Raw genomic sequence first — 56,294 nt, forward strand, 5'->3', positions numbered from 1 at the left:
CGCAGAGTCTGGCTGGCGGACTCAGCGCAATGTTCGGCGGTGCGCCCGCCAACTCAACCATTAACCTGACTGCCAAAGCCGTAGCGGGTGTTGCAGGGCCGCCGGTTGCCCAACTGAGTATTCAAAGCACACTGGCGGACGTTAATTTGTTGAACGGTATGTTGTCTGGTTTGAGCGGTGCACCGATCAATCTGACCCTCGCGAGTTGGAACGGTTTGGTCGCCGCCAATATCAACCTGCTCAAATACATGGACCAGCTCGCCATTGACCTGCACGTCACCGCCGGTGACTACGCACAACTTCTCGGTGCCGACGCCACCGTGGGCCAATTGCTCCGAGCCGCCGCGACGGTAGCCCAGGCCAATGGCGCGACGGCGGACGTACAGACTGGTCTGGATGGGCTGGCCAGCACCGTCGTCAACCCGCTCAAAGTGCATTTGGGTGACATCTTGCAGTTGCAGACGGGCAGCACTGCATCCGGCCTGAACGCCAACGTGAACGCCTTTCAACTGGTCCAGGCGTTTATCGAGCTGGGCAACAGCAAGAGTGCGCTGACCGGCACGCTTCCGGTGAATCTGCTGGGGTTGGGGCTCGGGGCCACGGCCAATATCAAAGTGATCGAGCCGCCGCAGTTGTCGGTAGTGGGTAACCCTGCGTTGGCAAAACTGGCGCCTTTGGGAGCCAATCGAATCTATGTGCGCACCGCGCAGGTCCGGGTATTGGTGAGCCTGGATTTATCGTTGGTCACCAATCTGCTCGGCGTGGTGACGAGCACTTTGTCCGTGGTCACCGGGTTGCTGGGGCTCGATTTGTATGTATTGCCCAATCCCAATCTGGACGTGAGCCTGGAGGCGGGCGGGGGCAGCAGTTACGTCACCGACTACACCTGCGCCAGCGAGACCAGTAAAAGCCTGACCGCTTTCACCACCACGACCGTGGCTGAATTGCGGGTCGGGCGCGTCAACTCCAATTGGGCCTCTTCGGCCGGGCCTCTGAGCGTCACGCCCTTCACCTTGCTCGATATTCGGCATGCCGGCGTACCCTTTTCCGGCGGTGGCGCTGAAGTCAGGATCGACAGCCCCGTCGTGCCGACCAGTGCATCAACCACGTTCATCAACCCACCGAAAGTTGGGCTGGCCCCCTCCAATCCGCCTTACACCTTGACCGCCACCAATGCGATCTCCGGCTTGTCGCAGGCGATCAATCCCTTACCATTGATTATCCACACGCCGTCATTCAGTCCAGGTTTCCTGTTGCAGGTTGTATTCGACTTGCTGAACTCACTGCTCACCAGTGTGTTTTCGCTGCTGACGACGACATTGAACTCAATCCTCAGCCCGCTGCTCGACAACCTGCTCAACACCGTCCTGAAAACCCTCGGGATCGAGGTCGGGAAAATTCAGGTCGGCGCCAACCTCAGCTGTCACTCCGGCCGGGCATCGCTGGTGATCTGATCATCGAGGGCAACCGGCAGCTCGATGCAAAACCGTGCGCCCTCAGCCGAGTTGCGCACGCTCAGGCGTCCGCCCATGTTCTCGACGATGCCGTAGCTCACCGACAACCCCAACCCCGTGCCGATGCCGACCGGTTTGGTGGTGAAGAACGGTTCGAAAATTTTCTCCATCAACCGCGGATCGATGCCGCCGCCATTGTCCTCGACCCACAACCGCACCGACAGTTTGTCCCGTTCGGCGTACACCGAAATCCACGGCTTGAACTCGCGGTCGGCCTCACGTTTGCTCAGCAGCGCGTCCCGGGCGTTGACCATCAGGTTGATCAACACCTGCTCCAGCTGATCGACGTAGCCGCGCACTTGCACGTCAACACCGGTTTCGCTGACGCGTAGTTCGACGCCTTTGCCGCGCATGCCTTCGCCCAGCAGCGACAGCGTGCCTTCGATCGCCTGCGCAGGGTTGAACGGATGTTGTTCGATCTCCGAGCGGCGGCCAAACACCCGCATGTGATCCACCACCCGTGCGGCGCGCTGGACCTGGGAGTCGATGCGGTTGAGCTTGTCGGTGAGGTAGTCGATCTGCACCTCGCCCGTGCTCAAACGCTTGAGCACATTGACGATGGCCATGCGCATCACGTTCAGCGGCTGATTGATTTCGTGGGCCAGGCCGGTGGCCATTTCGCCGAGGGTGGCCATTTTGGCGCTCTGGGTGAGTTGCTGCTGCGAGCGTCGGACTTCGGTGTTATCGCGCCCGACGGCCTGAATCTCCAGCAGGTGCCCTTGCTCATCGAACACCCCTCGATCCGACCAGACCCACCACGCGTGCTCCCGGCCAGGCAGTTGCAGATTGATTTCGGCGGTACTCACCGGGAATTCCGGGCTCAGTTGACTGAGCCGTTGCACGAACGCTTCGCGTTGTTCGTTCGACATCCATTGGCCCAGATTCACCCCGGGCAATTGTTCGGGCTGGCATTCCAGATAGGTCGCCAACGGCCGATTGCCGAAGGTCAGTGTCAGGTCCGGGCGATAGCGGCAAATCATCGCAGGGGAGTCTTCCACCAGAATCCGATAGCGCTCCTCACTCTGCTTCACCTGTTCGGCGGCGAGGGTCGCTTCGGTGACGTCCAGCCACAAGCCGACGGCTTCCACTGGCAGACCAAGGTCATCGCGCAACAGTTTTGCCTCGTCGAGCAGCCAGTGGTAATCACCGCGATGGTCGCGCAGTCGGTAACGGGCGCGCACCGAACCTTCGCGCAACAACTGCCGGGTGCGCTCGAAATACTGATCGCGGTCCTGCGGGTGAATGCGTTCGATCAACGCCCCGGCGCTGCAATCTTCGAGGGCCAGCCCTAGCAGTGGTAGCAGGCTGTTGCTGAAAAACGTCGGTTGCAACGCGCCTTCGACGTAACGCTGCACGTAAATCACCGCGGGTGAGCTGGCGATCAGATTGTCCAGCCGAGCATGGGCGGTGGCGGCGTTCTGTTGCTGATTTTTGATGTCGCTGATGTCGAGCATGAAACCGAGCAGACGCCGTTGTTTGCCGGCGCCCAAGGCCTGACCTTGCAGGCGATACCAGATCGGCGCTTGTGTTGCATCGGCTCGATGCAGGCGCACGCACAGCAACAACGGGGTGCCGGCGTCCTGCAAATCCTCCAGGCGACTGCGCAGTTCTTCGCGGTCGGCGGGATGAACGCTATCGAGCCATTCGTTCAGCGGTAATTGTGTGCTCGTCAGGTTCAGCACGCTGGCGAGCGACGGCGCCAATTGCACCTCGGCGCTGTCGCTGAACACTTCCCACCAACCGGTGCCCAGCAATCCTTGCAGCGACTCCAGCCGTTCCAGTTGCAGTTGATGTCGATGCTCGCGCAAGCGCTCCAGCAACGGGCTGACGAGTGCGGCGCCGAGCTGCAGCCAGTCACTGTCGTTGAGGTCCGGGGCACGTTGCTGCGCCGAATAGACACCGCAGAGCAACCAGGCGACCACACCGTGAGCATCGTAATAGGGCACCGCGAAGCCGTCGGCATGCCCAAAGATGTCTTGCAGGCGCGGGTGCGTGGCGGGCGTCAGGTGTTGGGCGACCGAACCGTTCAAACTGTCGAGCCCGGTGCCCAGGCGCTGAGCGTTTTGCCAGAGCTTCGGCGCATCGAGGGCGGTGTATTGCTGATGAATTTGCCAGCCCTGAGCCTGTTCATCGAGCAACGCCACCGCGACGCACGGGATATGAAAACGTTGCGCCAGCATCTGAAGCTGATCCAGCAAAACATCGGGCAGACGCACCAGGCTGCACAGGCGCAGCTGTTCGCTGATCTTCGCCGTGAGTAACTGGTTCTGTTCGCGGCTGCGCGATTGCCGGCGCTCGAGCAAGACGTCGCCGATGTCGAGTAACTGCAACAACCAGTTCTTGTCCGCGGGCTGGACCCAGCCGCGCAGGTGCAACGGTTGTCCGTTGAGGGTGTAGAAGTCCAGGTCCAGGGTCTGTCCATGCCAGTCGGCGGGCACACCTTCGACCGCGAGGCCGCTGTGGGGCATGAGGTAATCCACCAGCAGCGGGGACTGCGCGGCAGGAATCTGTTGGGCCAGCATATGACGCAGCGGTCCCGTCTGATGAATCACCCGGCCTTCGGCATCCAGGTACAACTGCAAGCCGACACTCTGCACGCACAGGGTGTCGGGCATGGCCACAGGCTGTGGCGGTGGGCGGTTCAGCAGACGGCCGAACAGTTTGTCCCCGGAACTCAAAATTGCAGACTCGAACTGGCGCTGAGCGTCGCCGGCAGATCGGGCACCGAGCCGACTCCCGGCAGTACCAGAAACGGCATCACACGGTTGAGCTTGCTGGTTGGGTAACTGATTTGCACCTTCAGCACCCCGCCGACAAAGGTGATGGTGGTGTCGGTGGCGACATTGAAGTTCAGTGCGGCAGGAATCCAGGCCAACTGCCGGGTCAGTTCGGCCGCCGCGGTGGCTTGCACCGTGGCCGCGTAACCGGGCGCGCTCGGGTCCACCGCCACGCTACGGCGCACCGCTTCGGCGGTCGACTGGTTGAACGATTGCATTAGCAACAGCGGCAAGCTGTAACTCACAATCCCATAGAGCACGGCGAAAAAGAGCACGAACACCAAGGCGAACTCAATCGCAACGGCGCCTTTTTGCTTGCGGGGGAGGCTTGATTTCATGAGTGCGTCTACCCTGACTGTCACAGCGTGATATCAGCATAGAATCATTCAGCAATAACGGATGTTTTTTACCGAATGCAAAGCTTTGTTTTGTTGATCTGGCTGACGTGCTGCGCGGCACAGGATGCCCGGGAAAAGCACATCGCCAACGGTCTGACCCTCGGCGCAGGCGCGTTGGCGCTGACCTGGTTGCTATGGACCGACACCACTTGGCTGGGCGCCGAGGCCGCTCAGGGAGGTTGGGCGTTGTTGCTGGCGCTGGCCTTCACTTTGCCCGGTTATGCGTTGCGCCGCATGGGCGCGGGCGATGTAAAACTGATGGGCGCCTTGGGTCTCGCGACGGACGGTATGCACCTGCTGGGCAGCTTTATCGGCGCCGCACTGGCCAGCATTTTATGGCTGTTGGTGGCGCCAAGAGTCTGGCTTTATTTGGGTCAAGGGCTTAGGACTCGTCTTCGATACATGGAGCCGGGAGTGTCAAGAAAACAGCCATTTGCACCCTTTGTGTTGGTGGGTTTGTTATTCACGTTCGCCTGGATTCACTAGTCGCCCGTTCTATGTACAGAGTCAGAAAGTGCGTCTACTTTCAAAGCACTGGTTGTACAGCCTGGGTCTGTCAGTGCAGGAGCGGTCAGTGTTGGCCTGAGCAGGGAGTGGCGCGTGAATAAGTTGACGTCTGCGGTAAAAATCCTGGTGGTCGATGATCAGCCTTTGATCGTGGAGGAGCTGTGCGAATTCCTCGAGAGCAAGGGCTATGGCTGTATTGCGTGTGAGTCCGGCCAGCAGGCGATCGAGCGCTTTGAGGAGGATCTGGATGTTGGCCTGGTGCTGTGCGATTTGCAGATGCCGGGCCTGGACGGGATTGAGTTGGTTCAGGCGTTGCAGCGGCTGTCTGGCAAGCATCGGGCGTTTGAAGCCATCATGCTGACGGGACGTGCGGACAAGCAGGATGTGATCAAGGCGTTGCGGGCCGGGTTTGCTGATTACTATCAGAAGCCGGTCGATCTGGGTGAGTTGCTGGAAGGGGTTCAGCGTCAGGAAGTGGCGTTGCAGGAGCGGCATAAAAATCTGCAGTTGGGGCATTTGAATCAGAAGCTGCAGTATCTGTCCGAGTCGATCGATGATTTGTATCAGGATCTGGATAAGGTTCGACGTGTGCCTCAGGCGGATGTTGGCGACGCTGGTGTCAGTGATGTGGATCGGGTGGAGATGCCGACGATTTTCAATCAGTTGTCGCCACGACAGCTGGATGTGGCGCGGTTGGTGGGCAAGGGGCAGACCAATTATCAGATTGCCTGTGAGCTTGGGATTACCGAGAACACGGTGAAACTGTATGTGTCGCAGGTGTTGCGTTTGACGCATATGCATAACCGGACGCAGTTGGCGTTGGCGTTGTCGCCCAACACTTCTGGGATGCGCCAGCGGGTTACGGCTCACTGATGCACACAGGTTTAACCTGTAGGAGTGAGCCTGCTCGCGATGACGGATTTACATTCAACATTAATGTGAATGTCAGGCAGCTATCGCGAGCAAGCTCGGTCCCACAGGGGATTGGGGGTTGCTGGGGATTAGCGATGTGGCGCGGGTTTGGGCAGTACGAGGTTGTCCATCATCCGGTTCGCCGCCAGTTCGGCGAGCATGACGATTTGCTGGATGGCCATGGCGGTGTTGCGGTGCGGGCCTTCCAGGTAGGCGGCAAAATCGCCGGCCATTACGCTGGCCTGGGCCAGGGTTTCACAGGTGTGGGCCAGCAGGTCTTCGTCCTTGAGGCCCGGTGCGAGGAGGAACATGGTGCTGGGGTTGCGGGTGGGCGGTGATTTCAGCGCTGCGGGATTGAGGTGGTGATTCAGCGCGCGTTCGGCGGCGTCGTGGAATTTTTTGGAATCGATGGATTCGTAGGGGGAAACGTCGTCGGTTTCCGGGGTATTTGGTGTTTCTTTGATCATGGTGAAGCTCCAAGGATTATGCACCAAGTAAGCTAATTCAGGCCGCGACGCCCAGTCGCTGAATTTGCAGCGACCCCCAAAGCCTATCCCCATGGCTTCCGACACAACAACCGACACAACCTGTCGGAATTCGCCTCAAAAACCGTCCAGGCTGTAGGACCAGCGTAAATTTTCAGACGGATCTCACTCGAAATGTGGGAGCGACGGTGCGACGATTCGACCTGCTCGCGAAGGCAACAAACCAGACACAAAAAAACCAAAACCTACCCCCCCGACCCACTGCTCACCGTCCCCCCCTGATCCTGATCAAAAAACTGCGGGATCTCATGCTCATAACTCTTCAACCAGCGCTGCATGCTCAGTTCCCGTTCAGTCGCTGTCGAGGTCTGTGGTTTCTGCGAAGCGGCCTTGTTACTGCTTTGCAGTTGCAGCCAGCCTTCGGTTTCCGCTTGTTGTGGCGAGGATGGGCCCTCGAGTGCATGGGCGGCGAGGGGCAGGGCCAGCAGGCCGAGGCAGCTGAGGACGATTGGTTTCATCGCAAAGGACTCCCTATTGGAGGCTCGGCGTCGTGACGACGGCGACCTGGTTCGCAGGAATCGGGCCTGTCCTGCCCGGGGTCTTGAGTTTTTGTGCGCGTTCCTGGGCTTCGGTGACCTGGGCGGGGCTCAGGCCCAGGCGGCTGACGAGTTCGGCGGCGCGGCTCCAGTCGTCCTGGTAGATCAGCAGCGTCACCATGTTCAATGCGGCCAGTTGATCGCCTTGCTTGAGTTCCATGGCCGTGAGGAATTCGAAGCGCGCATCGTCGACGCGCAGTTGATTGAGGTACACCACGCCGAGGTCGTTGCGGATTTTGTCGTCGGTGGGCGCTAGCCGCGCGGCACGCAGCAGGTGGGCCTGGGCCAGGCCGTTATCGCCCTTGGCCGCGGCGAGTTGGCCCAGGCCGTGTTCGGCTTCGGCGGCCATGCAGGTGCCGAGCAGGCTGCGGTATAACGGCTCGGCTTCGCTGCGACCCAGCAGGCGGTAGACCTTGGCGCGGCGCAGGCGTACGTCGGCTACGTTGTCCGGCAGGCTTTGCAGGTTGGCGAGGCTGGCGTGCAGTTTGCCGTCGTTGGCCATGTCGTCGGCCAGGTTCAATTTCAGCTGTTCTTCGGAACCCAATTTGCTGCAACTGGCGCTGCTGGTCAGGTGGTTCCACGGTGCCTGGCCGTCGGTGGCGCAACCGCCCAATAACAGCAAACTCAAACCGGCAATCATTGCTTTCATCAGGATCCCTCTACGAACCAATGGCGTGGGCCAAGGCGGTGAAGCCCGGGCCGGCCAGCACGATCAATAACGCCGGGAAGAGAAACAGCATCATCACGACGGACATTTTGGCGGACATCTTGGAGATGTATTCCTGCAGGCGCGTCAGGCGCCGGTCATCGAATAACTGCTTGAGCGTGAGCAGGGATTTCATCGCGCCGCCGCCCTGATGGATCAGCTGTTCAAGGATCACGCAGGTGTCGGTGAATTCATCGACCGCCAGCAAACGACTGATCTTGTGCAGTTCTTCGCCCAGTTCCAGACCGGAATCAACACGGGCCAACACCAGCTGCAATTCATGGGTCAGCGCGGGCATGAGTTTTTTTCCTTCGGTGCTCAGGACACGCAACGATTGCTCCACTGCCATGCCCGATTCGAACATGATGCGCAGCAGCGGGATGAAGGTGGAAATTTCCAGTGCCAACTGTTTTTGTCGACGCTGCGAAGCGGCGGCGAGTAAACGTTTAGGCAGCAAATAGCCGATGGCCGTGGCAAACAGCGGGGCGATCCAGTGGTTTTCCACGCTGGGGTAAAACAGCCCCTGAAACACCAGACTCAAAGCCAGTACCAGCACCGGCACGCCCACCTGAAAGGCGGCGAACAGCGAGCGCCGGCGGGCGCCGCGCCAACCCAGGCGGTTGAGCAGTGTCTGGGTTTCGTTGTCCAGATTGACCGAGCGCTGACCAATCCGGCTATCGCCCAACACCTGCAGCCAGCGCCCCATCTGACCCTGTTCAAGCGGCTTTCCGTCCAGCCGCTGGGCGACCTGGCGCGCCCGCCGCCGCTGCTCCAGCAGGCTGCTGAACAGCAACAGCGCGGCCCCTGAAAACAACAGCGCGCAGATCAACAAAGGCATTTTCATACGCTGCGCAACATGCGCCAGAGCGCCAGGCTGCCCACCACCTGCAGGCCGAACGCTGTCGCCAGCATGATTTGTCCCGATCTGTCGTGCCACATCGCGAGGAAGTAGGTGGGGTTGGCGACCAGAAAATAGCCGGCCATCGATATCGGCAAAATGCCCAGCACCCACGCGGTCACTCGGGTTTCGCCGGTCATGGCGCTGAGCTGGCGGGCGGCCTGCTCGCGCTCACGGATCATCTTGATCAGGTTCTCCAGCAGTTCGCTGGCATTGCCGCCGTAGCGGTGATTGACCTTCAAACCCAGGGCAAGCAAACGCAGTTCATCTCTCTCATACAACTCGGCGAAGTCCGATGCGGCGTCGGGCAGGCTGACGCCCAGTTGCACGTTGCGCTGGACCCGGCCCATCGCATTTTTCAGAGGATCCTCGGCAGCCTCGATGGCGCCGAGCAGGGCATCGGCCAGGGTGCGCCCGGATTTCAAGCTGCGCACGGTGTGATCAAGCAACGGCGGAAGTTGCTCGATCATGCGCTTGAGTCGACGTTGATAACGCCAGCTGACATACAGCCGCAGGAGCAACGGCGGCACCAGTACAAACACCAGTGCACCGATCCAGCCCCCAACGACAAAACCCAGCAAAATACCGAGGGCCCACAGCAACAGCCAGCGCCCCAAACGTTCGGAGGGACGCCCGAGACCGGCGCGCAGAAACGCCCTTTCCGGTCCGGCCCAGGTAGTTTTTTCGACGACGATTTGCGGTTGCCCTTGGGTCAGACGACCGAGCACGCGTTCGGTCCCGGTCTGGCGCAACCCGCGGAGCAACATGCGGATCGACAGCCCGAACAGGATCAGGCAGACGAGAATCAGCAGTGCCGGTTTGAGCATGCCGTGGCCTCAGTGCGGTGAGGAAACAAGCGCCGTCTCGCGGCGCAGTTTGTCGCCGGCGGGGTTGACCGCCTCGCGCATAAAACCGAATCCGGTGCGCCGGTCGAGCCTGAACAATGTATTGGTGACGTACACGTCTTCGCGCACCCCGACCACTTCCACCACCTCACTGACACAGCGGCGACCGTCGGGCATACGAGTGAGCTGGATCACCACGTCCAGCGCGGCACAAATCATTTGACGCAAGGTCTTTTCGGCGATGGTACGGCCGGTCAGCCCGACCAGTGTCTCAAGGCGCAACAGCGCATCCTGGGCATTGTTGGCGTGCACGGTGCTCATTGATCCGTCGTGGCCGGTGTTCATGGCGGTGAGGACGTCGAGCACTTCGACGCCGCGAATTTCGCCGAGGATGATCCGGTCCGGGCGCATCCGCAGGGCGTTGCGGATCAGGTCGCTGGACTTCACTTCGCCATGGCCCTCGGCGTTCGGCGGCCGGGTTTCGAGGCGCACGACGTGCGGGTGGCCCAGTTGCAGTTCGGCGACGTCTTCGATGGTGACGAGGCGTTCTTGCGGGTTGATCAACTGGCTGAGGATGTTCAGCAACGTGGTTTTGCCGGTGCCTGTCCCACCACTGATCAGGATATTGCAGCGCTTGCCCACGGCTTCCTGAATGAAGTCGTAGATCGCCTGATCGATGGTTTGCATCGCCATCAGGTCGCTGCTTTTGAGCATGTCCTTGCGAAATTTCCGAATTGACAGACACGGCCCGTCGAGGGCAATCGGCGGAATGATCGCGTTGACCCGACTGCCATCGGGCAGGCGCGCATCGACCATTGGCGAGGACTCATCGAGCCGTCGACCGAGGGGGGCGAGGATACGTTGCATGACGCGTTCGACGTGGTGCGAGTCGATGAAACGCAAGTCACTTTGATGCAGCACACCGTCGCGTTCGATGAACACCCTGTGCGGTCCGTTGACCAGGATTTCGGTCACGGACGGGTCGCGCAGCAGCACTTCCAGCGGGCCGAAACCGGTGAGTTCGTCGACCAGTTCTTCGGCCAGGCGCTCCATCTCATAACGGGAAATCGCCAGGTGCAGCCGGGCGATGTATTCGGCAACCTTGTCGATGACGAATTGCGACAGCGCCGGCCGCGAGCCTTCCAGCAAGTTTTTTCCGGACTCTTCAATGGCGTCGATGATGTAACGGTGCAACACCAGTTTCAGGCCTTCGTGGTCGGTGTTGCCGGACAGCGTGCGCGCCGGGGCACCGAAGAGTTTTTCCGTGCTCATTGCGCACCCCTCAGTCGGTTGAGCCAGCCGGTCTTGGGTTTGGACAGGCCTTCGGAGCGTTTGGCCAGGCTTTCGCCGAGGGTGCGCAGGCTTTGGGTCAGGCCTTCACGCGGGGCCAGTTCGAAGAGGCTCACGCCCTGGTTTTTCGCGTTCAGGCGCACTTCCGGGCTGAAGGCCAGAATCGCGAAGACTTCCATGCCAAAGCTTTTGCCCAGGGTGTCGGCATCGGGTGCGACATTGCGCAGGTAGCGGTCAATCAGTAACCGGGCGTGATCGAGCTTCATGCCTTTTTCGCGCCACAGGTTGAGCACCGCGAGGTTGCGCCGGCAGTCGAGCACGTTCTGATCGGTGTACCACAGCAGCTTGTCGCAATGGCTGACAAAGGTGCGCAGTGCTTCGCTGTCCGGCTGGCCGGTGAGGTTCACCACGATGTGCTGGAAGTGTTGGCGCAGGGCGCTGAGCAGCATGTACAACTCGGCGGCGCTGGTGCGCTCCAGTGGTTCGTCGTGACTGGCGTAGGCGAGGATTCGCAGCCCCGCCTCATTGCTGGTGAACGCGCTGTCAATCAGCGTGGCGTCAAGGCGCCGCAAATGCCGCAGGGCATCACCGAAATGAAACGAGCTTTCCAGCCCGAGCAACGCCAGGCTGTCGCCGCGCGGCAATCCCAGGTCCAGCAACAAGGTTTGTTGTCCGCTTTTCTGCACCACTTGCGCCATGTGGTTGGCGAGCAGCGCACCGTCGGCATTGGTTTGCGCACCGTAGAGTACGGTCAAGCCACCAAGCTGGGTGCTCGGCGCCACCGTTGGCAGGCGTTTACCGAGCCGGCGCACCAGCCCCGAGACTTCACTGGAGCGCGAGCCATAGGCGACGAAATCCCGGGCGCCGGCGCGCATCGCATTCAGCACAAGCTGATTGTCCATGCCATCGCCCAGGGCCACGACCGCCAGCATCGGCTTGGCTTCCAGTGCGCCTTCGATCAATGCGCTTTGCGCCACCACGTGCTCGCGATCCAGCCCGACGAACACCAGGCTGGCGAAGGTGACGTCGACGAGTGCCAACAGTTCATCAAGGCTGCCGCCGCCAGCGCTGACCACCTGGCCCAATGGGGCGAGGGCGCTTTGCAGCCACTCAAGGTCAGTGTCGTTACGCGTGATCGCGAGGAAGGTCTGGCTCAGGTTCTGGCTCATTGCGATAACCCGCTGCGTTTATCGAAGTTGCCGTCTTCGAGGAAGAACATGCGATAGAAACCGGGGTCGTAGTTGCGCAGTTGTTCACCGGGCAACGATGGCAGTGGTGCATTGACGGCCAGCGGTTGAACCAGGTGCGGCGTGACGATCATCAGCAGTTCACGCTCTTCGCGTCTGATCGATGAACTGCGGAAAAAGGCGCCGAGGATCGGGACATCCCCCAGTCCCGGGAACTTGTCGACCTGGGAGGTGTTTTGCGTGCTGATCAAGCCGCTGATGACAAAACTCTCGCCATCGGCCAGGGAGATGCTGGTGTCGGTGCGCCGAATGGTGAACGCCGGGACCGTGGTGCCACCGATGGTGACGGCGTTGGCGAAATCCAGCTCGCTGACCTCTGGCGCCACTTTGAGGGCGATGCGATCGGTGCTGACCACGGTCGGCGTGAGCGTCAGGCGGACCCCGAATTCCTTGTACTCGATGGAGTAGCTGTTGCTGTTGGCACTCGGCACCGGGATCGGGATTTCGCCGCCCGCGAGGAAACTCGCACTCTGCCCGCTGATCGCCACCAGGCTGGGCCGCGCCAGGGTGTAAGCGAAGCCGCTGCCTTCCAGGGCGTTGATGATCGCCAGGAAGTTGCCGCCACCGGCGACGATGTTGTACATGTCATTGGCCAGCGGAATGCTCGGCACCGCGATTCGTGGATCGAGGTTGCGCAATGGCAGCACTCGCGGGGTCACGGCGGTATTTGGCACGGTGCCGGGGGAGCCAAAGAGGAAGTTCGAGTTTTTGCCGTAGATCGAGGTGCTGGCCTCTTTCAGTTTGGTCCGGCTGACCTCGACGAAGCGAATGTCGGTCTGCACTTGCGACGGCAGCAGAGGGTCTTGAGACGGCAGTGACAAACTGCCGGTCATCGCCGCCGTGGCCCGACCCTTCACGAACACCATGCTTTGACGCGGGGCGCTGGCGCAGGCGGTCCAGACCATCAGGCTGGTGGCGCCGGGCGCCATGCCGGTGAGCAGGAAGGCCTGGTTACCGTTGACTCGCACGTCGGCGATTTTCGGGTCCCCCACGGCCAGCCGGGTAATCGCCACGGGGGATTGCACTTCCTGTTGCAAGCCTTCGCCGACTTCCAGGGTCGCCGGCAATTGGCCGAGCGCGGCACAGTTGCCGGCAGCGGCAAAGGTCGCCGTGACTGGCAGACCGCCCAGCAACGAGCTCCAGAGCAGACCTTGAAACATGAACATGGTACTTCTGCGCATTTAGATGCGTCCTTGCTCAATTCAGGGAGTTTGTTGAGTGAGTTGATTGCCGCGAATGACTTCCACGCCTTTTTTCTGCGGCGCCGAACTGGCTCCGAGGGTGAGGGGTTTTGGGGTGCCGACGAGGGCCAGTTGACTGAATTGCACGAGGTCGCGATTGGCGCTGGCGAGATTGGCCGGCGAAGCGCTTTCGCCAGCCCAGTAATGCGCCAGGCGTTTTTCTTCGGCGCTGCGCACGGCCAGGCGCAACGTACCGGCCTGGGCCGCGAGCGTCAGGCGACTCAGCAACGGTTCGGGAACGGCGAGCAACACCGAGCGGGCGTTGGCCCGCAGTTGGTCCTGCTTGAGTTGTTCTTCAGGGCTGCGCGCCGGGTTGGCGGGGCGGCCGTCGTTGGTCAGCCCCAGCTGTTCGCCGACCCCGAGGACGCGCAACGCCGGGACCACCACCTGGGCTGATTGTTGAGTGTTGTTGGTGTCGACGCGCAGAAACAGCATCACGTCGACATAATCCCCAGGGCTCAGTTGTCCGCCGGCATTGGTCACTTCATCTACTGCCACTGCGAACGCGCGTTCATTCGGGCGGATCATCCGTGCCAGCGAGCTGCCCGCTTCGAAGCTTTGATCGTTGAGCCAGGTGCCGGCGGTGAGGGCGTGCCACGGCGTGCGGCCTATCGCTTGATCAAGCGTGGTCAAACTGCCGGCCGGGGCGGTACGCAGTTTTTCGAGGGTGACGTCGGCTGCGGTGATTTGAACGAAGGGGGCTATGTCGTGCAGCAGGACCACCACCGGTTGACGCGTGGGATCGTCCACTGGTATCGGGGCTGGAGCGGTTGGTGCTGTATTAACGACAGGTTGCGCGGCAGGCTCGGGAGCGGGTTGACGACTCAGCGCAAGTCCCCAGTAACCGGCAATGATGGCACCCACCAGAAACAATCCGGCCAATCCCAGGGTGACACGGCTGTTCATGAGGGCTCTCCCTTTCCAGCTGCCGATGATCCGTACCGTCTCGAACGAGATAGATTCCCCAAAAAGCATTTACATACAAGGAACTATTTCGCTATTTGAAGGTAGTGCAGCTAGAGCAAAACGCCATTACTGGCAGGAAAAAAACCGACGAAAGTGGGTGACTGATCCGCCAAACCCCGTTTTTTGCCGAAAACGGTTGGGGTACTACTTAAGTATTAATACGTTCTTACAGTTGTTGGGATGGGGAATGCCGACAATGCTGATGCTGGCACAGGGGAATCATGTTGCAGTCGTGCAACACCTGCAGTCTTGAGGAGAAGTCGTCATGTCCTTTAAAAGCGCTGTTCAGCACGTCAAGAGCGAGATCGTTTTCTATTACAAACTGGCCAAAGACACAGAAGGGGCTTCGGGTATTGAGTACGCCATCATTGCAGGTCTTGCGGCAGTGGCTGTGGGCATTTTCATGGGCTCCATTAAAGACGCTTTTGCTTCACTTACCGCGAGTATCAAAGCTGTGCTGCCTACTTGATCATTGCTGTTTGCCAACTAGTCTGAGTGGTTCTAACGTCATCACCTGATCCATTGCAGGAACCCCCCATGAATGCTCCCGCACTCCTACGCCAACAACTCCTGCTCGTCGATGACGAGGAGGATGCGTTGATGGAACTGGCGGAGTTGCTGGAAGGGGAGGGTTTTTGTTGTTTTACCGCGACCTCGGTCAAGCTCGCCTTGCAACACTTGACCCGACATCCGGACATTGCGCTGGTGATCACGGATTTGCGTATGCCCGAGGAGAGTGGCATGTCACTGATCAAGCGCTTGCGCGAACACACGTCGCGTCAGCATTTGCCGGTGATCGTCACCTCCGGGCACGCGGACATGGAGGATGTCAGCGACATGTTGCGCTTGCAGGTGCTCGACCTGTTTCGCAAGCCGATTTACCACGTGCGGTTGCTGGAGACGCTGGATAATTTGTTTCCACAGTCTGTTACGCATTCCTGATTGGTGTGACTTCTCTCCTTCGACTGTTGAGCAGATAACGTTGTTGCCTGCACTTTCGCCATCGCGAGCTTGCTCCGGGCGGCGCTCCGAGGATGGCGTCAGCCGATTCAGCCCATCCAGCTCAATCAACCTCTACAACTGATAACTGAAACTGATGCTATAACGCGCCCTTCGGTTGAAGGTATCCAGTGCCTCATCTGACATCGGCTTCGCCGCCTCCAGCGCAATGTTGTAGTACTTCGCATCGCCAAACCGTAGCCCCACCGCTGCCGATGACAGGCTATTGCCCTGGACCGGCAGTTGGTTGAACCAGGTTTTGGAGCGGTCGAGCACGACATACGGCTGTAGAATTCGCACCCAGTTCCAGTCACGGTTGAAGCTGTAGTTCACCTCATACGCCACGCCCCAACCTTTGTCACCGGACGCCTGATCGTCGGGGTAGCCGCGACCGAAATTCTGCCCGCCGAACACCGCGCGTTCGCTGTCGGGAAGCGTGTCGTCACTCCAATACAATGCGGCCGACAGCACGCCTTGCCAGTTGTCGAAAAACTTGTCGCTTTGCACGCCGGACAACCGCAACCGAAAGAAGTCGAGGTCGAGGGCGGTGTTGTTGGTTTTTGCGCCCATACCGTCGATGCCTTGGTACAAGCCGCCGCTGATAATTCGCAATTGTCGGGCATCGGCCTGGCGCCAGTCGCTTTCGAAGGCGACGGCGCGGGTGTCCGTGCGTTCTTCGACGCTCAGCGGGTAGCCGACGACGTTATAGCGAGTCTTGTCGTTGACCGCGTACAGCCGCGAACCGGCACTCAGCAGCTCATTGGGCGAGGCGATGATCGGGTGGGTGAAACCGATGGAATAGCGATCGTTTTCACGGTGTGGCTTCAACTCCAGACCATTGTCGAGTAACACATTGGTGCCGGGGTCGGCACGGTAGCGTGAGGCGGACAACGCCAGTTGCGTGCCCTCGGCATTGAGGAACTGGTTGTAGTCGAGCCGGTAGTAATGCTCCGCGTCATCGCCGGGTGGAAACAACCCGCTGAGGCTCACTTGTTCGCCCATGGAAGTCTGGGAATTACTGCTGACACCGAGTAATGCCTGGGTGCCGTTACGGTTGTCTTCGGTGGTGCTCAGGTTGCTGGTGAACGGTTTGCGACTGGCCTGGGCGACCAGGTAAGCCGCGCCGTCGGTAGTGCTCGGTGGCGGCACCTGCGCCTGTAAGGTCACGCCGGGAATGCGACTCATCAATGTGGTGTAGCGCTCGAAGGTCTTGCGGGTCAGTGGCCGTTCCGCTTGCAGTTTGGCCACCAGTTTATCGAGCAGGCCTTTGACCCGGCCGACGTCGCCTTGCAGCTGATAATCCTTGATATAGCCCTCCACCAGCACCACACGCGCCACGCCGTTACCGAAGGTCTGCTGCGGCAAGAATGCGTAGGACAGCAGGTATCCGTCCTGTTGGTAATGGCGCGTGATATTGCGGGTGGTTTCGATCAGTTCGGCAAGGCTGGTTTCATGGCCGAGCAGCGGTTGAAACTGCGCAGCCAGTTCGCTGAGTGGGTAAATCGTCCCGCCTTCGATCTGCACGGTTTTGATGACGACTTTGGTGTCCATCATCAACGGCTGGGCTTGGGTCGCTCCGGGCTCCGGCACTTGCAGCGGCGCGGCGGTCGGGCGATAGGCATCGGCGGGCAGATTGGGGACGGGGAGGTTGCGGATGGTTTCGTTGCTGTTGAGGAAACTGGGAAGCGTATCGGCGAGGGCAGAGGAACAGACGGCAATGAACAGCAAAGAAACCATGAGGCGCATAAGACACTCCCTGTTCAGATCACAACATCGCCTGGACCTTCATGCTCCAAAGAAAAAGCGGAAGACTCATATGAATCTTCCGCCTCCAACCAAGCGTAGGCGCTGTAGGTAAGGCCGTCGAATCGGCCAGGTGCAAATCAGCGATTCTTGCCACTCAGAGTGCCGGTCAGTCCGCCGAGTACACCCCCCAGGCCACCCGTGGTGCCAGTGCCGCCGGTAGCGCCATTCACCAAGCCCCCGACCGCGGCGACCGTGTTGCCGACGGTGGTGACGGTATTGCCGGCCGCCGCGACGACCGGGTTGGCATTGCTGGCGGTAATGGCGCCGCCGAGGCTGGCGACTGCACCGCCGGCCTGGCCAGTAAGGCTGGCGACCGGGCTGCCCAGACCCGTTGTGGCGCCGACATTTTGCGTAAGGCTGGTGACTGCGCTTGTCACTGGGTTCAGACCATTGGCCACCGTTGTGGTGAGGGTGGCCAGAGGCGCGGTGGCCCCGGTGTTTGGTGTTCCCGCACCGCCAAGAACAGTATTGATCGAGGCTACCAGCGTGCCGGCCGAGGTGGCGGTGGTGCCGCCGGTGCTGACCAGACCACTCGTGCTGCCGACATTTAAACCGCTGCCCACATTAACCACCGCACCACCGACGGTTTGCAGCAATCCGGTGCCACCCAAGCCACCACCCAGTCCGCCGCCGCTTGCGGAACCCGTGCCGTTGGACACCAGGCCGCCAGCCTTGCCAACCGCAGTGCCGGTGTTGCTCAAGGCACCGCCGACCGTGTTGGTCAGCGCATTGCCGTTGCCGTCCAGAGTGACTTTGTCGCCCAACCCGGTCACTGTGCCGCCGACTTGACTGACGACACCTTTCAACGGATCACCCAAACCCGTCGTGCTGCCGATGTTGTCTGTGGTGCTCTCCACCATGGCAATCACCGGCACCAGTTTGCTCCCGACGTCCTTGGTCACCGATCCCAACGGTCCGGTAGTGGTTGCCAGACTCAAGGTGTCACCGAGCATGGTGACTTTCTCTGCGACCCCGTCCAGCACAGGCGCAACTTTAGTGACGACGCCGCCGACGACAGGAATGCTGCTGGTGGCGGTGGCGAGTTTGCCGCTGGCATCGGAAACGCCGCTGCCGACATCCTGCACCACACCGCCGACGGCTGAGGCTGTTACGCCCAGGCCATTGGGGTCGGTGCCCAGATTGCCGACACCGCTGGCCACGCCGTCACCCAATGTGGTGACGACATTGCCGGTGGTGTTGACCACGCTTTGTACTACTCCGCCCGCCACAGGCATGGCGCTCAGGGAGTCGCCAACTTGACCGACGCCATCGCCGACGCCGCTGACAGTTTTGCCGACGTCCTGGACGAGGGTGGTGGTGACCAGTGGTGTCACGGTTGGATTGGTCGGGTTGGTTGGATTGGAAGGGTCTGTCGGGTTGGTGGGATTAGTCGGGTCGGTTGCGCCGCCACCCGATCCACCGGTCCCTCCCGTGCCGCCAGTGCCAGCAGTGTCACCGCCCGTGCCACCCGTTCCACCAGTGCCGGCAGTGTCGCCACCCGCTCCGCTGGTGCCGCCCGTTCCACCGGCACCTGCCGCTGTACTGTCAGGCGAAGAACTGCCGGAACTGCTGTGATGACCGCCACCACCACTGCTGCAACCGGCCAGGCCGAGTGAGAGGATGAGCGTCAATGCTGTTGCCGATTTGCACCACACTTGAGTGTTCATGAGAGGAATTCCTTGCACCTGCTACAACGATCGTTGACTTCGATGGCCTGCCGATTTCTGTTGCCGGCAATGCCTTCGTCCGTTGTCCACATAACAATCGCAAGGGCCCTGCAGCACGAGTCTAAAGTTGGTATTAATGCCTTCTTGGTGTTTGTAAAAAATGTTTTAAATCAATCAATCAGGTCGTGATTCATGCCAAGGATATAGACACAATTCGATAGCCATATTCGGTGCGTCCCACAAAAAACCGGCAGGAGCATGCGGTGGCACAAAGGGGGTGTTCAGGCAATCGGTCGCCAATGCCCGACCATGTGCTCAAGATCTCCAGCCCCCACCAACCGAAAGTCTCCACTGGATCCCGCCGCACTCGCCAGCAACGTCACCTCACTGGGCAACCGCACCGGTTTGCGAAATTGCACGGCAATCTCGATGTTCGCCGTCGGCAAGTGATCGGCCAGGGCCGCCAACGTGCGCGCCTTGTTCCATAACCCGTGGGCAATGGCGGTCGGGAAGCCAAACAGTTTCGCGCTGACGGCACTCAAGTGAATCGGGTTGTAGTCGCCGGACACCTTGGCGTATTGCCGACCAATGTCGGCCGGCGCTTTCCAGCGGGTCACTTCGATCATTTCAAGCGTCGGAGCCAACCCTTCCTCGACCGGTTCGCCGTCCAGTTTGACGCCCCGGCACAGCATCCGGCTTTGCGCTTCCCAGAGTGTCCCCAATTGGTCGTCCAGCGTGGTCACCAGATCGAACGTCGCCCCCTTGGCATGAGGTTGCAGGTTCTGCACCTGGACGCTGACCCGTACCCGATTCACGCCGCCCATGGGCCGCAATACGCGAATGCGGTTACTCAGGTGTATCAGCCCCAACAGGGGAAACGGAAACTCATTGGCGGTGAGCAGTTGCATCTGCAAGGCGAATGCGAGGACGTGCGGATAGGTCGGCGGCAGCAAGCCGTTGTCGGCAAATCCGCAGACGTTGCGATACGCCGCCAGGCGTTTGGGGTCGACATTGACCCAGCAGTGCAATCCGGTATCGGGCAAGGTGGTGCCGGTGATTTTGCGTCGCGTCGCCGCTCGCATGTACAACGCCGGCAGGCTCGGTTCGCGGTTGAGTGTGTGCCAGTCGGTGATCATCACTAAGCCCCCAGAACACTTTGTCCACACACCCGCAGTGCTTGCCCGGTAAACGCGCCGGTGCCCGGTTGCGCCAGCCAAGCCACCGCTTCGGCGACGTCCTGCGGCAAGCCGCCCTGGCCGAGCGAACTCATGCGCCGGCCCGCTTCACGCAAGCCGAATGGAATGTGCGCGGTCATCTGCGTTTCAATAAACCCTGGCGCTACCGCGTTGATGCTGATGCCGCGTTGATCCAGCAATGGCGCCCAGGCTTGCGCCAGGCCAATCAGCCCGGCCTTGCTCGCGGCGTAATTGGTTTGCCCACGATTGCCGGCGATGCCGCTGATGGAGGCCAGCAAAATCACCCGGCCGTTGTCGCGCAAGGTGCCGCTGTCGAGCAGGGCCTTGGTCAGCACTTGTGGCGCGTTGAGGTTGACCGCGAGCACGGCGTCCCAGAATTCCGGGGTCATGTTGGCCAGGGTTTTATCGCGAGTGATCCCCGCGTTGTGCACCACGATGTCGACGCCGTCGGGCAGGTGTTCGATCAACTGTGCAGCGGCGTCTTCGGCGCAAATGTCGAGGGTGATGCTGCGCCCGCCGAGACGTGCGGCGAGGGCGTCGAGATCGGTTTTGGCCGGTGGCACGTCGAGCAGAATCACCTCGGCACCGTCACGGGCCAACGTCTCGGCGATTGAAGCGCCGATGCCACGCGCGGCACCGGTTACCAACGCCTTGCGTCCGGCCAGCGGTCGCGTCCAGTCCTGAACGGGCGTAGCGCACGCCTTCAAACGAATCACTTGCCCGGACACAAACGCGCTTTTCGGTGAGAGGAAAAACCTCAGCGGTCCTTCCAGCTGATCGTCCGCACCGTCGCCGACATAGATCAACTGCAAGGTGCCACCGCTGCGCAGTTCCTTGGCCAGCGAACGGCTGAAGCCTTCCAGTGCGCGTTGGGCACTGGCGGCGAACGGGTCGCTCAAGGCCTCCGGTGCACGACCGAGAATCACCAGGTGAGCGCTGTGATCGAGGTTTTTCATCAGCGGCTGGAAGAATTCGCGCAGCTGTTTGAGCTGATCGGTCTGCAGCAGATGACTGGCGTCGAACACCACGGCTTTGAGTTTCGGACCGTGGCCGGGAATCCACGCGGTGGCCAGGGACGGCTCGGTGCCGTAGCTGTAAATCGCGTCGGTCAGGCGATTGGCTAAAGCGCTGACCTTGTCCGCCAGCGGGCCTCCACCGATCAACAGCGCCCCTTCGACAGGCCGCAGCCGGCCTGCCTGCCAGCGTTCCAGGCGAACCGGCGATGGCAAACCCAGGGCCCCGACCAGCCGATGGCCGATGGACGAATTGGCGAAGTCGATATAACGGTCTGACATGGAACGTGCTCCGGCGGCTGGGGTTCAAAGTGTGGACCACGAATGGCAATCAGTCGTTCGATCCACGAGATAAGGCCTACGCTTGAACATTGCAGAGTAGTTTGTAGCGGCACTTTCAGGGTGATCGCAGACCGTAATTGGAATGCAAAACCTTGTAGGGGTGGGTTCAATTTGAATATTTCACAAGGAGCTTTTCATGACTCAGCTGCGCCGCGTCGCGATTATCGGCGGTAACCGTATTCCTTTCGCCCGCTCCAACGGGGCGTATGCCACCGCCAGTAACCAGGCGATGCTCACCGCAGCGCTCGAAGGCTTGATCGAACGCTACAACCTGCACGGCCTGCGCCTGGGTGAAGTGGTCGCGGGGGCGGTGCTCAAGCTGTCGCGGGATATGAATCTGACCCGCGAATGCGTGCTCGGGTCGCGGCTGTCGCCGCAAACGCCGGCCTATGACATCCAGCAAGCGTGCGGCACCGGGCTGGAAGCGGCGTTGCTGGTGGCGAACAAGATTGCCCTGGGGCAGATCGATTGCGGCATTGCCGGTGGCGTCGATACCACTTCGGATGCGCCGATCAGCGTCAGTGAAGGCCTGCGCAAGATTTTGCTGCAAGCCAACCGCGCCAAGACCACTGGCGACAAGCTCAAAACATTCCTGCAATTGCGCCCCCGGCATCTGATTCCGGAATTTCCGCGCAACGGCGAGCCGCGCACCGGGTTGTCCATGGGCGAACATTGCGAGCTGATGGCGCAGACCTGGAACATCCCCCGCGAAGAACAGGATCAACTGGCGCTGGAAAGCCATCAGCATCTGGCCGCGTCCTACGCCGAAGGCTGGCACAACGACTTGATGACACCGTTCCTCGGCCTGACCCGCGACAACAACCTGCGCCCGGACCTGACCCTGGAACAACTGGCCAAGCTGAAACCAGCCTTCGAGAAAAGCGCCAAGGGCACGATGACGGCGGGCAACTCGACGCCACTCACCGACGGTGCGTCGCTGGTGCTGCTGGGCAGTGAAGAGTGGGCGAAGGAACGTGGCTTGCCGATCCTCGCGTACCTGCGCGACGGCGAAGCGGCGGCGGTGGATTTCGTCAACGGTGCCGAAGGCCTGTTGATGGCGCCGGTCTACGCGGTGCCGCGCTTGCTGGCGCGCAATGGCCTGACCTTGCAGGATTTCGATTACTACGAAATCCACGAAGCCTTCGCCGCGCAAGTGCTCTGCACGTTGAAGGCCTGGGAAGATCCTGACTATTGCAGAACGCGGCTCGGTCTTGATGCGCCATTGGGCTCCATCGATCGCAGCCGCCTCAACGTCAAAGGCAGTTCGCTGGCGGCCGGGCATCCGTTTGCGGCGACCGGTGGGCGCATTGTCGCCAACCTGGCGAAGCTGCTGGACGCGGCGGGCAAGGGGCGGGGATTGATTTCGATCTGCGCGGCGGGCGGTCAAGGCGTCACCGCCATCATCGAACGCTGAAGAAACTCCTACAAGGTTTCTTGTCATCAAATAGATTTGTATGAATCTGCTACTTGGCCTAACGTCGGCCCCATCAGCCCTCTTGCGATATAAGGCTCGTTGATGCCGACTAACGGACAGATCTCCCTTGAACGAACCATCCCAACCCTGTCGTCACTGCCCCGACCGTTATTCGCCCGGGTAGAAAGTCTCAACGCCGGTTCCTGGACACCCCCGCATCGCCACGACTGGGTGCAGTTTTCCTACGCCATCAGTGGTGTCCTCGGCGTGCACACCGCCGAAGGCAGTTTCTATGCGCCACCGCAGTGGGGCATCTGGATTCCGGCGGACCTTGAACATCAAGTCGTGACCTCGATGCGCGCCGAAATGCGCAGCCTGTACGTGCGTCGCGAAGATTGTGAGTGGGCGCACGGGCGCTGCCGGGTGCTGGAGGTCACGCCGTTGGCGCGGGAGCTGATCAAGAGTTTTTGCATGTTGCCCGTGGAATATCCACAAGGCGACAGCCAGGAAGCGCGGTTGGTGGGTGTGTTGCTGGATCAGTTGGCGAACTTGCCGGAGGTGGGATTTTCCCTGCCGCTGCCACGGCATGAACGGCTGCTGGGGTTGTGCAACGAGTTGATTGAAAGCCCTGAGCAGAACGTGACGTTGCAGGCGTGGGCGGAGCGCTTGGGCACGTCGGAAAAGACGTTGATGCGCCTGTTTCAGCGCGAGACGGGTTTGAGCTTTCGCGGCTGGCGACAACGGATGCGGCTGTTGTCTTCGTTGAGTTTGCTGGAGGAGGGCGACAGCGTGACCAATGCCGCGCTGGCGTGTGGGTATGACTCGACGTCGGCGTTTATTGCGGCGTTCAAAGGGCTGTTCGGGGTTACCCCTGGCGAGCTCTTCAAGCAATAACCCCACCTGACCCTGGTAGGAGTGAGCCTGCTCGCGATTGCTGACTGACCTTCAACATTGATGTTGACTGACATGGCCTCATCGCGAGCAGGCTCACTCCCACAGTGGATGCGTGGTGTTCTTGAGATCAGGTTTTGAAGCGTCGAACCAACCCGTCCAGCTCATTCGAAAGCCCGGCCAGGCTCTGGGAATCCAGACGCGCCGAGTTCGCCAGTTCCGCGACCAATTGCGCGTCGCCATGGATCTGGCTGATGTGCCGGTTGATGTCTTCGGCCACGTGATGCTGCTCTTCGGCCGCGGTGGCGATCTGCGTGTTCATGTCGCGGATCACGTCCACCGACTCGCGAATCAACCCGAAGCTGTTGCGCGCTTCGCCGATGCGGCTCACCGACTGCTGCGACACTTCCAGGCTCGCATGCATCTGTTGAGTCACCTGGCTGGTGCGCTTGGCGAGGTTGCCGAGCAGGCCGTCGATTTCTGCTGTGGAATCCGCCGTGCGCTTGGCCAGCGCCCGTACTTCGTCAGCCACCACAGCAAACCCGCGACCTTGCTCGCCGGCACGTGCCGCTTCAATGGCCGCGTTCAGCGCCAGCAGGTTGGTCTGTTCGGCGATCGAGCGAATGGTCCCCAGGATCGACTGGATGTCGTTGCTGTCGCGCTCGAGTTGCTGCATCGACTGTGCCGATTGTTCGATTTCCTGGCTCAAGCGATCAACGCTGCTTACTGCCGCATCAATTTGCTGCTGGCCTTCGCGTGCCTGACGCTGGCCACTGTCGGCCGAGTCCGCCGCCTGACTGCAAGAGCGCGCTACTTCGTTGGCGGTGGCGACCATTTCGTGGAACGCCGTGGACACCATGTCCACCGCTTCACGCTGACGTCCGGCGGCTTCGGCCATGTCGTTGGAGACCTGAGTCGAGCTTTTGGAGGTAGCGAGAATCTTGGTCGCGGCGCCGCCGATGCTTTGGATCAGGTTACGAATCGCGGTCAGGAACTGGTTGAACCAATTGGCCAGTTGCGCGGTTTCGTCACTGCCACGGATTTCCAGGTTTTTGGTCAGGTCGCCTTCGCCTTGCGCGATGCCTTCCAGACCGCTGGCCACGCTGCGGATCGGCCGCACGATGACACTGGCAAAACTGGCGCCGAGGATGGCAAAGAACACGGCCAGCACGGCGGCAATGATTGCGATCAGCCAGGTCAGTTGGGTGGCCGAACTCATCACGTCGTTTTGTTTGATCAGGCCGATGAAGGTCCAGCCCAGTTGCTCCGACGGCCAGACGTTGGCCATGTAGCGTTCGCCATTGAGCTCGACTTCCACCAGGCCTTTGCCGGCCTTGGCCAGTTGTGCGTAACCCTCGCCGAGGCTGCTCAGTGGCTTGAAGTTGTGCTCCGGTTGTTTCGGGTCCACCAGGACCATGCCGGTGTTTTCCAGCAACATCAGGTAGCCGGTTTCACCGAGCTTGATCTGTTTGACGATTTCGGTGAGTTGCTTGAGCGTCACGTCGATGCTGACCACGCCGCCGTTGCTGCCCAACTTGTTGTCGATGGTGCGCACGGTGCTGACGTAAGTCGCGTCGTCCTGTGCCCAATAGTAGGCCTCGGTGCGAAACGGCTTGCCCGGTTTGGCCTGGGCCGCTTTGTACCAGGGGCGCTGGCGCGGGTCGTAGTTGTTCAGCTTCGCATCGTCCGGCCACGACACATAACCACCGGCCGCGGTGCCGAGAATGGCGTAGGCGTAGGACGGGTGACTGTTGCCCAGGTCCTGCAGGAGGCCGAAGACTTTTTTGTCCATCTCGCCTTGCGGAATGCTCTCGGCGTTGGCGCTCATGTAGGTCTTGAGGCTGTCGTCGGAGTTCTTGATCAGCGGTTGTTTGGCCAGATAGTCGACGTTCTGGCTGATGCCGTCGAAAAACAGTTGCATGGCGTTGCTGACCTGACGAATTTCGCGGCCGCTGCCATCGACGAAACTCTCTTTGGCATCGCTGCGCAGGTTCATCACAACGAGGGTGGCGACCAGCACCACGGGCAAGCAGGCGATGATTGCAAACGCCCAGGTCAACTTCTGTTTGATGTTCATCCGCGCTCCAGATTTTCTTGTAGGCCCACGCAGTGCAGATGACTCGCGGAATATTGGCAGCCGAAAACGTTGTTGTTCATCTCGGGTCCGTGAGTGCGCCGTCGTTTTCTGTAGGAACGATTGTCGGACAAATACCTTTGTCACTGAGGACTTCGGCTGCTGACGGGGGAAATTGAGGCCTGTTTGAAAAAATCCTACGCAGGGTATGAATCCAGATGTCAGCTTCTGTCGTAGTGGCCCGCAAAACCATTCGCTTACGCGGGTCACCGGCTCGGCTATGATCTGCTGCGGTCATTGACGACCGGCGGCGAATGAGCAATTAATCCGGCACATTGTGTGCATCAGAAGGTTCATAGGTCGGCAACCCCTCCCCCGAACGAGTGGATTGCCGTATAACGAATGACTTTCGCGTGTTTGGTAATAAAGGACCCACAATAAAAGCTGATGAAGACTCCAAAACGCATTGAACCCCTGATCGAGGACGGTCTGGTCGACGAGGTGCTGCGCCCACTCATGAGTGGTAAAGAAGCAGCTGTTTATGTGGTGCGCTGCGGCAACGAGTTACGTTGCGCGAAGGTCTACAAGGAGGCGAATAAACGCAGTTTCCGTCAGGCGGCCGAGTACCAGGAAGGCCGCAAGGTGCGCAACAGCCGTCAGGCTCGTGCCATGGCCAAGGGCTCCAAGTTCGGCAAGAAAGAAACCGAAGACGCCTGGCAAAACGCCGAAGTGGCGGCCCTGTTCCGTCTGGCCGGTGCCGGTGTGCGGGTGCCCAAGCCGTATGACTTCCTCGAAGGCGTACTGCTCATGGAACTGGTGGCCGATGAATACGGCGATGCCGCGCCGCGTCTGAACGACGTGGTGCTGGAACCGGACCAGGCCCGTGAATATCACGCGTTCCTGATTTCACAGATCGTGCTGATGCTGTGTACCGGTCTGGTGCACGGTGACCTGTCTGAGTTCAATGTATTGTTGACCCCGGACGGCCCGGTGATCATCGACTTACCTCAGGCGGTGGATGCAGCGGGCAACAACCACGCGTTCAACATGCTGGAACGGGACGTGGGCAACATGGCGTCCTACTTCGGGCGGTTTGCACCGGAGTTGAAAAAGACCAAGTACGCCAAGGAAATGTGGGCGTTGTACGAAGCGGGCACCTTGCACCCGGCCAGCATCTTGACCGGCGAGTTCGACGAGCCGGAAGAATTGGCCGACGTTGGCGGGATCATGCGTGAAATCGAGGCTGCGCGGCTGGACGAAGAGCGTAAGCAAGCGATCCGCGCTGCCGACGATGCGCCCCCGAGCAAAGCCGAAGAACCGCCTCCGCCCTGGATGCAGTGATGGGCTAAACAAAAACCCGGCTTCGGCCGGGTTTTTTGTAGTGCCCCGAATTTTCGAGGCCCTGATAACTACTGTGGGAGCGAGCTTGCTCCTACACTGGATTTCCGGTGTCGCTGAGTTTTGAGTTTTGAGTTTTGAGTTTTCCGGATTTCCCACACTCAAGGATTGAATGTGAACACCACCACCCGCAACGCCCGACTGATCATCGCCGCCCGTCTGGTTTCGGACTTTGGTGCTTTCCTCAACATGGTCGCCCTGGCCACTTATGTTTACCTGCTCAGCAATAGCGCCATGAGTGTCGGCATTTTCCTCGCCAGCCGTGTCGGCGGAGGGATTTTCGCCAGTCTGATCGGCACCACGTTCTATCGCCGCTGGGGCGGACGCATGCCGTTGATCGCCTTCGACGTGTTGCGTGCAGGATTGCTCGGCTTGTTGCTGGTGCTGCCGGTGAGTCAACAGGCGCTGCTGCTCCCCGTTATCGCGTTCGGCCTTGGCTTCGGCAATTCGATGTTTTCCATCGGCCTGAACAGTCAGCTGCCGCACTTGATCGATGGCGAACACCTGCTCAAGACCAATGCCTGGATCACCTCCGCATCCTCGGCCGCGATGGTCGGCGGCAGTCTGGTGGCGGGGCTTTTGGTGGCGGCGTTTGGGTTTGAAACGGTGTTTGCGCTGAACGTGGTGACGTATCTTTTGGCCGCGTTGTTCATCCTGCCGCTGCGCTTTTCCAACCCGGTGGCCAGTGATGAATCGGCCCACAAGGGCGGCGAATGGTCGGCCTTGCGCCAAGGGTTGCGCAGCGCACCGGCAGTGGCCGCGATGCTCGCGGTCACCATGGCCGACACCCTTGGCAGTGCCGCGCACAACGTGGGTTTGCCAATAGTTTCCAAACTGCTGACCCCCGAGTCGGCCAGCACCACATTGGGTCTGATGCTGGCGGTCTGGGCGTGCGGAAAGTTGATCGGCGCTCGAATCGCCAGTCGCCTGAAAGGCTCGGGCAACATCAATCTGGAGCGGCGATTTTTCTTCGGGGTGTTGCTGATGTCCTGCGGCTTCATCCTGATGTTTCAGCAGCAGACCCTGTTCGGTTTGCTGTTGTTCTCGTTGCCGGCGGGATTGGGTGACGGCTTCTCGGAAGTCGGCTTGATGTCCCGTTTGCAACGCGAGCCGGACGCTCTGCGTTTGCCGATTTTCAGCGTGTTGACCCTGCTGCAAATGACCGGGTTCGGCGTCGGCATGTTGATCGCCGCGCCGTTTTATTCGTGGTGGACGCCGGGTGCGGTGGTGTTGCTGTTCCACGGCATTCCCCTCACCACGTTGCTGGTGGTGAAGGGCCTGGCGATCAGGGGCGCACAGGTTCGGCGCAGCAGCCCGACGCCAGGTTCTTGAGGATCGGGCAGTCGGGGCGATGGTCGCCCTGGCAATGCTCGACCAGGTCTTGCAAGGTGTCGCGCAACTGGCCGAGTTCGCGGATCTTCTGGTTCAGCTCGTCGATGTGCTGACGGGCCAGGGCCTTCACGTCGGCGCTGGCGCGTTGGCGGTCCTGCCAGAGGGTCAGCAGCTTGCCGACCTCTTCCAGTGAAAACCCCAGGTCCCGGGAGCGCTTGATGAACGCCAGCGTGTGCAGGTCATCGTCGCCGTAAACCCGATAGCCGCTGTCGGTGCGATGGGCGGCCTTGAGCAGTCCGATGGACTCGTAGTAACGGATCATCTTCGCGCTCAGGCCGCTTTGACGGGCTGCTTGACCGATGTTCATCAATTGTCCTCCAGGTCCTTGGGCTTCCAGGTTTTCAACAGTAACGCATTGCTCACCACGCTGACGCTCGACAACGCCATGGCCGCCCCGGCCAGCACCGGGTTTAGGAAGCCGAACGCCGCCAGCGGAATGCCGATCAGGTTATAGACGAAGGCCCAGAACAGGTTTTGCCGGATCTTCGCATACGTCTTGCGGCTGATCTCCAGCGCCGCCGGCACCAGCCGCGGATCGCCACGCATCAGCGTGATCCCGGCCGCGTGCATCGCCACGTCGGTGCCGCCACCCATGGCGATGCCGATGTCCGCAGCAGCCAGCGCCGGGGCGTCGTTGATGCCATCGCCGACCATCGCCACCACGCCGGTTTTTTTAAGTGTGGCGACGGTGGCCGCTTTGTCGGCGGGCAGCACTTCGGCGTGGACATCGGTGATGCCCAGCGCCTCGGCGACGACTTTGGCACTGCCACGGTTGTCGCCGGTCAGCAGGTGACTGCTGATGTGCCGCGCGCTGAGTTGTTGCACGGCTTGCAGGGCGCCGGGTTTGAGGGTGTCGCCAAAAGCAAAGAGGCCGAGCACTTTCGATTCAGGGCTTTGTTCGATCAGCCAGGACAGGGTTCGGCCTTCGGTTTCCCAGGCGGTTGCCAAGTCCGCCAATGAACCCGCGTTTAAAGCACATTCTTCCAATAGACGACGATTGCCCAGTGCCAGTCGACGACCCTCAAGCGTGCCGGCGATGCCTCGCCCCGTCAGCGATTGACTGTCGCTGACATCCGCCACGGTCAAGCCGCGTTCGGTGCAAGCGTCCAGCACGGCTTTGGCCAGCGGGTGTTCGCTGCCCCGTTGCAACGCACCGGCCATTTGCAGCAGGGCCGCTTCATTGCCGTCGATAGCCGTCAGATGAGCAATACGCGGTGCGCCCGAGGTCAGCGTGCCGGTCTTGTCGAACACCACCGCACTGACTTCATGGGCCCGTTCCAGAGCTTCGGCGTCTTTGATCAGAATCCCGTGACGTGCCGCCACGCCGGTCCCTGCCATGATCGCAGTCGGTGTGGCCAGTCCCAGGGCGCATGGACAGGCAATCACCAGAACGGCGACGGCATTGATCAGGGCGGTTTCAATCGGCGCGCCGTACAGCCACCAGCCGATGAAGGTCGCCAGGGCGATCAACAGAACAGTGGGCACGAACACCTGGCTGACTTTATCCACCAGTTTCTGGATGGGTGCCTTGGCGGCCTGGGCGTCTTCGACCAGACGAATGATGCGCGCCAACACGGTTTCCGCGCCCAAGGCCTGGGTGCGCACCAGCAATCGCCCTTCACCATTGATCGCGCCGCCGGTGACCTTGTCGCCGGGTTGCTTGGGTACCGGCAGGCTTTCGCCGCTGATCAGCGCTTCGTCGGCGTGGCTCTGGCCTTCGATCACTTCGCCGTCCACCGGGAAGCGTTCGCCGGGTTTGACCATGACCAGGTCATTGAGGCGCAGGGCGCTGATGGCGACGTCTTGCTCGCGACCTTCGATCACTTGAATCGCCCGCTCCGGACGCAAGGCTTCGAGAGCGCGAATGGCGCTGGCGGTCTGGCGCTTGGCGCGGCTTTCCAGGTATTTGCCGAGCAGGACCAAGGCAATCACCACGGCCGAGGCTTCGAAATACAGGTGCGGCATGCGCCCGGCGGCGGTGGCCCATTCGTAAAGACTCAGGCCATAACCCGCGCTGGTGCCGAGGGCGACCAACAAATCCATGTTCCCGGCCCCGGCGCGCACGGCTTTCCATGCCGCCACATAAAAACGTGCACCGAAGATGAATTGCACCGGCGTTGCCAGGGCGAATTGCGCCCACGCGGGAAGCATCCAGTGCACGCCAAACGGTTGCAGCAACATGGGCAGCACCAGCGGCAAGGCGAGGAGGAGAGCCATGATCAACGCCCAGCGTTCACGGTGCAGGCGCTGTTGTTGAGTGTCGGTGGGCGGGTGTTCGACTTCCCAGACACTGGCGGCGTAACCGGCTTTGGTTACTGCCGCGATCAAGATCTGTGGATCGATCTGGCCGAGCAGTTCGAGGTGGGCGCGTTCGTTGGCCAGGTTGACGCTGACGCTCTGGACCCCCGGCACCTTGGCCAGCGCACGTTCGACCCGGCCGACGCATGAGGCGCAGGTCATGCCGTCGATGCTCAGTTCCAGGCTGTGGCGGGGCACGCTGTAACCGGCCTGTTCAACAGCGGCCATCAACGCGGGCAAGCTGTCGCTGGGCGCCTGGACGCGGGCCTGTTCGGTGGCCAGGTTGACACTGACGGCGGTGGCGCCGATGACTTTGCTCAAGGCGCGTTCGACACGCCCGGCGCAACTGGCGCAGGTCATGCCGGCAATCGGCAGATCGAATGTGGTGGATTCGGACATCGGTCGTACTCCCTGTAGTAGATGTCTACAGGATCAACCTTGCCATGCGGGCAAGGTCAAGCACCCATATTTATACCTGGGCAGAACCTTGTGGGAGCAGCTTGCTCGCTCCCACAGGGCTTCACATTGGATTTGCTCAGTATTCGAGAGAAGCAGGCTTGAGGTACATCCCTTCCTGCGTCATCGCGATCCGGAACTTCAACACATCCCCCGCCTTGAGCGAGATGATCTGCGAACCCGGCGCGAGCATGCCCGGGTTGCAACCCGGCACCTGGCCCGGCAGCAGTTTGAGGCGCAGGGACACGGCGCCCGGTGGCAGGTTGAACGAGGTGCTTTGTTCCTGGAACAGTCGTGCGGACAGTTGGTCCTGGATGTACACACCGATTTCGCAGGAGGTCGCGACTTCCAGGCGCTCGCGGGAAATGATCAGTACACCATAGTCCTCCCCGGCGGCTTGAACTGAAGGTGTCGCGGCAAAGAGGCTGAGCAAGCCAAACAGGCTGAGAGCTGACCAGCGCATGGCTGAATCTCCTGAAATCGAGTCATTGATGCACGCAGCTTGGCCGAGCACGACGCCGATTGCCAGCCCGGCAGATTGTTGAAGAACTTGACCTTGCCATAGTGGCAAGCTCGAGACTGTTCGCAACCTCAATAAAGGAGCCACACCATGCAAGTGTTCAACGTTCAGGGCATGTCTTGCGGTCACTGTGTCAAAGCCATTACTCAGGCGTTGCAGGCCAAGGATCCGGCGGCCAGCGTGCGGGTCGATCTGGCGGCCAAGGAAGTCGGGGTTGAGAGCGCGTTGACGGTTGAGCAGGTAATCGCCGCGATCACCGAAGAAGGCTACGACGCCAAAGTCGCCTGACCCAACGCAATCCCCCTGTAGGGAATCTACATTCATTCAGCGTGTTTTTAATAGTTAGCGAGCTATCGGAATGTTCAAGGCGTTCATGCGCGGCTAGACTGTGGGGCCTGCCGCCCCATGCTCAACTGGATGCCTGATGAATTTCCGTACCATTTTGATTCTTGGCGCCCTGACCGCTTTCGGTCCGCTGGCGATCGACTTCTATCTGCCCGCCTTCCCGGCAATGGCCCTGGCCTTCGGCACCGATGAAAAACATGTCCAACTGACCCTGGCGGCTTACTTCCTCGGTTTGTCGATCGGTCAGTTGGCCTACGGCCCGGTGGCCGATCGTTTTGGACGGCGTATCCCGTTGCTGACCGGCGTCGGTCTGTTCACCCTCGCTTCGCTGGCTTGCGCTTATGCGCCGAACCTCGAATGGCTGATCGGCGCGCGTTTTGTCCAGGCGTTGGGCGGTTGTGCGGGGATGGTGATTTCCCGCGCGGTGGTCAGCGATAAATGCGATGCCGTGGGGTCGGCGAAAGTTTATTCGCAACTGATGCTGGTCATGGGCCTGGCGCCGATTCTCGCGCCGATGCTCGGCGGCTTGCTGGTCAACACCACGGGTTGGCAGTCGATCTTCCTGGCGTTGTCTGGTTTCAGTGCCCTGGCTGCCTTGGCCGTGGCACTCGGGTTACCGGAAAGTCTGCCCGCGCATATGCCACGTCAGCCGTTGGCGGGGGCATTGCGGCAGTACGGTCGCCTGTTGTCTGATCGGGTGTATCTCGGTCACGCCTTGACAGGCGGCATCGCCATTGCCGGGATGTTTTCCTACATCGCCGGATCACCGTTCGTGTTCATCAAACTCTATGGCATACCGGCCGAGCATTTCGGCTGGCTGTTCGGCACGAACGCGGCGGGGTTTATTCTGGTGGCGCAAGTCAATGCGCGATTGCTGGCCAAGCGGGGCCCGGCGTTCCTGCTGGCGCGTGCCGTGTGGGTTTACCTGACCGCCGGCCTGGCGCTGCTCGCCGTCAGTGCGCTGCACCCTGAGCACCTGTGGCCGTTGCTGATCCCGCTGTTTATTTGCATCTCCAGCCTCGGTTGCATCCTGCCCAATGCGTCGGCGTGCGCCATGAACGGGCAGGGCGCCCGTGCCGGCAGTGCGTCGGCATTGCTTGGGTGCCTGCAGTTCACCGTCGCCGCCGGTGCGGCTGCGCTTGTGGGTGTTTTACACGATGGCAGCGCCGTGCCGATGGCGATGGTCATCAGCCTGTGCGGAGTGTTGGTGGTGAGCATGGCGATGCTCACACGGCGCCTGCAAAATGCCCGGGCGTTGGCACAAGCCCAGGTTTGAGGACGGGCTCAGCCAGCAGCGCGCTGCTGTTGGCGACCGGGAATCTGGTGGGGAGCGTACAGGCGGGCTTCGAGGGTTCGGGTAAAGGCCAGTGCTTCGGCTTCACTGCGAAAGGTCACGGCATGCTGGTCCAGACGGACTTGCCACTGAGATTTAGCCACTTCTTTTATCAGGATCTTCATTGCTGACCTCTCCTCTCGTAAAAGGTGCTACGTAAAGATTGTGCCGCAGAGGTTTCGATTGTAGACCCGAATACGATCGCTATTGTGACAGGCGTCAACCTTCGGACTGACGGTGTCGCTCATTGCTGAGCGACACTGTTTCAACATATTTCAGAAGCCTTCCAGCACAATCTTGCCCTTGGCTTTGCCGCTCTCCAGCAGTGCATGTGCACGGCGCAGGTTGGCCGCGTTGATGGTGCCGAAATGCTCGCCGACCGTGGTTTTCAACGTACCAGCGTCGATCAGCCCGGCAACGCGGTTGAGCAGTTTGTGCTGCTCGATCATGTCCGCGGTTTCGAACAGCGAGCGCGTGTACATGAACTCCCAGTGCAGCGACAGGCTCTTGCGTTTGAGCTTGGTCACATCCAGCGACTTGGGGTCATCGATCAGCGCCAGTTTGCCTTGGGGCGCCAGTGCCTCGACCAATTGGTCCAGATGCTGATCGGTCTGGGTCAGGCTGGCGACATGGGTCACGGCGTCCACGCCGGCACGCTTGAGTTCGTCGCTCAGCGGTTGGCTGTGATCGATTACCAGGTCTGCCCCCAATTCACGAACCCAGTCTTGGGTGTCCGGACGGGAGGCGGTGCCGATGACCTTAAGCCCGGTGAGCTGGCTGGCCAATTGCGTGAGGATCGAACCCACGCCACCGGCCGCGCCGACGATCAACAGACTCTGGCCTTCATCGGTGTTGCCTTCGCGAACTTGCAGGCGTTCAAAGAGCAATTCCCAGGCCGTGATGGCGGTCAGCGGCAGTGCGGCGGCTTCGGCGAAACCGAGGTTTTTCGGCATGTGGCCGACGATCCGCTCATCCACCACATGGCGTTCGCTGTTGCCACCGGCACGCGCAATGGAGCCCGCGTAAAAAACCTTGTCGCCGACCTTGAACAAGGTCACTTCGCTGCCGACGGCCGTGACCACACCGGCCACGTCCCAACCTAGCACCTTGGCTGCACCTTCTTCAGGCTGGACGTTCTGGCGGACCTTGGTGTCCACCGGGTTGACCGAGATGGCTTTGACCTCCACCAACAGATCGCGCGGACCGGCAACCGGTTCTGGCAGCTCGATGTCTTGCAGGGATTGCTCGTCGCTGATCGGCAGCGAATTGTAGTAGGCAATGGCTTTCATCCAAGGAACTCCGAAAGGTAATAAAGAGAAGAGGTAGGCCTGATGCCGATCTGTAGCAGCTGTCGCCAGCTGCAACAAAGTGCGCGTCGGCTCAGGCCACGGTACGCAGGCGCTTGAGGTCGAAGTGTTCGAGGAAGTCGCCGGCCTTGGCCCGGAAATTCTGGATGTGGGCGCTGGCGTCATGCGCTTGCAGGGCTTCATCACTGCTCCACTGTTCGATCATGTAAAAGGCCAGGGGATTGGCGAGGTCCTGGTGCAGATCGTATTGACCACAACCGGCCTCGGCGCGGGTCGGTTCCAGCAGGGCGTGCAGGTGCTGTTCGAGGGCGTCTTGCTGGCCGGCTTTGGCGATGAGGGTGGCGATGGCGGTAAATGGCTGGGACATGGACGACTCCGGGAGCGTGATGAATTCGATGGCACAGATGATTGGCTATTTCGCCGCAAGATAAAACCCGCTAAAAGAGCAGTCTCTTTCAATATTTTTTTGATAATCGAGGCTGAAAATGCTGCGTTTCGATGACTTGCAGCTGTTCGTCCGCGCTGCCGATCTGGGAAGCCTGTCGGCGGCGGCGCGGGTGATGGACATGTCCGCGGCGGTGGCCAGCGCGGCGTTGAAGCGCATCGAGCAACAACTTGGTGCCCGCTTGCTCGCACGCTCCACCCGCAGCCTGCGCCTGACGGCCGAAGGCGAGGGCTTTTTGGAGTATGCCCGGGCGGCCCTGAGCAACCTGGATGAAGGGCGCCGTTTGCTGGCCAGTGGTCAGGATCAGGTCAGCGGGATTCTGCAGCTGTCCGCCCCGTCGGACTTTGGCCGCAACCTGTTATTGCCGTGGCTGGACGAATTTCAGCGCGAACATCCGAGGCTGACCGTGCGGTTGTTGCTGGGTGATCGCATCGCCGATCTGTTCCGGCAGCCGGTCGACATCGCCCTGCGCTATGGCGAGCCGGAGGACTCAAGCCTGGTGGCGCTGCCCATCGCTGCGCAGAACCGCCGTGTCCTGTGCGCCGCGCCGGGTTACCTGGCCAGACACGGCGAACCCCGGCAGCTGGAGCAATTGGCCCAGCACAATTGTTTATTGTTCATGCTGGGCAGTCGGGTCCACGATCACTGGAGTTTCCATGACGGCAAGCGCGAGGTCGGCCTGACGGTCAGCGGTGATCGTTTCAGTGACGATGCTGATGTGGTGCGCCTGTGGGCGGTGGCCGGCGCGGGGATCGCTTACAAGTCCTGGCTCGATGTCGCCGCTGATGTGCTCGCCGGACGGTTGAAAGTGTTGATGCCGGAACTGCTCTGTGAGCGCGCACCGCTGAATTTGCTGTGCGCCCATCGCGCACAATTGAGTAAGCCTGTGAACCTGCTGAGGGAAATGCTTGCCAGCCGATGCGCTGATTTGGGCAGACAATTCCCGACGATATCGGGCAACGATCAATAGTCGCAGGCAAATAGCGAAATTTCTGTCAGCAACTATCAGCACCCACGGTTTCCCAAGGGCAGGAACCGGCGGTTAACCCGCTTATACTAGCGCCCGCCTCATGTACGCACCGTCGATCTCGCGATGGCGAGTCCGCGTTACAGTCGGCAGGCACTCCGTTCAAGTACCCGACCTTTGCCCTGGCTGCGAAGAAATGGCTCGGGTGAGCGGGGGACTTTGCCCGGCTAATGGCGGTTTCCGCGTCTTGGCCGACGACACATTACTGGTCAAGATGTCTCTGAGCAGCAGATGAAACGATTCAACAGGGAGTGAATACATGGAACATGCACCTTGCATCAGCCAGATCGCCACGTTACTGGCTGACCCAAAGCGCAGCGCAATGATGTGGGCCTTGATGGACGGCGCGGCGCGGCATACCGAAGAGCTGGCGTTGTTGGCCGGCCTGTCACCCTCTTCGGCCAGCGCGCACTTGGGGCGATTGTCCGCAGGCGGTCTGTTGAAAGTTGATGTTCGCGGGCGAAAGCGTTTTTTCCGCCTGGCTGCCCCCGAAATCGGCGCGGCCATCGAGGCATTGGCCAGCGCCACGCTGGCCAGTACGCCACGGGAAGTCCCGGATGTTTTCAAGCGCCCCAATCCCATCGCCAAACCTCATGCGGCGCCATCTTCACTGCTGCGGGCGAGACTGTGCGACGACCATTTGGGCGGCACCCTGGCCGCCGACCTTTACCAGCGATTGCTGGACGCAGGCTGGATCGAACAGATCGACCAGCGGGTCATGATTACCCATAAAGGCTCGACGCAACTGGCGACACGCGGCGTGTTCATCCAGGCGCTGGCCCATCGCAACAGTCGAGTGGCCTGCGCCTGCCCGGACTGGAGCGAAAGACGCCCGCACATGGGCGGTTCACTGGGGGCGGCGTTGTTGCAGCTGTTCATGCAATCGGGCTGGTTGAGCCTGCCCAACGAATCCCGCGCCTTGCAGATCACTGCTGCGGGGCAGCGTGAAATCCATCGTTTCGCCAAGGAAACCGAACTGGAAATGGCGCTTTAGAGCGTCCTGATGTCGACGTCTGCCGGTCTCGTGTCCAGGCGTCGTTCAGAGCTGTGGACAGGTCGCATCCAGCAATAGCCGCCAGACGCTATCGCGCACACTCGACCCAGGGACTTTCGGATGGGGGGATGTGGCATGGAAACACGAGGCTTCAGCGCGGCAGAACGGTTGGAACGTCTGCCCATCAGCGGTTATCACCGGATCATTTTCATCATCATTGCCCTGGCGTTTTTCTTCGACTCCATGGACCTGGCAATGATGACCTTTCTGCTCGGCTCGATCAAAACCGAGTTCGGCCTGAGTTCGGCGCAGGCCGGGTTGCTGGCCAGTTCGAGTTTCTTCGGCATGGTGTTGGGCGCCTCACTGTCGGGCATGCTGGCCGACCGCTTTGGTCGCAAGCCGGTGTTCCAGTGGAGCATCGTGCTGTGGGGCATCGCCAGTTACCTGTGTTCCACGGCGCAGAACGTTGAAACGCTGACCTTGTTCAGAATCCTCCTGGGCATCGGTATGGGCATGGAGTTTCCGATTGCCCAGTCGATGTTGTCCGAGCTGATCCCGGCCAAACGGCGTGGGCGCTACATCGCGTTGATGGACGGTTTCTGGCCGCTGGGTTTTGTCGCGGCCGGGGTGCTGTCCTATTTTCTGTTGCCGGTGATTGGCTGGCGGGACATCTTCCTCGTTCTGGCGGTGCCGGCGGTGTTTGTGTTGGCGATCCGCTTTTTCATTCCCGAGTCGCCACGCTGGCTGGAACAGGCCGGGCATCATGCGGCGGCCGACACGGTGCTGCGACGGATCGAAGAGCGTGTGCGTGTGTCGCTGGGACGTGGGGACTTACCTGAGCCGGTCCGGCTGCCGCACGTGGCGACCAAGCCAGGCAACTTCTTTTCCGCGTTGCAACAGATCTGGTCGCCGCAGTATCGCCAGCGCACGATGATGATCTGGAGCGTCTGGTTCTTTGCCTTGCTGGGTTTCTACGGCCTCACGTCCTGGCTCAGTGCCTTGCTGCAGCAGTCGGGTTTTGCCGTGACCCAGTCGGTGTATTACACGGTGCTGATTTCCCTCGGCGGGATTCCCGGTTTCCTCATGGCCGCCTGGCTGGTGGAGCGTTGGGGGCGTAAGCCGGTGTGCGTGGTGACCTTGCTCGGCGGCGGGGTGATGGCGTTTCTCTACGGGCAAAGCGCAGTGTTTGGCGGCAATGTCAGCCTGTTGATCGCGTCGGGGCTGTTGATGCAGTTCTTCCTGTTCGGCATGTGGGCGGTGCTCTACACCTACACGCCGGAGTTGTACCCCACGTCTGCACGCGCTACCGGCTCGGGGTTTGCCTCGGCGATTGGCCGGGTGGGCTCGTTGCTCGGTCCGTTGGTGACGGGGTTGGTGTTTCCGGTGACCGGGCAGGGCGGGGTTTTCGCGTTGGGGGCGATGTGTTTTGCGATTGCGGCGGGGGTAGTGTGGGTGTTCGGGATGGAGACGCGAGGGAAGACGCTGGAGGAGTTGACGGAAGCAGTGGTCGTCGACTGATCACTATCCTTGTAGGAGTGAGCCTGCACGCGATGACAGAGTGTCAGTTGACATTGTTAGTGTCTGACACACCGCTATCGCGAGCAGGCTCACTCCTACAAGAGGGTTATGCGGTGTGGCTTATGGTTTTACCAGCCGCGCATCCAGGCTGTTCTGCGCCAGGCGCTTGGCCTGATCCTGGGTCATGCCCAGGTCGGTGTACAGCGCGTGGAAGTTCTCGGTCACGTAGCCGCCGAAGTACGCCGGGTCATCGGAGTTCACCGTTACTTTCACGCCACGCTCGAGCATGTCGAGGATGTTGTGCTGGGACATGTGATCGAACACCTTGAGCTTGGTGTTGGACAACGGGCACACGGTCAGCGGGATCTGCTCGTCGATGATCCGCTGCATCAAGCGCTCGTCTTCGATGGCGCGCACGCCATGGTCGATGCGCTGGATTTTCAGCAGGTCGAGGGCTTCCCAGATGTACTCGGGCGGGCCTTCTTCACCGGCGTGGGCCACGGTCAGGAAGCCTTCGTGACGGGCACGGTCGAACACGCGCTGGAACTTGCTCGGCGGGTGTCCCATCTCGGAACTGTCCAGGCCCACGGCGACAAACGCATCGCGGAACGGCAACGCCTGATCGAGGGTTTTCTGCGCCTCGTCTTCGCTCAGGTGGCGCAGGAAGCTCAGGATCAAACCGCTGGTGATGCCCAGTTGCTGCTCGCCATCCTTGAGCGCAGCGGCGATGCCGTTGAGCACCACTTCGAACGGTACGCCCCGGTCGGTGTGGGTTTGCGGGTCGAAGAACGGTTCGGTGTGAATCACGTTCTGCGCCTTGCAACGCAACAGGTACGCCCAGGTCAGGTCGTAGAAATCCTGCGAGGTGCGCAACACGTCGGCGCCCTGGTAATACAGGTCGAGAAATTCTTGCAGGTTGTTGAAGGCGTACGCTTTGCGCAGGGTGTCGACGTCGCTCCACGGCAGGGCGATCTTGTTGCGTTCGGCCAGGGCGAACAGCAGCTCAGGCTCCAGCGAGCCTTCGAGGTGCAAATGCAGTTCTGCCTTGGGCAGGGCGTTCAGCCAGTCGTACATGGTCTTTTCTCATCAGGTGCAGATGGCGAGCATTCTACAGATGCTCGTAGAAACATTTAGCAAAACCTGACCAGCCGGTTGATCACACCGCTTCCGGTTCCCGTCGATAGGCGTAGGTATCGGCAAAACGCGAGAGCAGGAATTCGGCGCAGGTGGTGGCCGGGTATTTCGCCGGGTGCACGTCATCCTGACAACCGGGCAGGCATTCGATGCGTGTGTCGGGGTGCGGCTCGGCGAAGAACGGCATCGAATAACGGTCCACGCCCAACGGGCTGATCACCCGATGCGGCGTCGACAGGTAACGGTCGTTACTCCAGCGCGCCATCATGTCGCCGAGGTTGACCACGAACGTGCCCTCAATCGGTGGCGCGTCAATCCATTCGCCTTTCACGTTGCGCACTTGCAAGCCACCGGCTGCGTCCTGATACAGCAGGGTGATGCAACCGTAATCGGTGTGAGCGCCGGCGCCTTGTTGTTCGGCGGAACTGGCAGTGTGGCGGGGCGGGTAATGGATCATCCGCAGTACGCTGACCGGCTCGTTGAAACGGCTGTCGAAAAAATCCCGCTCGATGCCCAGGGCCAACGTCATCGCACGCAACAGGGTTTGGGCGAGGGCCTGCATGTCGACGTAGTGTTGCTCCATCAGCGCTTCCCACCCGGGCAGCAACGGATGACGGTTAGGCCCGCGCAAAGGTTTTTCCGCCAGGACTTCGGGGTGATCGGCTGACAGGTGCAGGCCCATGTCGAAGGTTTCCTTCAGGTCGCTGGGCTTGCTCGGGTCGAGTTGTTCGGTGGCGATGGCGCCGTAGCCGCGGTGATGGCGGGTTTGGGTGATGTCGATTTTCAGCTTTTGCGCAGTGGGTTGGGCGAAAAAGCGTTGGGCGTGATCGAGTACGGCGGCGATGCTTTGCGCGCAAATCGGGTGGCCCTTGATGTAGAAGAAGCCCCATTCGCGGCAAGCGAGATCGATTTCGGTAGCGACGGCTGTCCACGCATTTTGGTCATCGCTGTAGAGCGGGGCGATGTCGATGATCGGGAGTTGGTTCATGCGCAATTCTCAAGAACGCTGAAAATTCATTGTAGGCGTGAGCCTGCTCGCGATAGTGGCGTGTCAGTCGACATTGATAGCGTCTGACACTCCGCTATCGCGAGCAGGCTCACTCCTACAGGGTTTTGTGCTGGGTTGAAGGATTACTTCGGAATCTCGGCCTTCATGCCTTCAACGTAGTAGTTCATCGATGCCAGCTGCGCATTGCTCGCCGTCGCACCCGCGGCAATTTTCTCTGCGCCGGCCTGATCCTTGATCGGCCCGGTGAACGGGTGCAGCGCACCGCTCTTGATGTCCGCAATGATCTGCTCGGCTTCAGCTTTCACCGGTGCCGGCACCACGTCACTGATCGGCAACTCAACCGTGCCTTCCTTCAATCCACCCCAGTAATCCTGGGACTTCCAATCGTGGTCGAGCACGCTTTGGGTCGCCTGAATGTAGTGCGGGCCCCAGTCGTTGACGATGGAGGTGAGCACCGCTTTCGGCCCGAAGTGCGCCATGTCCGAAGCGTAGCCGACGGCATACACACCGCGACGTTCTGCCGCCTGGATCGGCGCCGGGCTGTCGGTGTGCTGGAACACCACGTCCACGCCCTGATCGATCAACGCATTGGCGGCATCCGCCTCTTTGCCCGGATCGAACCAGGAGTTGACCCACACCACCTTGATCTCGGTGCCGGGGTTGTACTTGTTCAGGGCCAGTTGGATGGCGTTGATGTCGCGGATCACTTCCGGGATCGGGAAGGAGGCGACATAGCCGATCTTCTTGGTCTTGGTCATCTTCGCCGCGAGGAAGCCGCCGACGTAGCGCCCTTCATAGGTGCGCGCCAGATAGGTGCCGAGGTTCTTGTCCTGCTTGTAGCCGGTGGCGTGCTCGAAGGTCACCTTGGGAAATTGCTTGGCGACTTTCAGGGTCGGGTTCATGTAGCCGAAGGAGGTGGTGAAGATCAGGTCGTAGTTGTCCTTGGCCATGTTGCGGATTACCCGCTCGGCGTCGGCGCCTTCCGCGACGTTCTCCACGTAATTGGTGGTGATCTGCGAACCGAATTTCTCGGCCAGCACCTTGCGCCCCTGTTCATGCTGATACGTCCAGCCGTGGTCACCGATCGGACCGATGTAGACGAAGCCGACTTTCAGCGGGTCGGCGGCACTGGCGGTCAGGCTGGCGCTCAGACCGATGGCGGCGGCGACGGCGCAAAGCAGCTTCTTCAGCGGACGTTTATGCATGAATTCCAACTCCATTTTGTTTTGTGGTTGGAAGGGGTAATGCAAATTGCTGACCAACAGGACAACAAAGTCTTCAGAACCGAGGTAAGGCCTTCGCGAGCAGGCTCGCTCCCACAGCGGACCGTATATCTCTGTGGGAACGAGCCTGCTCGCGAAGGGGACTGCAAGGCCAATAAAAGTGCATGGCCGATCACGGCTGCCATCCACTGGTGCGCTAAGGTGTAACGAAACGTTAGCGCTTCACCGCAGTCAGTAGCTCATCACTCTGCTTTCGCTTCACTGCGCAAAAAGGCCCGCAATGTTCACACACCTCAAGCAAGAAACATTTCTGCTGCTGGCCATGTTCGCCGCCGTTGTCGCGTACCCGCTGGAGCACTGGATGCTCCACAGCGGCCAACCGGTCGCGCTGGCCGCCGGGCTGGTGTTGATTGCGTTCATCGTCGCCGCCTCCATGCGCGTCGCCCATCACGCCGAGCTGTTGGCGGAAAAAGTTGGCGACCCCTATGGCACGATGATCCTGACGCTGGCGGCGGTGCTGGTGGAAGTGGTGATCCTGGCGATCATGATGAGCAACGAAGCCTCGTCCACTCTGGTGCGCGACACGATTTACTCGGCGGTGATGCTCGACATTAACGGCATCCTCGGCCTCGCCGCATTAATGGGCGGGCTCAAGCACGGCGAGCAGTCCTACAACGATGATTCGGCGCGCAGCTACAGCGTGATGATCCTCACGGCCATGGGCGTGTCGATGGTGGTGCCGGAGTTCATTCCCGCGGCCAACTGGAAGATTTATTCGGGCTTCACCATCGGTGCCATGGTCGTGCTGTATGCGTTGTTCCTGCGGATGCAGGTCGGGCCGCACAGTTACTTTTTCAGCTACAGCTACCCTGAAAAACGCCGTCGGAAAGTCCTGGAAGAAGAAGCCGAACCGGTCAATGTGACGCTGAGTATCGGCACGTTGGTGTTTGGCGTGGTGGTGATCGGTGCGCTGGCCGAAGTGATGTCCAAGACCCTCGATCTGGGGCTGGAAGGGACGGGCGCTCCGCCGGTGATTACGGCGATTCTGGTCGCGGCCATTTCGGCGGCACCGGAGATACTGACGGCACTGCGTGCGGCGCTGGCCAATCGGATGCAGTCGGTGGTCAACATTGCGATGGGGGCGTCGCTATCGACGGTGATCCTGACCGTGCCGGTGATGGAAGCCATGGCGCTGTATACCGGCCAGCCATTTCAGATGGCGATGACGCCGGTGCAGACGGTGATGATCTTCCTGACGTTGATCGTCAGTGCGATCAACCTCAACGATGGCGAAACCAACGCCATCGAAGGGATGACCCACTTTGTGCTGTTCGCGACATTCATCATGTTGTCGCTGTTGGGCCTGTAGTTGATCAGGTGGCGAATCAGGTCCCGGCGATCAGTTGGCGAGCGGCCTGGCTGTGATCGGCAATCAATCCTTTGAGGTCCAGCCCTTCAACCTGCCCATCAGTCACTCGCCACTTGCCACCGACCATCACCCGATCCGCCCGATCTGCGCCGCACAGCAGCAGCGCCGACACCGGATCATGGCTGCCGGAGAAACGCAGCTCATCCAGTTTGAACAACGCCAGATCCGCCTGTTTGCCAACCGCCAGCTCACCGATATCGGTACGCCCCAACAGACTCGCCGAACCCTTGGTCGCCCAGCCCAATACCAGTTCCGGCGTGATCTTCTCCGCACCATAACGCAGGCGCTGGATGTACAGCGCCTGGCGGGTTTCGAGCATCATGTTCGACGCATCGTTGGACGCCGAACCGTCCACGCCCAGCCCGAGCAACGCGCCCGCCGCTGTCAGGTCCAGCGTCGGGCAGATGCCGGAAGCGAGGCGCATGTTCGAGCTTGGGCAATGGCAGATACCGGTGCCGGCTGCGCCGAGGCGGGCGATTTCGTCCGGATTGAAGTGGATGCCGTGGGCCAGCCACGTACGCGGGCCGAGCCAGCCGACGCTGTCCAGATAATCCACGGTGCGCAGGCCGAAACGTTGCAGGCAGAAATCTTCTTCGTCGAGGGTTTCGGCCAGGTGCGTGTGCAGGCGCACGTCGAGTTTGTTTGCCAGTTCAGCACTGGCGGACATGATTTCCGGAGTCACCGAGAACGGCGAACATGGCGCCAGGGCGATCTGGATTTGCGCGCCGTCGCCGCGTTCGTGGTACTCGGCGATCAAGCGTTGACTGTCGTCGAGGATCACTTGGCCTTCCTGCACGGTCTGCTGCGGTGGAAGGCCGCCGTCCTTCTCGCCGAGGCTCATGGAACCGCGGGTGAGCATGGCGCGCATGCCCAGTTCGCGGACGCTTTCGACTTGCACGTCGATCGCGTTTTCCAGGCCTTCGGGAAACAGGTAATGGTGATCGGCCGCAGTGGTGCAGCCAGACAGCAGCAACTCGGCCAGCGCGACTTTAGTGGCGAGGGCGAGTTTTTCCGGGGTGAGGCGAGCCCAGACCGGGTACAGGGTTTTCAGCCACGGGAACAACGGCTGATTGACCACCGGCGCCCAGGCGCGGGTCAGGGTTTGGTAGAAATGGTGATGGGTGTTGATCAGCCCCGGCAGGATCACATGCTCGCGGGCATCGAAAACGTGTCCACAGGGCGCGGACGGTTGCTGGCCGACGGCGAGCACTTCAACGATCACACCGTCTTGCACAACCAGGCCGCCACGGGCATCGAGGCCATTGGCAGTGAAGATAGCGAGGGGATTTTTTAACCAGGTACGGGATGCGGGCATGTTGGCCGGCTCCTCTGAAAGTGGGGTTCAGGGTTGCCAGCTCAGTGATTACCCTGTCTGCTGATCCAGGATCGCCGCGGGGGCGAGGTGCGGAGTTTCGGACAAAACGCAGCGCCCGGCAAGCCCGACCCGACCAGACAACAAAAATCCCTTGTCTGGAATGATCCCCCTGTGGGAGCGAGCTCACTCCCACAGGGAATTGTGTGGTGATTACCAGGGAATGGTTTCACCTCGGTAATTCACGAAGTGATGCCCACCCTTGCCGGTGTAGGCATTTACCTGATCAACCAGCCCACGGGTGCTGGTGTCCACATCAATGTCCGCACCTTCACCGCCCATGTCGGTTTTCACCCAGCCCGGATGCAGTGACAGCACCGTCAGTTTGTGCTCACCCAGTTGCGTCACAAAGCTGTTGGTCATCGAGTTCAGTGCCGCCTTGCTCGCCTTGTACAGCGCCAGTTCCGGTGCGTCCGGCATGGTCACGCTGCCGAGCACCGAACTCATGAACGCCAGCACGCCGCTGTCCGGGCGAATCTGCCCGACGAATTGTCGGGCCAGGTTGATCGGGGCCACGGCGTTGGTGAAAAACAGCTGGCCAACCTCGGCCAGCGTCGCGCCGCCCGGTGTTTGAACGTCCGGGCCCTTGACCCCGGCATTCACGAACAGCAGGTCAAACACGTCGCCCTTGAGCTGTTGGCTGAGGGCGATCACCGCTGACTGATCGTCCATGTCGAGTTTCTCGATTCGCACGTTGCCCACGGCCCGCAGGGCGTCGGCGTTTTGCGGGTTACGCACGGTGGCGGTGACGTGCCAGCCGTCGGCCAGCAGGGTTTTCACCAGGCCGAGGCCCAAGCCTCGTGAGGCTCCGATGATGAGCGCGGTTTTTGCCTTGGACATGAGTGGCTTCCTTGAAAAAAGAGGTTCACGGATTCAGTGGACAGCGTTGCCCGAGCCGTTGTTGCAACTCGTGACGCAACGCGCCGAGTTCATCCATCCGGGTTTCGATCAGTTTGAGTTTGTCTCGCAGCAATTGCGTGACGGCGCTGTCTGGATCAGGCGACTGCCGGATTGCCGCGACGCTGTTGCCGATTTCGCCGAGGGTAAAACCCAGTCTTTGAGCGGTCTTGATGTACTGCACCAGTTGCACCATGTCTGCCGGGTAGTCGCGATAACCATTGGCGCTGCGTTGCGCCGCGATCAATCCGCGTTGCTCGTAAAACCGTAGCGTGTCACGGCTGACGGCGCTGGCCTGGGCTAATTCACCGATGCGCATGTTGACGTCTCGAGAGGGCTTGACCTTGGAGCATACTCCAGGCTTTAGCCTTGTTGCTCCTCGAATATATTTGGAGCAGGGCCGATGTGGACTTCAGCGCAATATCGCCGGGTGGTGCGGGGCAGTGCCTGGTATGACTTGATCGTGACAGCGGCGTTTGTCACGCCGTGGAGTTTTGCGGGTTTGCTTGGGGCACTGACGGGGTTGAGTCAGGCGTTGGATTTGCCTGGAACACTACCGGCGTTTGAGCCGATGCACATGCTGATGGCAAATCTGTTGGGGTCGATTGTGTGCGTTTGGGCGGTGCTGCGGATTCGGGATCCGCAGCAGGTGTTTGGGCGGTATGACGCGGTTGGAAGATTCCTGTTTTCGGCTTGGCAACTGTATGCCTTGCTGCATGGGGCCAGTTCGCTGTTAGTGGTTTTCCTGGTCTTTGAATTGGCTTGGGGCGTGGTTCAGGTGTTGCCAGTTCGGCAGCCATCGCTGGCAAGCCATGCTCCTACGGGCGCAGCGCCAAACCTGTAGGCGCCGAGCTTGCTCGCGAAGGGGGCGGTCGATTCAATCCTAATGCCCACCCTGCCACGGCTGCCCCAACGACACCGGCGCATACAACCTTGTCCGCACGGCATCCCGCGACAACAACACCAACACCACAATCGTCGCGACATACGGCAACATCGCCAGCAGGCTCGACGGAATCGCCAGCCCCAACCCCTGCGCCACCAGATGCAGGATGCTAGCGAGCCCGAACAGGTACGCCCCCAGCAGCAAGCGCCACACCCGCCAACTGGCAAACACCACAAGCGCCAGCGCAATCCAGCCGCGCCCGGCGCTCATGTTCTCCGCCCACATCGGCGTGTACGCCAGGGACAGATACGCCCCGGCCAACCCGGCCATCGCACCGCCAAACAACACCGCCAGCGTGCGCACACCCAACACCGGCAAGCCCATCGCGCTGGCCGCGTCCGGGTTTTCTCCAACGGCTTGAATGATCAGTCCGACGCGGCTTTTCAGAATCACCCACGCCACCAACGCAAACAACGCGAATGACAGGTACACCAACAGATCCTGGGCAAACATCATCCGCCCGATCAGCGGGATCTCGCTCAAGTACGGGATCGCCACCGGCTCAAATCCGGCCAGCGGTTTGCCGACCCACGCCGCCCCGACAAACGTCGACAGGCCTACGCCGAAGATGGTCAGCGCCAACCCGGTGGCCACTTGATTGGCGTTGAACACCAGTGCCACCAAGGCAAACAGCGACGACAGCAGCATCCCGGCGAGCATCGCCAACAGCACGCCGAGCCAGAGATTGCCGCTGTTCAGCGCGACGATAAAACCGATCACCGCGCCAAACAGCATCATCCCTTCCTGGCCGAGGTTGAGCACGCCGCTCTTCTCGCAGATCAATTCACCCAACGCCACCAACAGCAACGGCGTGCCGCAACGGACCATCGCATAGAAAATATTGCTCAGCAGATCGATATCCATCACAGCGCTCCTGCAGGTACGGTGGCTGGTGCGCGACGGGCCCAGCGCACGTTCAAGCGTGGTCGGTAGAGAATCAGCACATCGCTGGCCAGCAGGAAAAACAGCATCATTCCCTGGAACAATTGAGTGATGGCTTGCGGCAGGTTCATGCTCATCTGCGCGCTCTCGCCGCCGATGTACAGCAGCGCCATCAGCAGGCTGGAAAACAGAATGCCGACGGGATTGAGTCGCCCGAGAAACGCCACCGTGATCGCCGCGTAGCCATAGCCCGGCGAGACCTGCGGCACCAATTGGCCGATCGGCCCGGTCACCTCGCACACGCCGGCCAACCCCGCCAAACCACCGCTGATCAACAGCGCCAGCCAGATCAGACGCTTCTCGCGAAACCCGACGAAACCCGCCGCTCGCTTGTCCAGCCCCAGCACTTTGATCTGGAAACCGACAAAGCTTTTTTGCAGCAACACCCACACGGCGACCAACGCCAGCAAGGCGAAATACACCCCGGCGTGAACCCGGCCATCCTCCATTAATAACGGCAAACGGCTGAAGTCACTGAACATCGCCGACTCCGGAAAATTGAACCCGGCCGGGTCCTTCAGCGGCCCATGTACACAAAACAGCAGCAGGTTCAGGGCGATGTAATTGAGCATGATGCTGGTGAGGATTTCGTTGGCGTTGAAGCGCGTACGCAACCACGCAGTCAGCCCGGCCCACACCGCGCCGGCCAAGGTACCAACCAACAGAATCAACACCAGCGCCCAGCGACTTTGCAGATCGATGATGTTCACCGCCAAGGCACTGCCGGCCAACGCGCCGAGCAGCAATTGACCTTCTGCGCCGATGTTCCAGATTCGTGCCTGATAGGCCACGGCCAGCCCCAATGCACAGAGCAAAATCGGCAACGCTTTGACTAGCAGTTCCGAGACGCCATACCAGTCGCTGATCGGCGCGATCAACAAGATGTGCAAGGTCAGCAACGGATCGTGTCCCAGCGCGATAAACAGTAATGAGCCACAGCCCAGCGTCAGGGCCGCCGCGAGCAACGGCGAGCACCAGAGCATCAGGCGTGATTGCTGGCCACGGGGTTCGAGAGAAAGCAGCATGGAAAACTCCGTTAAGCCGATGCGGGTGCAGGTGAGTGAGGGGCGTCGAACTGGCCGGCCATCCAGCCGCCGACGTCAATCAAGCGTGTGTCGACGGTCGCTTTCAGTGGCGACAGGCGACCGCCGCACAACGCGCCGAGGCGGTCGCTGATCTGGAACAATTCGTCGAGGTCTTCGGAGATCACCAGAATCGCCGCGCCGGCATCGCGCAAGGCAATCAGCGCACGGTGAATGGTTGCGGCGGCGCCGACGTCCACGCCCCAGGTCGGGTGTGCGGCGATCAGCAATCGGGGTTGCTGGAGGATTTCCCGGCCGAGGATGAATTTCTGCAAATTGCCGCCAGACAGGCTGCGGGCCGGTGTCTGGGCATCGGGTGTCTTGACCCCGAAGCGACGGATGATCTCGTCGGCCAACGCTTCGACCTTGCGACGCTGGATCAAGCCGTTGCTGACCAGTCCTTGTTGAAATGCCGTGAGCAGCGCGTTGTCGGCGAGGCTCAATTCCGGCACGGCGCCGTGACCCAGTCGTTCAGCGGGGACGAAGGCCAGGCCGAGTTCGCGTCGTGCATCGGGCCGTAGGTGGGCGACCGCTTGCCCGGCGAAACGGATCGTTGCGCCGTTGTTTCGGGTCAGCCGTTCTTCGCCGCTGAGTAACGCCAGCAATTCATCCTGACCATTACCCGCGACACCGGCGATGCCGACGATTTCACCCCTTTGCACTTCAAGATCAGCGTCCTTCAGCGAACAGCCGAACGGATCGGGATTGAGCCATGACAACCGACTGACGCTGAGAAACACCCCGCCACCTACCACCTTCGGATAGTCCGTAATTGTCTCGGCGACTTCGCCGACCATCAGCCGCGCCAGTTGCCGGTCCGAGCACTCGGCGGGTACGCAATGCCCGGCCACTCGACCGCCGCGCAACACGGTGGCGCTGTGGCACAGCGCCCGGACTTCACCGAGCTTGTGGCTGATAAACAGAATGCTGCAGCCCTCGGCCGCGAGTCGGCGCAAGGTGATGAACAGTTCTTCGGCTTCTTGCGGGGTCAGGACCGAGGTCGGTTCATCGAGGATCAACAGGCGGATGTCTTGCATCAGGCACCGAATGATTTCCACCCGTTGCCGCTCGCCAATCGACAGGCTGTGGACAAGTCGCTCGGGCTCCAGCGCCATGCCATAACGGCGGGACACTTCACGAATCTTCGGTTCCAATTGTTTCGGTGTACCGGCCGCCGCGCCCATCGCCAGGGCAATGTTCTGCGCCACGCTCAATGTCTCAAACAGCGAGAAATGCTGGAACACCATGCCGATCCCAAGACCACGCGCCTGGGAAGGATTGCGTATGTTCACGCGTTGTCCTTGCCAGATCATTTCCCCGGAATCGGCCTGGGTGACGCCGTAGATGATCTTCATCAACGTGCTTTTGCCAGCACCGTTTTCCCCAAGCAAGGCATGGATTTCGCCAGGCGCAATGGTCAGGTCGATGGCGTCGTTGGCCAGGCATCCGGGGTAGCGTTTGCTGATGTGGCGCAATTGCAGGCGGGGTGTTTGATCGGGGATCGGCACGGGGTAGGACATGACTGACTCGGGTCGATGGGCGTGATGCTTGTGGATAAAGCAATTTCCTGGCCATTGAGTCAGGAAAGCTGAAAATCCGTGCAAGCACAGGCCTCAAGGTCAGTGCGTTACGATCTATCGACGCCGGGACAGGCACCACTTGAGGGCGAAGCCGTTGATCAGGCTCCAGTTTTGCTCGCAGGGGGTTGGTTAAAAAATGAACAGTAGCCCGCAAGCCATGCCGGACATGGGGTCGGGACGACCATGAACGGGTTATCCACAGATTGCTCCACAGTATTTGTGCGCAAGCTCCAACGTCGGGCATAAGTACCGTGCGGCTATCTTCTAAAGGTGATAACCCGCGCTAACTGTTTGTTTTTACTTGAATTTAACGTTGGTGGTGGGAAATTGGACGAAAAATGAACAAAGCCCGCAAACCCGCATGACAGAAGGGTTACAGACACATGTGCTCAGGTTATCCACAGCCGGGTGCACAGTAGATGTGGGCAAAATCCCGACGTCGACGGAATAAGGGTGAACGTTGTTGGTGCGCTCAGTGCTGCAGCACAATGCGTCCGCGACTCAAGTCCGCCAGTTGTGTTTGCAGGGCAGGAATCTGTGCTTTTCCCATCGCCAATTGCAGTTCGACGCCGTTAGCGGTGAACGTTTCTTCCACGATCAGCCCGCCCAGTTCCGTCACGCGAAGTTTCACCAGCGCCAGTTCACTGAAGGCACAGGCGCAACTGACGGGGACTCGACTGATCAGCTCAACCTTGGACGCCGATTGCAGGCATTTGTTGGCACCGCCGCCATACGCCCGGGCGAGGCCGCCGGTGCCCAATTGAATGCCGCCGTACCAACGAATCACCAACACCGCGACCTGGTCGCAGTCCTGTGCTTCGATCGCCGCCAGAATCGGTCGGCCTGCGGTGCCGCCGGGTTCGCCATCGTCGTTGCTGCGGTACTGGTCGCCGAGTTTCCATGCCCAGCAATTGTGCGAAGCATTAAGGTCGCTGTGCTGTTCGAGGAACGCCTGGGCGTCAGCCGGACTTGAGATCGGCGCAGCGAAGGTGATGAAGCGGCTTTTGCGAATATCTTCGCGGTATTCGCAAAAGCCGCTGAGGGTAAAAGGCATAGGTATCTTAAATAGAAGGAGTCAGGCCGCAGCCTTTGAGAATGATGCGGATCAGGTTGTTGCCGGCTTCTTCCATGTCTTGCTTGGTCAGCTTGGTACGCCCAGTGACTCGGCAGATCTGGGTCGCGAAGTCGGCGTAATGCTGGGTGCTGCCCCACAACAGGAAGATCAGGTTGACCGGATCGACCGGGTCCATTTTGCCGGCGTCGATCCACGCCTGGAACACCGCAGCCCGGCCCTGGAACCAGGCGCGGTAGTCTTGGTTGAAATACTCGGTCAGGCATTCGCCGCCGCTGATCACTTCCATGGCGAAGACGCGTGACGCTTGTGGCTGGCGCCGGGAAAATTCCATCTTCGCGCGGATGTAGCGGGTCAATGCCTCGGCCGGATCATCCTCCGCAGTCAATGTGTTGAAGGTGCTGTCCCACAATTCGATGATGTTGCTCAGCACCGCCACGTACAAACCGAGTTTGTTGGTGAAGTAGTAATGCAGGTTTGCCTTGGGCAACCCGGCATTCTGAGCAATGGTGTTCATGCTGGTGCCTTTGAACCCGTGACGGGCGAACTCGTCTTCGGCGGCTTTGATGATGGTCTCTTCGTTCTTCTGACGAATGCGGCTGGCGGGTTTACCGCCGTGAGCTGGGACTTCAAAGGACATAGGCACTTCCAGACAGGTAGGTGGGTGCAACCAGTGCGTTGATAGCGCACCCACGGGCTTCAGACAAGTCCCGGGTCACAGGATTCTTCGGTTGTTCAGCGCGTCGCAGCGAGGCTTTCCAGGAAACTCTCCAGTACCAGATGCGGGCGACGGCCCTTGCGCGTGACGGATGCAAGGCTCAGGTCATAGAAGCGGGCGGTGGGTTTCAGTGCACGCAAGCGACCTTGTTGCACCCAGAGGCTGGCGTAATGATCCGGCAGGTAGCCGATGTAACGGCCGGTCAGGATCAGGAACGCCATGCCTTCACGGTCCGAAGCGCTGGCGGTGCAGTTGAGTGCCTGGTAATGGGCCTGGATCTCCGCTGGCAGTCGGAAGGTCGGCGCGATCGCGTCCTGGCTGTTGAGACGGTTATCGTCGAGTTGTTTGTCGTCGACGTAAAAAAGCGGATGGCCGACTGCGCAATACAGCAGCGAGCGCTCGCTATAGAGCGGCTGATATTCCAGCCCCGACAGCGCACTGGCCTGCGGCACGACGCCGACGTGCAAGCGGCCATCGAGCACACCTTGCTCCACTTCATTGGGCGCGATCATGCGGATCTGAATCTGTACGTCGGGGCCGCGCTCCTTCAATTGTGCCAAGGCATGGGTGATGCGCATGTGGGGGAGGGTGACCAGGTTGTCGGTCAGGCCAATGGTCAATTCGCCACGCAAGTGCTGGTGCAGGCCATTGACCTCGGTGCGGAAACTTTCCAGCGCACTTAATAGCTGCAAGGCCGATTGGTACACCTCGCGACCTTCTTCGGTCAGGGAAAACCCGGCGCGACCGCGTTGGCACAAACGCAAGCCAAGGCGTTGTTCCAGATCGCTCATTTGCTGGCTGATGGCCGAGCGACCGATCCCCAGCACGCTTTCCGCCGCCGAGAAGCCGCCGCACTCGACCACGCTGCGAAAGATCCGCAACAAGCGGATATCAAAGTCGCTGACTTGCGCCAGTGGATCGGGACGACGCGTGCTCATAGTTTAGTGAAGGCCTGACTGAACGTTAGAAAAGTTGGATTTCACAGACTTTATCTCCGTGGCAATTTAGCTGCAAGAACGCTTTTGATCTCTGTGCCGCTTATTGCCTGCGAGGTTTTGCCCATGAACTTGCCTGAAAACGCCCCGTCTTCCCTAGCCAGCCAGCTCAAGCTTGATGCTCACTGGATGCCCTATACCGCGAACCGTAACTTCCAGCGCGACCCGCGTCTGATCGTGGCGGCTGAAGGCAGTTGGCTGATCGATGACAAGGGCCGCAAGGTTTACGATTCGCTGTCCGGTCTGTGGACCTGCGGCGCCGGGCATACCCGCAAGGAAATTCAGGAAGCGGTCGCCAAGCAATTAGGCACCCTCGATTACTCGCCAGGTTTCCAGTACGGCCATCCGCTGTCGTTCCAGCTGGCTGAGAAAATCACCGACTTGACCCCGGGCAATCTGAATCACGTGTTCTTCACTGACTCGGGTTCCGAGTGCGCTGACACGGCGGTGAAGATGGTTCGTGCTTACTGGCGTCTGAAAGGCCAGGCGACCAAGACTAAAATGATCGGCCGTGCCCGTGGTTATCACGGCGTGAACATCGCCGGCACCAGCCTCGGCGGTGTGAACGGCAACCGCAAAATGTTCGGTCAGGCGATGATGGACGTTGATCACCTGCCTCACACCTTGCTGGCGAGCAATGCTTATTCCCGTGGCATGCCGAAAGAGGGCGGTATCGCCCTGGCGGATGAACTGCTCAAGCTGATCGAGTTGCATGACGCTTCGAACATCGCTGCGGTGTTCGTCGAGCCAATGGCCGGTTCCGCTGGGGTACTGGTTCCACCACAGGGTTACCTGAAGCGTCTGCGCGAGATCTGCGACCAGCACAACATCCTGTTGGTGTTCGACGAAGTGATCACCGGTTTCGGTCGTACCGGTTCGATGTTCGGCGCCGACAGCTTTGGCGTGACCCCGGACCTGATGTGCATCGCCAAGCAAGTCACCAACGGCGCGATCCCGATGGGCGCGGTGATTGCCAGCTCCGAGATCTATCAGACCTTCATGAACCAGGCGACGCCTGAGTACGCGGTTGAATTCCCGCACGGCTACACCTACTCGGCGCACCCGGTAGCGTGTGCCGCTGGGCTGGCTGCACTCGACCTGCTGCAAAAGGAAAACCTGGTGCAGAGCGTGGCCGACGTGGCACCGCATTTCGAAAATGCGCTGCACGGTCTGAAAGGTTCGAAGAACATCATCGACATTCGTAACTTCGGTCTGGCCGGTGCGATTCAGATCGCGCCGCGTGATGGTGACGCGATCGTGCGTCCATTCGAAGCGGGTATGGCGCTGTGGAAAGCCGGGTTCTATGTGCGCTTCGGCGGCGACACCCTGCAGTTCGGCCCAACCTTCAACAGCAAGCCGCAAGACCTTGATCGTCTGTTCGACGCGGTCGGCGAAGTGCTGAACAAGATCGACTGATTTTCTCTTCTATATAGAGGCGTCCTTCAACGGGGTGCCTGTGGACAACTTTTCAGGAGCGTTACATGAGCCTTATCCCGCATTTGATCAATGGCGAACTGGTGACCGAAGACGGTCGCACGGCCGACGTGTTCAACCCGTCTACCGGCCAGGCGATCCACAAGCTGCCATTGGCCAGCCGCGAAACCATTCAAAAAGCCATCGACTCGGCCAAGGCTGCATTCCCGGCCTGGCGCAACACGCCGGCAGCCAAACGTGCCCAGGTAATGTTTCGCTTCAAGCAACTGCTGGAACAGAACGAATCACGCATTGCTCAGTTGATCAGCGAAGAGCACGGCAAGACCCTGGAAGATGCGGCCGGCGAATTGAAGCGCGGTATCGAGAACGTCGAGTTCGCGTGCGCTGCGCCGGAAATCCTCAAGGGTGAATACAGCCGTAACGTCGGGCCGAACATTGATGCCTGGTCGGACTTCCAGCCGTTGGGCGTGGTGGCCGGTATTACCCCGTTCAACTTCCCGGCGATGGTGCCGCTGTGGATGTATCCGCTGGCAATCGTCTGCGGCAACTGCTTTATCCTCAAACCGTCCGAGCGCGATCCGAGTTCCACGTTGCTGATTGCTCAACTGTTGCTGGAAGCCGGTCTGCCTAAAGGCGTGCTGAACGTTGTGCACGGTGACAAGGCTGCGGTGGATGCGCTGATCGAAGCACCGGAAGTCAAAGCACTGAGCTTCGTCGGTTCGACGGCGATTGCCGAATACATCTACGCCGAAGGCACCAAGCGCGGCAAACGCGTCCAGGCACTGGGCGGCGCGAAGAATCATGCGGTGCTGATGCCGGATGCGGATCTGGATAACGCCGTCAGCGCACTGATGGGCGCGGCGTACGGTTCTTGCGGCGAGCGTTGCATGGCGATCTCGGTGGCTGTGTGCGTCGGTGACCAAGTGGCGGATGCACTGGTGGAAAAACTGGTGCCGCAGATCAAGGCGCTGAAAATCGGTGCGGGTACTACCTGTGGTCTGGACATGGGGCCGCTGGTCACCGGTCAGGCGCGCGACAAGGTCAGTGGTTATGTCGAAGACGGCGTTTATTCGGGCGCGACCCTGGTGGTCGACGGTCGTGGCTTGAGCGTGGCCGGTCATGAGGAAGGTTTCTTCCTGGGTGGCTGCCTGTTCGATAACGTCACGCCAGAGATGCGCATCTATAAAGAAGAAATCTTCGGGCCAGTGCTGTGTGTTGTTCGAGTCAACAGCCTTGAAGAGGCGATGCAGCTGATCAACGATCACGAGTATGGCAACGGCACCTGCATCTTTACCCGTGACGGTGAAGCGGCGCGGTTGTTCTGCGATGAGATCGAAGTGGGCATGGTCGGCGTTAACGTACCGTTGCCGGTGCCGGTGGCTTACCACAGCTTTGGTGGCTGGAAGCGTTCGCTGTTCGGCGACTTGCATGCGTATGGTCCGGACGGTGTGCGTTTCTACACCCGTCGCAAAGCCATCACCCAGCGCTGGCCGCAACGTGCGAGCCATGAGGCGTCGCAATTTGCGTTCCCTAGCTTGTAAGTAGAAGGGAAGAAGGCCGGCCCCTTGGGGCCGGCCTTTGTGTTTTCGGGCTTTTTTGCCTTATATGACAGAATTGTGAAATTAAAGATTGACGGCAGATTCT

The 56,294-nt window shown here is 60.4% G+C and carries 52 protein-coding genes and 1 pseudogene (1 of these 53 only partly in view); 18 read left to right on the forward strand and 35 right to left on the reverse strand.

Features of this window, described 5'->3' with window-relative positions:
* A protein-coding gene (locus J2X66_RS19005; RefSeq protein WP_310267065.1) for a pilus assembly protein TadG-related protein crosses the window boundary here: on the forward strand, positions 1–1,454 show its 3' portion. Its footprint begins 388 nt before the window's first position; the window shows 1,454 of its 1,842 coding nt (coding positions 389–1,842); the start codon falls outside the window, past its left edge; it ends in the stop codon at positions 1,452–1,454.
* Here J2X66_RS19005 and J2X66_RS19010 read toward each other — a convergent pair.
* Positions 1,424–4,192 carry an ATP-binding protein gene (locus J2X66_RS19010; RefSeq protein WP_310267067.1) on the reverse strand — a complete coding sequence of 923 codons (2,769 nt, stop codon included), beginning with the start codon at positions 4,190–4,192 and terminating at the stop codon, positions 1,424–1,426. The two genes, J2X66_RS19005 and J2X66_RS19010, sit on opposite strands and share 31 nt — an antisense overlap.
* Positions 4,189–4,629, reverse strand: a complete 441-nt coding sequence (locus tag J2X66_RS19015) for a pilus assembly protein (protein WP_310267069.1) — start codon at positions 4,627–4,629, stop codon at positions 4,189–4,191. Before J2X66_RS19015 ends, J2X66_RS19010 begins: the two co-directional genes overlap by 4 nt.
* A gap of 75 nt (positions 4,630–4,704) precedes the next feature.
* On the opposite strand from J2X66_RS19015, the gene J2X66_RS19020 reads away from it, so the two are divergent.
* Together J2X66_RS19020 and J2X66_RS19025 are read left to right on the forward strand one after the other, a co-directional pair.
* Positions 4,705–5,175, forward strand: a complete 471-nt coding sequence (locus J2X66_RS19020) for an A24 family peptidase (protein ID WP_310267071.1) — start codon at positions 4,705–4,707, stop codon at positions 5,173–5,175.
* 114 nt (positions 5,176–5,289) lie between these two features.
* The gene (locus J2X66_RS19025) at positions 5,290–6,069 is read left to right on the forward strand and encodes a response regulator transcription factor (protein ID WP_310267074.1); all 780 of its coding nucleotides are present in this window, start codon (positions 5,290–5,292) and stop codon (positions 6,067–6,069) included.
* Between the two features lie 128 nt (positions 6,070–6,197).
* Here the strand turns inward: J2X66_RS19025 and J2X66_RS19030 are convergent, their stop codons facing one another.
* The 9 genes from J2X66_RS19030 to cpaB form a co-directional block, all read right to left on the reverse strand.
* Positions 6,198–6,575 (reverse strand): DUF6124 family protein, encoded by a 378-nt coding sequence (locus J2X66_RS19030; protein WP_310267076.1) that lies wholly within the window; start codon positions 6,573–6,575, stop codon positions 6,198–6,200.
* A gap of 263 nt (positions 6,576–6,838) precedes the next feature.
* Positions 6,839–7,111, reverse strand: coding sequence for a DUF3613 domain-containing protein (locus J2X66_RS19035; protein WP_310267078.1), 273 nt, complete (start codon positions 7,109–7,111; stop codon positions 6,839–6,841).
* Positions 7,112–7,124: 13 nt separating this feature from the next.
* Positions 7,125–7,838, reverse strand: a complete 714-nt coding sequence (locus J2X66_RS19040) for a hypothetical protein (RefSeq protein ID WP_310267081.1) — start codon at positions 7,836–7,838, stop codon at positions 7,125–7,127.
* A 10-nt stretch (positions 7,839–7,848) separates the two neighbouring features.
* Positions 7,849–8,739, reverse strand: a complete 891-nt coding sequence (locus J2X66_RS19045) for a type II secretion system F family protein (protein ID WP_310267083.1) — start codon at positions 8,737–8,739, stop codon at positions 7,849–7,851.
* The gene (locus tag J2X66_RS19050) at positions 8,736–9,620 is read right to left on the reverse strand and encodes a type II secretion system F family protein (protein WP_310267084.1); all 885 of its coding nucleotides are present in this window, start codon (positions 9,618–9,620) and stop codon (positions 8,736–8,738) included. The genes J2X66_RS19045 and J2X66_RS19050 overlap by 4 nt, the downstream gene beginning before the upstream one ends.
* Before the next feature lie 9 nt (positions 9,621–9,629).
* Positions 9,630–10,910, reverse strand: coding sequence for a CpaF family protein (locus J2X66_RS19055; protein ID WP_310267086.1), 1,281 nt, complete (start codon positions 10,908–10,910; stop codon positions 9,630–9,632).
* Positions 10,907–12,097, reverse strand: a complete 1,191-nt coding sequence (locus tag J2X66_RS19060) for a pilus assembly protein (RefSeq protein WP_310267088.1) — start codon at positions 12,095–12,097, stop codon at positions 10,907–10,909. Before J2X66_RS19060 ends, J2X66_RS19055 begins: the two co-directional genes overlap by 4 nt.
* Positions 12,094–13,356, reverse strand: a complete 1,263-nt coding sequence (locus J2X66_RS19065; protein ID WP_310267090.1) for a type II and III secretion system protein family protein — start codon at positions 13,354–13,356, stop codon at positions 12,094–12,096. Before J2X66_RS19065 ends, J2X66_RS19060 begins: the two co-directional genes overlap by 4 nt.
* Positions 13,357–13,377: 21 nt before the next feature.
* Positions 13,378–14,322 carry a Flp pilus assembly protein CpaB gene (cpaB, locus tag J2X66_RS19070; RefSeq protein ID WP_310267092.1) on the reverse strand — a complete coding sequence of 315 codons (945 nt, stop codon included), beginning with the start codon at positions 14,320–14,322 and terminating at the stop codon, positions 13,378–13,380.
* Between the two features lie 325 nt (positions 14,323–14,647).
* On the opposite strand from cpaB, the gene J2X66_RS19075 reads away from it, so the two are divergent.
* Positions 14,648–14,851, forward strand: a complete 204-nt coding sequence (locus J2X66_RS19075) for a Flp family type IVb pilin (RefSeq protein WP_310267093.1) — start codon at positions 14,648–14,650, stop codon at positions 14,849–14,851.
* 68 nt (positions 14,852–14,919) lie between these two features.
* Entirely contained in the window at positions 14,920–15,324 is a 405-nt protein-coding gene (locus J2X66_RS19080; protein ID WP_310267095.1) for a response regulator, read from the forward strand.
* 132 nt (positions 15,325–15,456) lie between these two features.
* On the opposite strand, the gene J2X66_RS19085 is transcribed toward J2X66_RS19080, so the two are convergent.
* The 4 genes from J2X66_RS19085 to J2X66_RS19100 all read right to left on the reverse strand — a co-directional run bounded on the left by J2X66_RS19085 (position 15,457) and on the right by J2X66_RS19100 (position 21,345).
* Positions 15,457–17,127 (reverse strand): POTRA domain-containing protein, encoded by a 1,671-nt coding sequence (locus J2X66_RS19085; protein WP_310267104.1) that lies wholly within the window; start codon positions 17,125–17,127, stop codon positions 15,457–15,459.
* Between the two features lie 137 nt (positions 17,128–17,264).
* Positions 17,265–18,854: a collagen-like triple helix repeat-containing protein gene (locus tag J2X66_RS19090; RefSeq protein ID WP_310267105.1), complete on the reverse strand. Its 1,590-nt coding sequence runs from the start codon at positions 18,852–18,854 to the stop codon at positions 17,265–17,267.
* Between the two features lie 281 nt (positions 18,855–19,135).
* The gene (locus tag J2X66_RS19095; RefSeq protein WP_310267106.1) at positions 19,136–19,990 is read right to left on the reverse strand and encodes a MaoC/PaaZ C-terminal domain-containing protein; all 855 of its coding nucleotides are present in this window, start codon (positions 19,988–19,990) and stop codon (positions 19,136–19,138) included.
* Between the two features lie 2 nt (positions 19,991–19,992).
* The gene (locus J2X66_RS19100) at positions 19,993–21,345 is read right to left on the reverse strand and encodes a 3-oxoacyl-ACP reductase (RefSeq protein ID WP_310267107.1); all 1,353 of its coding nucleotides are present in this window, start codon (positions 21,343–21,345) and stop codon (positions 19,993–19,995) included.
* Positions 21,346–21,541: 196 nt separating this feature from the next.
* Here J2X66_RS19100 and J2X66_RS19105 point away from each other — a divergent pair, with 196 nt between their 5' ends.
* On the forward strand, positions 21,542–22,819 hold the full coding sequence (locus J2X66_RS19105) for an acetyl-CoA C-acetyltransferase (protein WP_310267108.1): 1,278 nt from the start codon (positions 21,542–21,544) through the stop codon (positions 22,817–22,819).
* A gap of 102 nt (positions 22,820–22,921) precedes the next feature.
* Entirely contained in the window at positions 22,922–23,713 is a 792-nt protein-coding gene (locus J2X66_RS19110; RefSeq protein ID WP_310267109.1) for a helix-turn-helix transcriptional regulator, read from the forward strand.
* Positions 23,714–23,840: 127 nt separating this feature from the next.
* On the opposite strand, the gene J2X66_RS30290 is transcribed toward J2X66_RS19110, so the two are convergent.
* Entirely contained in the window at positions 23,841–24,608 is a 768-nt protein-coding gene (locus J2X66_RS30290; protein WP_405046792.1) for a methyl-accepting chemotaxis protein, read from the reverse strand.
* Positions 24,609–24,698: 90 nt separating this feature from the next.
* Positions 24,699–25,787 (reverse strand): annotated as a pseudogene (locus J2X66_RS30295) (cache domain-containing protein); the annotation flags it as partial.
* A gap of 444 nt (positions 25,788–26,231) precedes the next feature.
* Here J2X66_RS30295 and J2X66_RS19120 point away from each other — a divergent pair.
* Together J2X66_RS19120 and J2X66_RS19125 are read left to right on the forward strand one after the other, a co-directional pair.
* A complete protein-coding gene (locus tag J2X66_RS19120; RefSeq protein ID WP_027921861.1) occupies positions 26,232–27,125 on the forward strand; it encodes a PA4780 family RIO1-like protein kinase in 894 nt (297 codons plus the stop codon).
* A 171-nt stretch (positions 27,126–27,296) separates the two neighbouring features.
* On the forward strand, positions 27,297–28,514 hold the full coding sequence (locus J2X66_RS19125) for an MFS transporter (RefSeq protein WP_310267123.1): 1,218 nt from the start codon (positions 27,297–27,299) through the stop codon (positions 28,512–28,514).
* On the opposite strand, the gene cueR is transcribed toward J2X66_RS19125, so the two are convergent.
* The 3 genes from cueR to J2X66_RS19140 all read right to left on the reverse strand — a co-directional run bounded on the left by cueR (position 28,468) and on the right by J2X66_RS19140 (position 31,791).
* The gene (cueR, locus tag J2X66_RS19130) at positions 28,468–28,881 is read right to left on the reverse strand and encodes a Cu(I)-responsive transcriptional regulator (RefSeq protein WP_027921859.1); all 414 of its coding nucleotides are present in this window, start codon (positions 28,879–28,881) and stop codon (positions 28,468–28,470) included. The genes J2X66_RS19125 and cueR overlap by 47 nt on opposite strands.
* Complete coding sequence (locus tag J2X66_RS19135) at positions 28,881–31,271, reverse strand: heavy metal translocating P-type ATPase (protein WP_310267127.1); 2,391 nt, start codon at positions 31,269–31,271, stop codon at positions 28,881–28,883. The genes cueR and J2X66_RS19135 overlap by 1 nt, the downstream gene beginning before the upstream one ends.
* A gap of 136 nt (positions 31,272–31,407) precedes the next feature.
* Positions 31,408–31,791: a hypothetical protein gene (locus J2X66_RS19140; RefSeq protein WP_310267128.1), complete on the reverse strand. Its 384-nt coding sequence runs from the start codon at positions 31,789–31,791 to the stop codon at positions 31,408–31,410.
* 147 nt (positions 31,792–31,938) lie between these two features.
* Between J2X66_RS19140 and J2X66_RS19145 the strand changes: the two genes are divergently transcribed.
* Together J2X66_RS19145 and J2X66_RS19150 are read left to right on the forward strand one after the other, a co-directional pair.
* Positions 31,939–32,136 carry a cation transporter gene (locus J2X66_RS19145; RefSeq protein ID WP_027921856.1) on the forward strand — a complete coding sequence of 66 codons (198 nt, stop codon included), beginning with the start codon at positions 31,939–31,941 and terminating at the stop codon, positions 32,134–32,136.
* A 136-nt stretch (positions 32,137–32,272) separates the two neighbouring features.
* Positions 32,273–33,469: a multidrug effflux MFS transporter gene (locus tag J2X66_RS19150; RefSeq protein WP_310267129.1), complete on the forward strand. Its 1,197-nt coding sequence runs from the start codon at positions 32,273–32,275 to the stop codon at positions 33,467–33,469.
* An 8-nt stretch (positions 33,470–33,477) separates the two neighbouring features.
* On the opposite strand, the gene J2X66_RS19155 is transcribed toward J2X66_RS19150, so the two are convergent.
* From J2X66_RS19155 to J2X66_RS19165, 3 genes are all read right to left on the reverse strand, one after another.
* Positions 33,478–33,651, reverse strand: coding sequence for a hypothetical protein (locus J2X66_RS19155; RefSeq protein WP_172825920.1), 174 nt, complete (start codon positions 33,649–33,651; stop codon positions 33,478–33,480).
* 150 nt (positions 33,652–33,801) lie between these two features.
* Positions 33,802–34,815, reverse strand: a complete 1,014-nt coding sequence (locus J2X66_RS19160) for a zinc-binding alcohol dehydrogenase family protein (protein WP_310267131.1) — start codon at positions 34,813–34,815, stop codon at positions 33,802–33,804.
* A gap of 91 nt (positions 34,816–34,906) precedes the next feature.
* Positions 34,907–35,200: a putative quinol monooxygenase gene (locus J2X66_RS19165; RefSeq protein ID WP_310267134.1), complete on the reverse strand. Its 294-nt coding sequence runs from the start codon at positions 35,198–35,200 to the stop codon at positions 34,907–34,909.
* Positions 35,201–35,318: 118 nt separating this feature from the next.
* Between J2X66_RS19165 and J2X66_RS19170 the strand changes: the two genes are divergently transcribed.
* The 3 genes from J2X66_RS19170 to J2X66_RS19180 all read left to right on the forward strand — a co-directional run bounded on the left by J2X66_RS19170 (position 35,319) and on the right by J2X66_RS19180 (position 38,817).
* Positions 35,319–36,248 carry a LysR family transcriptional regulator gene (locus tag J2X66_RS19170; protein ID WP_310267136.1) on the forward strand — a complete coding sequence of 310 codons (930 nt, stop codon included), beginning with the start codon at positions 35,319–35,321 and terminating at the stop codon, positions 36,246–36,248.
* A 316-nt stretch (positions 36,249–36,564) separates the two neighbouring features.
* The gene (locus tag J2X66_RS19175) at positions 36,565–37,299 is read left to right on the forward strand and encodes a helix-turn-helix transcriptional regulator (protein ID WP_310267138.1); all 735 of its coding nucleotides are present in this window, start codon (positions 36,565–36,567) and stop codon (positions 37,297–37,299) included.
* A gap of 135 nt (positions 37,300–37,434) precedes the next feature.
* Positions 37,435–38,817 carry an MFS transporter gene (locus J2X66_RS19180; protein WP_310267140.1) on the forward strand — a complete coding sequence of 461 codons (1,383 nt, stop codon included), beginning with the start codon at positions 37,435–37,437 and terminating at the stop codon, positions 38,815–38,817.
* A gap of 120 nt (positions 38,818–38,937) precedes the next feature.
* Here J2X66_RS19180 and J2X66_RS19185 read toward each other — a convergent pair whose 3' ends face one another.
* The 3 genes from J2X66_RS19185 to J2X66_RS19195 form a co-directional block, all read right to left on the reverse strand.
* A complete protein-coding gene (locus J2X66_RS19185) occupies positions 38,938–39,891 on the reverse strand; it encodes an adenosine deaminase (protein WP_310267142.1) in 954 nt (317 codons plus the stop codon).
* An 82-nt stretch (positions 39,892–39,973) separates the two neighbouring features.
* Positions 39,974–40,939: a 2-oxoglutarate and iron-dependent oxygenase domain-containing protein gene (locus tag J2X66_RS19190; protein WP_310267144.1), complete on the reverse strand. Its 966-nt coding sequence runs from the start codon at positions 40,937–40,939 to the stop codon at positions 39,974–39,976.
* A gap of 143 nt (positions 40,940–41,082) precedes the next feature.
* On the reverse strand, positions 41,083–42,165 hold the full coding sequence (locus tag J2X66_RS19195; protein WP_310267146.1) for a BMP family ABC transporter substrate-binding protein: 1,083 nt from the start codon (positions 42,163–42,165) through the stop codon (positions 41,083–41,085).
* 298 nt (positions 42,166–42,463) lie between these two features.
* Between J2X66_RS19195 and J2X66_RS19200 the strand changes: the two genes are divergently transcribed.
* Positions 42,464–43,552, forward strand: coding sequence for a calcium:proton antiporter (locus J2X66_RS19200; protein ID WP_310267148.1), 1,089 nt, complete (start codon positions 42,464–42,466; stop codon positions 43,550–43,552).
* A 16-nt stretch (positions 43,553–43,568) separates the two neighbouring features.
* Here the strand turns inward: J2X66_RS19200 and J2X66_RS19205 are convergent, their stop codons facing one another.
* From J2X66_RS19205 to J2X66_RS19215, 3 genes are all read right to left on the reverse strand, one after another.
* Positions 43,569–44,927: an 8-oxoguanine deaminase gene (locus tag J2X66_RS19205; protein WP_310267150.1), complete on the reverse strand. Its 1,359-nt coding sequence runs from the start codon at positions 44,925–44,927 to the stop codon at positions 43,569–43,571.
* 210 nt (positions 44,928–45,137) lie between these two features.
* A complete protein-coding gene (locus J2X66_RS19210) occupies positions 45,138–45,824 on the reverse strand; it encodes an SDR family oxidoreductase (protein ID WP_310267152.1) in 687 nt (228 codons plus the stop codon).
* A gap of 25 nt (positions 45,825–45,849) precedes the next feature.
* The gene (locus tag J2X66_RS19215; RefSeq protein ID WP_059181680.1) at positions 45,850–46,200 is read right to left on the reverse strand and encodes a MerR family transcriptional regulator; all 351 of its coding nucleotides are present in this window, start codon (positions 46,198–46,200) and stop codon (positions 45,850–45,852) included.
* An 84-nt stretch (positions 46,201–46,284) separates the two neighbouring features.
* Between J2X66_RS19215 and J2X66_RS19220 the strand changes: the two genes are divergently transcribed.
* Entirely contained in the window at positions 46,285–46,725 is a 441-nt protein-coding gene (locus J2X66_RS19220; RefSeq protein ID WP_310267154.1) for a hypothetical protein, read from the forward strand.
* Between the two features lie 39 nt (positions 46,726–46,764).
* On the opposite strand, the gene J2X66_RS19225 is transcribed toward J2X66_RS19220, so the two are convergent.
* The 6 genes from J2X66_RS19225 to J2X66_RS19250 form a co-directional block, all read right to left on the reverse strand.
* Positions 46,765–47,691 (reverse strand): ABC transporter permease, encoded by a 927-nt coding sequence (locus J2X66_RS19225; RefSeq protein ID WP_310267155.1) that lies wholly within the window; start codon positions 47,689–47,691, stop codon positions 46,765–46,767.
* On the reverse strand, positions 47,691–48,794 hold the full coding sequence (locus J2X66_RS19230; RefSeq protein ID WP_310267157.1) for an ABC transporter permease: 1,104 nt from the start codon (positions 48,792–48,794) through the stop codon (positions 47,691–47,693). Before J2X66_RS19230 ends, J2X66_RS19225 begins: the two co-directional genes overlap by 1 nt.
* An 11-nt stretch (positions 48,795–48,805) precedes the next feature.
* Complete coding sequence (locus tag J2X66_RS19235; RefSeq protein WP_310267159.1) at positions 48,806–50,371, reverse strand: ABC transporter ATP-binding protein; 1,566 nt, start codon at positions 50,369–50,371, stop codon at positions 48,806–48,808.
* Between the two features lie 532 nt (positions 50,372–50,903).
* A complete protein-coding gene (locus J2X66_RS19240) occupies positions 50,904–51,485 on the reverse strand; it encodes a YigZ family protein (protein WP_310267161.1) in 582 nt (193 codons plus the stop codon).
* Positions 51,486–51,492: 7 nt separating this feature from the next.
* Positions 51,493–52,143: a TetR/AcrR family transcriptional regulator gene (locus J2X66_RS19245; RefSeq protein ID WP_310267163.1), complete on the reverse strand. Its 651-nt coding sequence runs from the start codon at positions 52,141–52,143 to the stop codon at positions 51,493–51,495.
* 95 nt (positions 52,144–52,238) lie between these two features.
* Positions 52,239–53,159: a LysR family transcriptional regulator gene (locus tag J2X66_RS19250; RefSeq protein ID WP_310267166.1), complete on the reverse strand. Its 921-nt coding sequence runs from the start codon at positions 53,157–53,159 to the stop codon at positions 52,239–52,241.
* Positions 53,160–53,282: 123 nt separating this feature from the next.
* On the opposite strand from J2X66_RS19250, the gene J2X66_RS19255 reads away from it, so the two are divergent.
* Both J2X66_RS19255 and J2X66_RS19260 read left to right on the forward strand, forming a co-directional pair.
* Positions 53,283–54,632, forward strand: a complete 1,350-nt coding sequence (locus tag J2X66_RS19255) for an aspartate aminotransferase family protein (RefSeq protein ID WP_310267168.1) — start codon at positions 53,283–53,285, stop codon at positions 54,630–54,632.
* Positions 54,633–54,697: 65 nt separating this feature from the next.
* On the forward strand, positions 54,698–56,191 hold the full coding sequence (locus J2X66_RS19260) for a CoA-acylating methylmalonate-semialdehyde dehydrogenase (RefSeq protein ID WP_310267170.1): 1,494 nt from the start codon (positions 54,698–54,700) through the stop codon (positions 56,189–56,191).
* The last annotated feature ends 103 nt before the right edge of the window (positions 56,192–56,294 follow it).

It is taken from the genome of Pseudomonas sp. 3296 (assembly GCF_031456615.1).
GTDB lineage: Bacteria > Pseudomonadota > Gammaproteobacteria > Pseudomonadales > Pseudomonadaceae > Aquipseudomonas > Aquipseudomonas mucoides.

Excerpts from the sequence above, each read along its gene's own strand:
- J2X66_RS19215 (WP_059181680.1), bottom strand. The coding sequence starts at position 46,200 with ATGCGCATCGGTGAATTAGCCCAGGCCAGCGCCGTCAGCCGTGACACG.
- J2X66_RS19260 (WP_310267170.1), top strand. The coding sequence starts at position 54,698 with ATGAGCCTTATCCCGCATTTGATCAATGGCGAACTGGTGACCGAAGAC.
- J2X66_RS19180 (WP_310267140.1), top strand. The coding sequence starts at position 37,435 with ATGGAAACACGAGGCTTCAGCGCGGCAGAACGGTTGGAACGTCTGCCC.
- J2X66_RS19085 (WP_310267104.1), bottom strand. The coding sequence starts at position 17,127 with ATGCGCCTCATGGTTTCTTTGCTGTTCATTGCCGTCTGTTCCTCTGCC.
- J2X66_RS19150 (WP_310267129.1), top strand. The coding sequence starts at position 32,273 with ATGAATTTCCGTACCATTTTGATTCTTGGCGCCCTGACCGCTTTCGGT.
- J2X66_RS19135 (WP_310267127.1), bottom strand. The coding sequence starts at position 31,271 with ATGTCCGAATCCACCACATTCGATCTGCCGATTGCCGGCATGACCTGC.
- J2X66_RS19110 (WP_310267109.1), top strand. The coding sequence starts at position 22,922 with ATGCCGACTAACGGACAGATCTCCCTTGAACGAACCATCCCAACCCTG.
- cueR (WP_027921859.1), bottom strand. The coding sequence starts at position 28,881 with ATGAACATCGGTCAAGCAGCCCGTCAAAGCGGCCTGAGCGCGAAGATG.
- J2X66_RS19105 (WP_310267108.1), top strand. The coding sequence starts at position 21,542 with ATGACTCAGCTGCGCCGCGTCGCGATTATCGGCGGTAACCGTATTCCT.
- J2X66_RS19225 (WP_310267155.1), bottom strand. The coding sequence starts at position 47,691 with ATGGATATCGATCTGCTGAGCAATATTTTCTATGCGATGGTCCGTTGC.
- J2X66_RS19100 (WP_310267107.1), bottom strand. The coding sequence starts at position 21,345 with ATGTCAGACCGTTATATCGACTTCGCCAATTCGTCCATCGGCCATCGG.
- J2X66_RS19195 (WP_310267146.1), bottom strand. The coding sequence starts at position 42,165 with ATGCATAAACGTCCGCTGAAGAAGCTGCTTTGCGCCGTCGCCGCCGCC.
- J2X66_RS19245 (WP_310267163.1), bottom strand. The coding sequence starts at position 52,143 with ATGTCCTTTGAAGTCCCAGCTCACGGCGGTAAACCCGCCAGCCGCATT.
- J2X66_RS19035 (WP_310267078.1), bottom strand. The coding sequence starts at position 7,111 with ATGAAACCAATCGTCCTCAGCTGCCTCGGCCTGCTGGCCCTGCCCCTC.
- J2X66_RS19165 (WP_310267134.1), bottom strand. The coding sequence starts at position 35,200 with ATGTCCCAGCCATTTACCGCCATCGCCACCCTCATCGCCAAAGCCGGC.
- J2X66_RS19230 (WP_310267157.1), bottom strand. The coding sequence starts at position 48,794 with ATGCTGCTTTCTCTCGAACCCCGTGGCCAGCAATCACGCCTGATGCTC.
- J2X66_RS19090 (WP_310267105.1), bottom strand. The coding sequence starts at position 18,854 with ATGAACACTCAAGTGTGGTGCAAATCGGCAACAGCATTGACGCTCATC.
- J2X66_RS19210 (WP_310267152.1), bottom strand. The coding sequence starts at position 45,824 with ATGTCCAAGGCAAAAACCGCGCTCATCATCGGAGCCTCACGAGGCTTG.
- J2X66_RS19045 (WP_310267083.1), bottom strand. The coding sequence starts at position 8,739 with ATGAAAATGCCTTTGTTGATCTGCGCGCTGTTGTTTTCAGGGGCCGCG.
- J2X66_RS19055 (WP_310267086.1), bottom strand. The coding sequence starts at position 10,910 with ATGAGCACGGAAAAACTCTTCGGTGCCCCGGCGCGCACGCTGTCCGGC.
- J2X66_RS19185 (WP_310267142.1), bottom strand. The coding sequence starts at position 39,891 with ATGTACGACTGGCTGAACGCCCTGCCCAAGGCAGAACTGCATTTGCAC.
- J2X66_RS19060 (WP_310267088.1), bottom strand. The coding sequence starts at position 12,097 with ATGAGCCAGAACCTGAGCCAGACCTTCCTCGCGATCACGCGTAACGAC.
- J2X66_RS19095 (WP_310267106.1), bottom strand. The coding sequence starts at position 19,990 with ATGATCACCGACTGGCACACACTCAACCGCGAACCGAGCCTGCCGGCG.
- J2X66_RS19155 (WP_172825920.1), bottom strand. The coding sequence starts at position 33,651 with ATGAAGATCCTGATAAAAGAAGTGGCTAAATCTCAGTGGCAAGTCCGT.
- J2X66_RS19160 (WP_310267131.1), bottom strand. The coding sequence starts at position 34,815 with ATGAAAGCCATTGCCTACTACAATTCGCTGCCGATCAGCGACGAGCAA.
- J2X66_RS19250 (WP_310267166.1), bottom strand. The coding sequence starts at position 53,159 with ATGAGCACGCGTCGTCCCGATCCACTGGCGCAAGTCAGCGACTTTGAT.
- J2X66_RS19065 (WP_310267090.1), bottom strand. The coding sequence starts at position 13,356 with ATGCGCAGAAGTACCATGTTCATGTTTCAAGGTCTGCTCTGGAGCTCG.
- J2X66_RS19140 (WP_310267128.1), bottom strand. The coding sequence starts at position 31,791 with ATGCGCTGGTCAGCTCTCAGCCTGTTTGGCTTGCTCAGCCTCTTTGCC.
- J2X66_RS19205 (WP_310267150.1), bottom strand. The coding sequence starts at position 44,927 with ATGCCCGCATCCCGTACCTGGTTAAAAAATCCCCTCGCTATCTTCACT.
- J2X66_RS19020 (WP_310267071.1), top strand. The coding sequence starts at position 4,705 with ATGCAAAGCTTTGTTTTGTTGATCTGGCTGACGTGCTGCGCGGCACAG.
- J2X66_RS19220 (WP_310267154.1), top strand. The coding sequence starts at position 46,285 with ATGTGGACTTCAGCGCAATATCGCCGGGTGGTGCGGGGCAGTGCCTGG.
- J2X66_RS19050 (WP_310267084.1), bottom strand. The coding sequence starts at position 9,620 with ATGCTCAAACCGGCACTGCTGATTCTCGTCTGCCTGATCCTGTTCGGG.
- J2X66_RS19190 (WP_310267144.1), bottom strand. The coding sequence starts at position 40,939 with ATGAACCAACTCCCGATCATCGACATCGCCCCGCTCTACAGCGATGAC.
- J2X66_RS30290 (WP_405046792.1), bottom strand. The coding sequence starts at position 24,608 with ATGGCCGAAGCCGCCGGACGTCAGCGTGAAGCGGTGGACATGGTGTCC.
- J2X66_RS19080 (WP_310267095.1), top strand. The coding sequence starts at position 14,920 with ATGAATGCTCCCGCACTCCTACGCCAACAACTCCTGCTCGTCGATGAC.
- cpaB (WP_310267092.1), bottom strand. The coding sequence starts at position 14,322 with ATGAACAGCCGTGTCACCCTGGGATTGGCCGGATTGTTTCTGGTGGGT.
- J2X66_RS19015 (WP_310267069.1), bottom strand. The coding sequence starts at position 4,629 with ATGAAATCAAGCCTCCCCCGCAAGCAAAAAGGCGCCGTTGCGATTGAG.
- J2X66_RS19235 (WP_310267159.1), bottom strand. The coding sequence starts at position 50,371 with ATGTCCTACCCCGTGCCGATCCCCGATCAAACACCCCGCCTGCAATTG.
- J2X66_RS19030 (WP_310267076.1), bottom strand. The coding sequence starts at position 6,575 with ATGATCAAAGAAACACCAAATACCCCGGAAACCGACGACGTTTCCCCC.
- J2X66_RS19145 (WP_027921856.1), top strand. The coding sequence starts at position 31,939 with ATGCAAGTGTTCAACGTTCAGGGCATGTCTTGCGGTCACTGTGTCAAA.
- J2X66_RS19120 (WP_027921861.1), top strand. The coding sequence starts at position 26,232 with ATGAAGACTCCAAAACGCATTGAACCCCTGATCGAGGACGGTCTGGTC.
- J2X66_RS19200 (WP_310267148.1), top strand. The coding sequence starts at position 42,464 with ATGTTCACACACCTCAAGCAAGAAACATTTCTGCTGCTGGCCATGTTC.
- J2X66_RS19075 (WP_310267093.1), top strand. The coding sequence starts at position 14,648 with ATGTCCTTTAAAAGCGCTGTTCAGCACGTCAAGAGCGAGATCGTTTTC.
- J2X66_RS19240 (WP_310267161.1), bottom strand. The coding sequence starts at position 51,485 with ATGCCTTTTACCCTCAGCGGCTTTTGCGAATACCGCGAAGATATTCGC.
- J2X66_RS19040 (WP_310267081.1), bottom strand. The coding sequence starts at position 7,838 with ATGAAAGCAATGATTGCCGGTTTGAGTTTGCTGTTATTGGGCGGTTGC.
- J2X66_RS19255 (WP_310267168.1), top strand. The coding sequence starts at position 53,283 with ATGAACTTGCCTGAAAACGCCCCGTCTTCCCTAGCCAGCCAGCTCAAG.
- J2X66_RS19175 (WP_310267138.1), top strand. The coding sequence starts at position 36,565 with ATGGAACATGCACCTTGCATCAGCCAGATCGCCACGTTACTGGCTGAC.
- J2X66_RS19170 (WP_310267136.1), top strand. The coding sequence starts at position 35,319 with ATGCTGCGTTTCGATGACTTGCAGCTGTTCGTCCGCGCTGCCGATCTG.